41 protein-coding genes are annotated in these 45,518 nt (G+C 69.9%); 32 read left to right on the top strand and 9 right to left on the bottom strand.

Going from position 1 to position 45,518, the window contains the following annotated elements; genetic code table 11:
- Positions 1-360: 360 nt before the first annotated feature.
- Positions 361-540, bottom strand: coding sequence for a hypothetical protein (locus ACZ6WN_RS30150; RefSeq protein ID WP_465869948.1), 180 nt, complete (start codon positions 538-540; stop codon positions 361-363).
- Positions 541-557: 17 nt separating this feature from the next.
- Here ACZ6WN_RS30150 and ACZ6WN_RS30145 point away from each other — a divergent pair, with 17 nt between their 5' ends.
- Entirely contained in the window at positions 558-1,172 is a 615-nt protein-coding gene (locus ACZ6WN_RS30145; RefSeq protein ID WP_357337698.1) for a hypothetical protein, read from the top strand.
- A 13-nt stretch (positions 1,173-1,185) separates the two neighbouring features.
- On the opposite strand, the gene ACZ6WN_RS30140 is transcribed toward ACZ6WN_RS30145, so the two are convergent.
- Positions 1,186-1,818 (bottom strand): TetR/AcrR family transcriptional regulator, encoded by a 633-nt coding sequence (locus ACZ6WN_RS30140; protein WP_465869946.1) that lies wholly within the window; start codon positions 1,816-1,818, stop codon positions 1,186-1,188.
- Between the two features lie 85 nt (positions 1,819-1,903).
- Here ACZ6WN_RS30140 and ACZ6WN_RS30135 point away from each other — a divergent pair, with 85 nt between their 5' ends.
- Positions 1,904-3,313: an amidase gene (locus ACZ6WN_RS30135; RefSeq protein ID WP_465869944.1), complete on the top strand. Its 1,410-nt coding sequence runs from the start codon at positions 1,904-1,906 to the stop codon at positions 3,311-3,313.
- Between the two features lie 6 nt (positions 3,314-3,319).
- Here ACZ6WN_RS30135 and ACZ6WN_RS30130 read toward each other — a convergent pair whose 3' ends face one another.
- Positions 3,320-4,708, bottom strand: coding sequence for an aspartate aminotransferase family protein (locus tag ACZ6WN_RS30130; RefSeq protein WP_465869943.1), 1,389 nt, complete (start codon positions 4,706-4,708; stop codon positions 3,320-3,322).
- 117 nt (positions 4,709-4,825) lie between these two features.
- Between ACZ6WN_RS30130 and ACZ6WN_RS30125 the strand changes: the two genes are divergently transcribed.
- The 5 genes from ACZ6WN_RS30125 (at position 4,826) to ispG (ending at position 12,388) form a co-directional block, all read left to right on the top strand.
- Entirely contained in the window at positions 4,826-6,268 is a 1,443-nt protein-coding gene (locus ACZ6WN_RS30125) for a gamma-aminobutyraldehyde dehydrogenase (RefSeq protein WP_465869941.1), read from the top strand.
- Between the two features lie 141 nt (positions 6,269-6,409).
- Positions 6,410-8,446, top strand: a complete 2,037-nt coding sequence (locus ACZ6WN_RS30120) for an acyltransferase family protein (RefSeq protein ID WP_465869940.1) — start codon at positions 6,410-6,412, stop codon at positions 8,444-8,446.
- 205 nt (positions 8,447-8,651) lie between these two features.
- A complete protein-coding gene (dxr, locus tag ACZ6WN_RS30115; protein WP_465869939.1) occupies positions 8,652-9,761 on the top strand; it encodes a 1-deoxy-D-xylulose-5-phosphate reductoisomerase in 1,110 nt (369 codons plus the stop codon).
- Positions 9,762-9,840: 79 nt separating this feature from the next.
- Entirely contained in the window at positions 9,841-11,199 is a 1,359-nt protein-coding gene (locus ACZ6WN_RS30110) for a M50 family metallopeptidase (protein ID WP_465869938.1), read from the top strand.
- 22 nt (positions 11,200-11,221) lie between these two features.
- Complete coding sequence (gene ispG, locus ACZ6WN_RS30105; RefSeq protein WP_465869937.1) at positions 11,222-12,388, top strand: flavodoxin-dependent (E)-4-hydroxy-3-methylbut-2-enyl-diphosphate synthase; 1,167 nt, start codon at positions 11,222-11,224, stop codon at positions 12,386-12,388.
- A gap of 195 nt (positions 12,389-12,583) precedes the next feature.
- On the opposite strand, the gene ACZ6WN_RS30100 is transcribed toward ispG, so the two are convergent.
- Both ACZ6WN_RS30100 and ACZ6WN_RS30095 read right to left on the bottom strand, forming a co-directional pair.
- Complete coding sequence (locus ACZ6WN_RS30100) at positions 12,584-12,997, bottom strand: hypothetical protein (protein ID WP_465869935.1); 414 nt, start codon at positions 12,995-12,997, stop codon at positions 12,584-12,586.
- Positions 12,997-13,149 (bottom strand): hypothetical protein, encoded by a 153-nt coding sequence (locus ACZ6WN_RS30095; RefSeq protein WP_357337715.1) that lies wholly within the window; start codon positions 13,147-13,149, stop codon positions 12,997-12,999. The genes ACZ6WN_RS30100 and ACZ6WN_RS30095 overlap by 1 nt, the downstream gene beginning before the upstream one ends.
- 221 nt (positions 13,150-13,370) lie before the next feature.
- Between ACZ6WN_RS30095 and ACZ6WN_RS30090 the strand changes: the two genes are divergently transcribed.
- The 4 genes from ACZ6WN_RS30090 (at position 13,371) to ACZ6WN_RS30075 (ending at position 17,826) form a co-directional block, all read left to right on the top strand.
- Positions 13,371-15,383, top strand: a complete 2,013-nt coding sequence (locus ACZ6WN_RS30090) for a P-loop NTPase family protein (protein ID WP_465869934.1) — start codon at positions 13,371-13,373, stop codon at positions 15,381-15,383.
- Positions 15,367-16,146: an SDR family NAD(P)-dependent oxidoreductase gene (locus ACZ6WN_RS30085; RefSeq protein WP_465869933.1), complete on the top strand. Its 780-nt coding sequence runs from the start codon at positions 15,367-15,369 to the stop codon at positions 16,144-16,146. The genes ACZ6WN_RS30090 and ACZ6WN_RS30085 overlap by 17 nt, the downstream gene beginning before the upstream one ends.
- Before the next feature lie 118 nt (positions 16,147-16,264).
- A complete protein-coding gene (locus ACZ6WN_RS30080) occupies positions 16,265-16,924 on the top strand; it encodes a hypothetical protein (protein WP_465869931.1) in 660 nt (219 codons plus the stop codon).
- Positions 16,925-16,980: 56 nt separating this feature from the next.
- On the top strand, positions 16,981-17,826 hold the full coding sequence (locus tag ACZ6WN_RS30075) for a GNAT family N-acetyltransferase (RefSeq protein ID WP_465869929.1): 846 nt from the start codon (positions 16,981-16,983) through the stop codon (positions 17,824-17,826).
- Between the two features lie 17 nt (positions 17,827-17,843).
- On the opposite strand, the gene ACZ6WN_RS30070 is transcribed toward ACZ6WN_RS30075, so the two are convergent.
- The gene (locus ACZ6WN_RS30070) at positions 17,844-18,848 is read right to left on the bottom strand and encodes a hypothetical protein (RefSeq protein WP_465869927.1); all 1,005 of its coding nucleotides are present in this window, start codon (positions 18,846-18,848) and stop codon (positions 17,844-17,846) included.
- A 91-nt stretch (positions 18,849-18,939) separates the two neighbouring features.
- On the opposite strand from ACZ6WN_RS30070, the gene ACZ6WN_RS30065 reads away from it, so the two are divergent.
- The 3 genes from ACZ6WN_RS30065 to ACZ6WN_RS30055 all read left to right on the top strand — a co-directional run bounded on the left by ACZ6WN_RS30065 (position 18,940) and on the right by ACZ6WN_RS30055 (position 23,058).
- A complete protein-coding gene (locus ACZ6WN_RS30065; RefSeq protein ID WP_465869925.1) occupies positions 18,940-20,700 on the top strand; it encodes a proline--tRNA ligase in 1,761 nt (586 codons plus the stop codon).
- A 116-nt stretch (positions 20,701-20,816) separates the two neighbouring features.
- Positions 20,817-22,328: an acetyl-CoA hydrolase/transferase family protein gene (locus ACZ6WN_RS30060; protein WP_465869924.1), complete on the top strand. Its 1,512-nt coding sequence runs from the start codon at positions 20,817-20,819 to the stop codon at positions 22,326-22,328.
- Positions 22,329-22,353: 25 nt separating this feature from the next.
- Positions 22,354-23,058 carry an HAD family hydrolase gene (locus tag ACZ6WN_RS30055; protein ID WP_465869923.1) on the top strand — a complete coding sequence of 235 codons (705 nt, stop codon included), beginning with the start codon at positions 22,354-22,356 and terminating at the stop codon, positions 23,056-23,058.
- 234 nt (positions 23,059-23,292) lie between these two features.
- On the opposite strand, the gene ACZ6WN_RS30050 is transcribed toward ACZ6WN_RS30055, so the two are convergent.
- A complete protein-coding gene (locus ACZ6WN_RS30050) occupies positions 23,293-23,724 on the bottom strand; it encodes a DUF4439 domain-containing protein (RefSeq protein ID WP_465869922.1) in 432 nt (143 codons plus the stop codon).
- The gene (locus tag ACZ6WN_RS30045; protein WP_465869921.1) at positions 23,721-24,158 is read right to left on the bottom strand and encodes a hypothetical protein; all 438 of its coding nucleotides are present in this window, start codon (positions 24,156-24,158) and stop codon (positions 23,721-23,723) included. The genes ACZ6WN_RS30050 and ACZ6WN_RS30045 overlap by 4 nt, the downstream gene beginning before the upstream one ends.
- Positions 24,159-24,327: 169 nt before the next feature.
- On the opposite strand from ACZ6WN_RS30045, the gene rimP reads away from it, so the two are divergent.
- The 17 genes from rimP to ACZ6WN_RS29960 all read left to right on the top strand — a co-directional run bounded on the left by rimP (position 24,328) and on the right by ACZ6WN_RS29960 (position 43,937).
- On the top strand, positions 24,328-24,810 hold the full coding sequence (gene rimP / locus ACZ6WN_RS30040) for a ribosome maturation factor RimP (RefSeq protein WP_465869919.1): 483 nt from the start codon (positions 24,328-24,330) through the stop codon (positions 24,808-24,810).
- Between the two features lie 3 nt (positions 24,811-24,813).
- Positions 24,814-25,791: a transcription termination factor NusA gene (nusA, locus tag ACZ6WN_RS30035; protein WP_465869918.1), complete on the top strand. Its 978-nt coding sequence runs from the start codon at positions 24,814-24,816 to the stop codon at positions 25,789-25,791.
- A 2-nt stretch (positions 25,792-25,793) separates the two neighbouring features.
- A complete protein-coding gene (locus tag ACZ6WN_RS30030; RefSeq protein ID WP_465869917.1) occupies positions 25,794-26,618 on the top strand; it encodes an alpha/beta fold hydrolase in 825 nt (274 codons plus the stop codon).
- A gap of 77 nt (positions 26,619-26,695) precedes the next feature.
- Positions 26,696-27,058 (top strand): YlxR family protein, encoded by a 363-nt coding sequence (locus ACZ6WN_RS30025; RefSeq protein ID WP_465869916.1) that lies wholly within the window; start codon positions 26,696-26,698, stop codon positions 27,056-27,058.
- Between the two features lie 92 nt (positions 27,059-27,150).
- The gene (gene infB, locus ACZ6WN_RS30020) at positions 27,151-30,087 is read left to right on the top strand and encodes a translation initiation factor IF-2 (RefSeq protein ID WP_465869915.1); all 2,937 of its coding nucleotides are present in this window, start codon (positions 27,151-27,153) and stop codon (positions 30,085-30,087) included.
- Between the two features lie 82 nt (positions 30,088-30,169).
- Complete coding sequence (rbfA, locus tag ACZ6WN_RS30015) at positions 30,170-30,625, top strand: 30S ribosome-binding factor RbfA (RefSeq protein ID WP_465869914.1); 456 nt, start codon at positions 30,170-30,172, stop codon at positions 30,623-30,625.
- On the top strand, positions 30,622-31,509 hold the full coding sequence (gene truB / locus ACZ6WN_RS30010) for a tRNA pseudouridine(55) synthase TruB (protein ID WP_465869913.1): 888 nt from the start codon (positions 30,622-30,624) through the stop codon (positions 31,507-31,509). Before rbfA ends, truB begins: the two co-directional genes overlap by 4 nt.
- Before the next feature lie 40 nt (positions 31,510-31,549).
- Positions 31,550-32,578, top strand: a complete 1,029-nt coding sequence (locus tag ACZ6WN_RS30005) for a hypothetical protein (RefSeq protein WP_465869911.1) — start codon at positions 31,550-31,552, stop codon at positions 32,576-32,578.
- A 23-nt stretch (positions 32,579-32,601) separates the two neighbouring features.
- Positions 32,602-33,549, top strand: a complete 948-nt coding sequence (locus tag ACZ6WN_RS30000; protein ID WP_465869910.1) for a bifunctional riboflavin kinase/FAD synthetase — start codon at positions 32,602-32,604, stop codon at positions 33,547-33,549.
- 48 nt (positions 33,550-33,597) lie between these two features.
- Positions 33,598-34,434: a hypothetical protein gene (locus ACZ6WN_RS29995; RefSeq protein WP_465869908.1), complete on the top strand. Its 837-nt coding sequence runs from the start codon at positions 33,598-33,600 to the stop codon at positions 34,432-34,434.
- 91 nt (positions 34,435-34,525) lie between these two features.
- Complete coding sequence (locus ACZ6WN_RS29990) at positions 34,526-34,852, top strand: PadR family transcriptional regulator (RefSeq protein ID WP_465869906.1); 327 nt, start codon at positions 34,526-34,528, stop codon at positions 34,850-34,852.
- On the top strand, positions 34,849-36,015 hold the full coding sequence (locus ACZ6WN_RS29985) for a hypothetical protein (protein WP_465869905.1): 1,167 nt from the start codon (positions 34,849-34,851) through the stop codon (positions 36,013-36,015). The genes ACZ6WN_RS29990 and ACZ6WN_RS29985 overlap by 4 nt, the downstream gene beginning before the upstream one ends.
- A 307-nt stretch (positions 36,016-36,322) precedes the next feature.
- Entirely contained in the window at positions 36,323-36,598 is a 276-nt protein-coding gene (gene rpsO, locus ACZ6WN_RS29980) for a 30S ribosomal protein S15 (RefSeq protein ID WP_008363208.1), read from the top strand.
- A gap of 140 nt (positions 36,599-36,738) precedes the next feature.
- A complete protein-coding gene (locus ACZ6WN_RS29975; RefSeq protein ID WP_465869904.1) occupies positions 36,739-38,826 on the top strand; it encodes an MMPL family transporter in 2,088 nt (695 codons plus the stop codon).
- 23 nt (positions 38,827-38,849) lie between these two features.
- A complete protein-coding gene (locus ACZ6WN_RS29970) occupies positions 38,850-40,034 on the top strand; it encodes a molybdopterin-dependent oxidoreductase (protein WP_465869902.1) in 1,185 nt (394 codons plus the stop codon).
- Between the two features lie 274 nt (positions 40,035-40,308).
- A complete protein-coding gene (locus ACZ6WN_RS29965; RefSeq protein WP_465869900.1) occupies positions 40,309-42,570 on the top strand; it encodes a polyribonucleotide nucleotidyltransferase in 2,262 nt (753 codons plus the stop codon).
- Positions 42,567-43,937 (top strand): M16 family metallopeptidase, encoded by a 1,371-nt coding sequence (locus ACZ6WN_RS29960; protein WP_465869899.1) that lies wholly within the window; start codon positions 42,567-42,569, stop codon positions 43,935-43,937. Before ACZ6WN_RS29965 ends, ACZ6WN_RS29960 begins: the two co-directional genes overlap by 4 nt.
- A 40-nt stretch (positions 43,938-43,977) precedes the next feature.
- Here ACZ6WN_RS29960 and ACZ6WN_RS29955 read toward each other — a convergent pair whose 3' ends face one another.
- Positions 43,978-44,445, bottom strand: coding sequence for a class I SAM-dependent methyltransferase (locus ACZ6WN_RS29955; protein WP_336738557.1), 468 nt, complete (start codon positions 44,443-44,445; stop codon positions 43,978-43,980).
- A gap of 179 nt (positions 44,446-44,624) precedes the next feature.
- Between ACZ6WN_RS29955 and dapB the strand changes: the two genes are divergently transcribed.
- A complete protein-coding gene (dapB, locus tag ACZ6WN_RS29950; protein ID WP_465869897.1) occupies positions 44,625-45,368 on the top strand; it encodes a 4-hydroxy-tetrahydrodipicolinate reductase in 744 nt (247 codons plus the stop codon).
- The last annotated feature ends 150 nt before the right edge of the window (positions 45,369-45,518 follow it).

The following is a 45,518-nucleotide window of genomic DNA, read 5'->3' as shown; positions in this document are numbered from 1 at the left end:
GACCGCGAAGCGGCCGGCGAAGCCGGCGGCCGCAGGCCGTCCTTGACTCCGGGGTCCGTCGAGAAGACCCTCGTGATCGGGTCGGCGGCCCAGGCGAGCCCCGAAGACACGGTCACGGGACAGGTGGTCTCGACAGGCTCGACCACCGAGAGCGAACGAATGCCGAGTCGGCGCATCTTGACCGGCTCGCTCGCTTCGCTTCGCGAGACACCGGTCAAGATCCGCCGACTCGGCAGGGGTTACACGCCGCCCTGCCACTGCTGTTCTCGACAAGCTCGACCACCGAAGGCCTGGTCTCGACAAGCTCGACCCCCGGAGCATGGGTCTCGACACGCTCGACCAGCCACAGAGCCCCAGCCGCTACGCCGCCGGGTGGTCGTACGCCGCCGCGACGCGCTCGCGGAGCTTGGCGTGGATCTCCTCCGGCGTGCGCTGCGTGCGCTGGCGGTGGTTGCGCGCGATGATGACGCCTGTCGCGGTGACTCCGGCCAGGCCGGCGAGACCGACGATCTTCCACACGCTTGCACTGCCGAAACTCATAGGACCCCCTGCTCACGATGTCTGACGACACCACTATCTCCCTTGCCGACGCCGTGGACCAGACCCGGACCGGTGATCTCTGGCTCTTCCGAGGCCGTTCGGTCGCCGACCGGGCGATCCGGATGCTCAGCAACGCACCCGTCAACCATGTCGGCATGGCGGTGGTGCTCGACGACCTGCCGCCGCTGATGTGGCATGCCGAGCTCGGGAAAGGGCTGCTCGATCTGTATACCGGCACCCACCACCGTGGCGTACAGCTCCATGATCTGCGTGCCGCGGTCGAGCAGTGGGCGGGCCGCTACGAGCAGCAGGTCTGGCTGCGTCAGCTCACCGCCGACATCGACCGCGAGCGGGAGGATGCCCTGCTGAGGACGATCGCGCGACTGGACGGCACCCCGTTCCCCTCGACGGCTGCCCTGGCCGGACGCTGGGCGCGGGGGAGGGTGCGTTCGAAGGCCGGGCTCGAGCAGGTCTTCTGCGCGGAGGTCGTGGCGGCGACGTACCAGGAGATGGGCCTGCTCGACGACGAGCGGCCGACCAACTACTACGACCCGGGTCGTTTCTGGTCCGGCGACCACCTGACCCTGCAGGACGGCGCCGTGCTGGGCAGCGAGGTCCGCGTCGTCGGCTGACCCCTGGCCGCGATCAGCGGGGGAGGTCCGCGTCGCGGCCCGCGAGGCGGAGGGCGAGGGAGACCTCTCCGCTCTCGACCAAGGTGCCGATGACGAGGGAACGGAGCCCGCGCAGCAGGGCGTCGGGGTCGACGAGGTCGGGGGCCGCGAGTGCGTGGAGCAGATAGCCGTGCACGAGGGCGAGCACGGAGTCGGGGTCCGTCCGGGTCGCGCCGGCGACGCTCGCCGCGCGCTCGGCGACCTCGCGACCGGCGGTGAGGACCTCGGCCACCACCGGACGGAACTGCGGCTCGCGGGCGGCGTGGAGCAACCCCTCCAGGAAGGCGAGCGAGTCGGTCGGCGGCGACATCAGCGCCGCCGCGAACGCCTCGGCCATCGCATCGGTGCCGGGCGAGGTCGCGGCGAGCTCGTCGACGAGCGTACGCAGCCGGGTGACGTCCTCGGCCACGCCCGTGCGCAGCGCCTCGGCGGCCAGGTCGGTGATCGAGTCGAAGAAGTAGCCGACGGTGGCCAGCGGCAGCCCGGCGCGCTCGGTCACGGCCCGGTGGGTGACCCCGGCCATGCCCTTCTCGGCAGCCACCTCGATGGTGGCGCGGACGAGGGCGTCGCGTCGCTGCCGGGCGCTGTCACCGTGCCGTCGCTTCATGGGCAGAGTGTTTCACGAGGGGCACGAGCCAGAAGTCTGGAAGATCTTCTAGACTTTTGGGAGTCGATCCAGCACGCTGTCCGACATGACCGCACCGCCCCGCGTACACGCCTTCACCGACGACGCCCTCGCCGACCACGACGCCGTCGAGCTCGCCCGCCTCGTCCGGACCGAGCAGCTGAGCGCGGGCGAGGTCGAGGCCGCGGCGGTCGCCCGGCTGCGAGCGGTCGTCCCGGAGCTGCACGCGATGGCGTACGAGGCCTACGACGCGCCGCGTCGCGCGGATGCCGACACCGGGCTGCTCCATGGTGTGCCGACCCTGCTCAAGGACAACACCGACCTGCTCGGGATGCCGACCAGCCACGGGTCGGAGGCGATCCGGGCGCGCCCGGCCGCCCGCGACGGGCGCTACACGACCCAGTTCCTCAGCACCGGAGTGACGGTGCTGGGCAAGAGCCGGATGCCCGAGTTCGGGCTGAACGCGACCACCGAGTTCCGCAGCGGGCCGCCCACACCCAATCCCTGGAACACACGCCACTCCGTCGGCGCCTCCTCCGGCGGTGCCGCGGCGCTGGTCGCCGCCGGAGCCGTGCCTCTCGCGCACGCCAACGACGGTGGTGGGTCCATCCGGATCCCGGCCGCGGCCGCCGGGCTGGTCGGGCTCAAGCCCAGCCGTGGCCGGCACATCGACGGCGAGACGGCGCGCACCCTGCCGATCAACATGGTCAGCGAGGGCGTGCTGACGCGCACCGTACGCGACACCGCGACCTTCCATGCCGCGCTCGAGCGGCACTGGCGCAACCCGGCCCTCCCGCCGCTCGGCCTGGTCGAGGGGCCTGCGCGGCGTCGGCTCCGGGTCGCGATGATCATGGAGTCGGTGACCGACGCCGTCGTGGACACGCCGACGAAGGCGGCGGTGGAACGGACCGCGACCCTGCTCGAGGAGCAGGGCCACAGCGTCGAGCCGGTCCCGGTCCCGATCGACGCCCGCTTCGGCGACGACTTCCTCAGCTACTGGGGTCTGCTCGCCTTCCTCGCCGGCAACCTGGGCCGCCTGACCATCGACCGGACCCTCGACAGCACCCGCCTCGACGGGCTCACCGACGGCCTCCGCCGCCGCTTCGCCGCCGGTGGCTGGCGAGGCACCGCCGCGGCCCTGCTCCGGCTGCGGCGGGCCGCGGCGGCGTACGCCACCGTCTTCGGCCAGCACGACGTGGTCCTGTGCCCGGTCGTCTCCGGCGTCACCCCGCCGCTGGGCCACCTCTCCCCGAACGTGCCGTTCGAGGAGCTCGTCGACCGGCTCCGGCGCCACGTCGCGTTCACGCCGCTGCAGAACATCACCGGCGCGCCGGCGATCTCGCTGCCGATGGGGCTCAGCGAGGAAGGGCTGCCGATCGGGGTCCAGCTCTCCGCGGCGTACGGCGACGAGCGGACCCTCCTCGAGCTCGCCTATGCCCTCGAGGAGCAGTCACCATGGCCCAAGATCCAGCCGTGAAGGCCGTCAGAGCATCGTCGAGGCCTTCTCCAGCACCCGGCGCAGGATCTGCTCCATCTCGTCGAACTCGGCCTGACCCACCGTCAGCGGCGGCGAGAGCTGGATGACCGGCTCGCCGCGGTCGTCGGCTCGGCAGTAGAGGCCCTCGGACCACAGCGCCTTGGAGACGTACCCGTAGAGGATCCGCTCGCACTCCTCCTCGGTGAAGGTCTCCTTGGTCGCGCGGTCCTTGACCAGCTCGATGCCGTAGAAGTAGCCGGTGCCACGTACGTCACCGACGACCGGCAGGTCCTTCAGCTTCTCCAGCGTGGCGCGGAACGCGGCCTCGTTGCGGCGTACGTTGCCCAGCAGGTCCTCGGCCTCGAAGAGGTCGAGGTTCGCCATCGCCACCGCGGTGGAGACGGGGTGACCGCCGAAGGTGTAACCGTGGTAGAAGGTCTCGTCCCCGGTCAGGAAGGGCTCCATCAGCCGGTCGGAGATGATCGTGGCGCCCAGAGGCGCGTAGCCCGAGGTCAGCCCCTTGGCGGAGGTGATCATGTCGGGCACGTAGCCGAACCGCTCCGCGCCGAACATCGTGCCGAGCCGGCCGTAGGCGCAGATGACCTCGTCGGAGACGAGGAGCACGTCGTGCTCGTCGCAGATCTCCCGCACCCGCGCGAAGTAGCCCGGGGGAGGCGGGAAGCAGCCGCCCGAGTTCTGCACCGGCTCCAGGAAGACCGCGGCGACGGTGTCGGGGCCCTCGGCGCGGATCGCGAAGTCGATCTGGTCGGCGCACCAGCGGCCGAACGCCTCGGGGTCGCTGCCGTCCATCAGCCCGCCGGTGATCTCGAAGGCTCGGTAGATGTTGGTGTTCGGCACCCGGAAGGTCGAGGGCACCAGCGGCTCGAACGGCGCCTTGATGTCGGCCAGGCCGGTGATCGACAGCGCCCCGTGCGTCGTGCCGTGGTAGGCGATGTTGCGCCCGATCACCTTGTGCTTGCCCGGCTTCCCGCGCAGCTTGAAGTAGTTCTTGGCGAGCTTCCACGCGGTCTCGACGGCCTCGGAGCCGGAGTTGGTGAAGAAGACGCGGTTCAGGTCGCCGGGTGCCAGTGAGGCCAGCCGCGCGGCCAGCTCGATGGCCGGCTCGTGGGCGTAGGACCACAGCGGGTGGAAGGCCAGCTGCTTGGCCTGCTCGGCGCCCGCGTCGGCGAGCTCCGCCCGCCCGTGGCCGACCTGGGTGACGAAGAGCCCCGCGAGCCCGTCGAGGTAGCGGTTGCCCTCGATGTCGTAGATGTAGGCGCCCTCGCCCCTGGCGATGATCGGCACATCGGCCTCGGCGTAGCTCGAATGCCGCGTGAAGTGCATCCAGAGGTGGTCCTTGGCGTCGCGCTGCAGCTGCTCGTGGTTGCCGGTCATGACTCCATGGTCACCCACCGCATCTGGCTTCCGCAAGCGAATCAGTCGCAAACCCCCATTTCCACTTCGGATTCGGTTGTGACATCCCTGTTACAGGAAGGAGTTAGTCTCTAGCGCATGGCAGACCAGACCTTCAGGAACGTGATCGGCGGCGAGCTGCGCGAGGCCGCCGACGCCGCGACGTACGACGTCGTCGACCCCGCCACCGGTGAGGTCTACGCGCAGGCCCCGATGTCGGGGGAGGCCGATGTCGACCAGGCGTACGCCGCCGCAGCATCGGCCTTCGAGACCTGGGGCGAGACCACACCCCAGGAGCGCAGTCTGGCTCTGCTCCGGATCGCCGACGCGATGGAGGCCCGCGCCGAGGAGCTGACCGCGGTGGAGGTCAAGGACACCGGCAAGCCGTTCCGGCTGACCCTGGAGGAGGAGCTGCCCCCGACGATCGACCACTTCCGGTTCTTCGCGGGCGCCGCCCGGACCCTGGAGGGGAAGAGTGCCGGCGAGTACATGACGGACCACACCTCCTGGATCCGTCGTGAGCCGATCGGCGTGATCGGGCAGGTCACGCCGTGGAACTACCCGCTCGCGATGATGTCGTGGAAGATCGCCCCGGCCCTGGCCGCCGGCAACACGGTCGTGCTCAAGCCCTCCGACACCACCCCGGCCAGCTCCGCGCTGCTGGCCGAGCTCGCCCAGGAGTTCCTGCCGCCGGGCGTGCTCAACCTCGTCACCGGCGACCGCGACACCGGCCGCGCCCTGATCCGCCACCAGACACCCCAGATGGTCGCCATCACCGGCTCGGTGCGCGCCGGCATGGAGGTCGCGGCGAGCGCCGCCCAGGACGTCAAGCGCGTCCACCTCGAGCTCGGCGGCAAGGCGCCGGTGATCGTCTTCGACGACGCCGACATCGACAAGGCGGTCGCCGGCATCGCCGCGGCGGGCTACTTCAACGCCGGTCAGGACTGCACGGCCGCCACCCGCGTGCTGGTGCAGGCGGGCGTCCACGACGAGTTCGTCGCGGCGCTGGCCGAGGCGGCCCGCAGCACCACGGTCGGCCTGCCGGCGGACAACCGCGACGTCGGCGCGCTCAACAACCCGGGCCAGCTCGCCCGCGTCGCGGGCATGGTCGACCGGCTCCCGGATCACGCGACGATCGCGGCCGGCGGCGCGCCGGCGCGGGTCGAGGGCGGCGAGAACGGCTACTTCTACCAGCCCACGGTCCTGGCCGGGCTCCGCCAGGACGACGAGCAGATCCAGCAGGAGATCTTCGGCCCGGTGATCACGGTGCAGCGGTTCACCGACGAGGCCGAGGCGCTGCGGTGCGCCAACGACGTCGACTACGGCCTGGGATCGAGCGTGTGGACCACCGACCACGCCACCGCCCTGCGGGTCAGCAAGCGCCTGGACTTCGGCGTGGTGTGGATCAACACCCACATCCCCTACATCTCCGAGATGCCCCACGGCGGCTTCAAGCACTCCGGCTACGGCAAGGACCTCTCCGTCTACGGATTCGAGGACTACACCCGGATCAAGCACGTGATGTCCTACATCGGAGGCTGACACCAAAAGAACAGGTCGACCTGCGACCCTCGATGTGCGAGCAGACCATGTCCGTGAAAGCATCGAGGGCCCGTTTCGCGCACCTCCGCGACTCGGACCCAGCAATGGAAAGCAGTCGACCCCACACGAGGTGCCCCCCACATGTCAGCCAAGCAATGGCGGACAGATGTCCAAGGTCTTCGGGCCGTTGCCGTAGGTCTGGTCGTCGCTGCCCATGCGGGCATCCCGCACACCGAGGGCGGCTTCGTCGGGGTGGACGTCTTCTTCGTCCTCTCCGGCTTCCTGATCACCACGCTGCTGCTGCGCGAAGCCGGTGAGAGCGGCACCGTCAGCATCCCGCAGTTCTACGCGCGCCGCGCCCGCCGCATCCTGCCGGCGGCGACCCTCGTGATCCTGGTCGTCCTGGCGTACGCCGCCTGGCAGCTGCCCACCACCCGGCTCACCGACGCGGCCGCCGACGGCACCTGGGCGGCGTTCTTCCTGGCCAACGTGCACTTCGCGGCCGAAGGCGTGCAGTACTTCCAGTCCAGCGAGCCCTCGCCCTTCCAGCACTACTGGTCGCTCTCGGTCGAGGAGCAGTTCTACCTCGTCTGGCCGGTGCTGGCGCTCCTGCTCATCCCCAGGCTGGGCCGCAAGGGCTTCGCGATCGTGGCCGCGGTGATCGCCGTCGTGAGCCTGGCCTGGTCGGTGTACGCCACCGGCGAGAACCCGACCGCCGCCTACTTCTCGACGCCCGCCCGCGCCTACGAGCTCGCCGCCGGCGCGCTGCTGGCCTGTTGGGGCGGCCGCCTCAAGGGAGCCGCGAGCGTCGCCGCCGGACTCGGTGGTGCCGCCGCGATCCTGGGCGCCACGGTCGTGTTCAGCGAGGCCACCCCGTTCCCGGGCTGGCAGGCACTGGTGCCCACCCTGGGCACGGTCGCGCTGCTGGCCGCCGGCGCCGAGGCCCCGACCGCGAGGGTGCTCGCGATCCGCCCGCTGCGCTACCTCGGCGACATCTCCTACTCCCTCTACCTGTGGCACTGGCCGTTGATCGTGCTGGCCCCTGAGCTCCTCCATCTCGGCAGCGCCGCGCTCGAGATGGCGGTCGCGGTGGCCGCCGCGCTGCTGCTCTCCGCGCTGAGCCACCGCTTCGTCGAGCTTCCCTTCCAGCGCAGGCAGGTGCCCGTGCTCTCGCACGGGCTCCGCTCCCTGACCCTGTGGCCGGTCGCGCTCGTGCTGGCGGTCGGCAGCGGCTGGTTGACCACCGGCTATGCCGCCTACTCCGAGAAGGAGCGGGTCGCCGAGGCGCAGGCCTGGTTCGCGGCCAACGAGGTCCCCGACACCGCCGCCGAGACCGGCGGCCCGCCGCAGGTGCAGCGTGAGCTCCGCGCGGCCCTCGAGATCGCCGACCGAGGTGGCCCGATCCCGCCGGCCGTGCTCGGCGAGGAGATCACCGAGGACCGGTGGCAGAAGACGTACGGCGACTGCTACGCCAACTACGGAGACACCCGCGGCTCCGACTGCACCCTCGGTGACACCGACGGGGAGAAGACCGTCGCCGTCGTCGGGGACTCCCATGCCGGGATGTGGCTGACCGCCTTCGACGACCTCGGCAAGGAGCACGGCTTCCGGGTCGTGCCGGTCGTCAAGGTCGGCTGCGCCCCCTACCCGGTCCAGCACCGCGGCAAGAAGATGACCCAGGCCGAGTGCGACGACTTCCGTGCCTGGTCGGCCGAGCGCCTCGAGCGCCTCGATCCCGACACGATCGTCTCGACGGCCCGCGGCCAGCTCTTCATGCCGAAGAGCTATGACGGGATGGATCGCGACGAGCAGTGGTCCAGGGCCGTACGCAGCACGGTGCAGGCCTATCGGGAGATCTCCCGCAAGGTGGTCGTCCTCGGCGACGTGCCCAAGGTCGACCAGAACCCCGCCGACTGTCTCAGCGACCCGGAGGCCGACCAGCGCTCCTGCCTCAGCGACCCGGACTCGCGCGAGACCAGCAGCAACGAGCTCACCGAGGCCGCGCTGAAGGGCACCGAGGCGGCGTACGTCGACACGCAGCGATTCGTGTGCGCCGAGGACCGCTGCCCGCTGGTCGTGGGGGAGAAGGTCACCTACTACGACGACTCGCACCTGACCGAGTCCTGGGTTCGCCATGTCACGCCGAGGCTCGGCGTGATCCTCGATTCCTTGATCTGACGCGAATTTAACTGGGACCCGCGTTGTGGGATTTGCCTTCGCGTGCATCTTTGTGGCTTAATTGTGGGCAGACGTTGCAAAACGTTTCATGCACAGCCCTGGACCCGTGGGGGAGTCCGGGGCTGTTGCTATTTCCCCTGAAGTTTTCCTGAGCCCGTCGGCAGCCGCTTGGCACCCTCTCAGCCTCTGCTGGGAGAATGGGCGGGTGAATCAGCAGCGACCACGCGACGTGGTGATCCTCGGCTCGACCGGGTCCATCGGCACCCAGGCCCTCGACCTGGTGCGGGCCAACCCGGACCGGTTCCGGGTCGTGGCGCTGACCGCGGGGGGATCCAACAAGGAGCTGTTCGAGGCGCAGGTGGCCGAGTTCGCGCCCAAGCTCTCCGGACTGGGGGAGGAGGCCTCGGTCGAGGCCGCCGCCCAGTCCGCCGACGTCGTGCTCAACGGGATCACCGGCGCCGTCGGGCTCCGCCCGACGCTGGCCGCGCTCGAGGCCGGCAACACGCTCGCCCTGGCCAACAAGGAGTCGCTGATCATCGGCGGGCCGCTGGTCAAGCGGGTCGCGCGCGAGGGCCAGATCGTCCCGGTCGACTCCGAGCACTCCGCGATCGCGCAGTCGTTGCGCGCCGGCCGTGCCGAGGAGGTGCGCAAGCTGGTGCTCACCGCGTCCGGCGGCCCCTTCCGTGGCCGCACCCGCGACGAGCTCGCCCAGGTCACCCCGGCGCAGGCGCTCAAGCACCCCAACTTCGCGATGGGGCGGGTGATCACGACCAACTCCGCCACCCTGGTCAACAAGGGGCTCGAGGTCATCGAGGCACACCTGCTCTTCGACGTACCCTTCGACCGGATCGAGGTTGTCGTCCACCCGCAGCAGTACATCCACTCGATGGTCGAGTTCACCGACGGCGCCGTGGTCGCCCAGCTCGGCCTGCCGACGATGCTGGTGCCGATCTCGATGGGGATGGCCTGGCCCGAGCGGGTGCCGGACGCCGAGACCCCGATCGACTGGACCAAGGCCGCCGACTGGCGCTTCGAGCCGCTCGACGACGACGCCTTCCCCGCGGTGCGGCTGGCCCGCGAGGCCGGCACCCGCGCCGGCACCCACCCCGCCGTCTACAACGCCGCCAACGAGGTCTGCGTCGACGCCTTCCACGAGGGCCGGATCCCGTTCCCCGGCATCGTGGACACGATTGCGGAGGTGATGACTCGCCATCACGGCGTACGCTCTGAAAGCACCCTCACCATCGAGGATGTGCTCGCCGCCGATGCCTGGGCGCGCGAAGAGGCCACCCGCATTCTGGAGACCCGCCCGTGAACGAGCGTCAGCGAGTGAACCACAAGTCCTTCACGCCGTCGCGTCCGTACTCTGGCGCTTGCGCTACGGAGGTGGCGGCGTGAGCGTTCTGCTCTACACGTTGGCCGTGATCGGCTTCGTCGTCGCGATCCTGGCTTCGATCGGGCTCCACGAGCTCGGCCACATGATCCCGGCGAAGGCGTTCGGCGGGAAGGTGACCCAGTACTTCATCGGCTTCGGGCCGACGGTGTGGTCCAAGCAGGTGGGGGAGACCGAGTACGGCCTCAAGGCGATCCCGCTCGGCGGTTACGTGAAGATCCTCGGGATGCTGCCGCCCGGCGCCGACCAGCTGGGGGAGCGCACCGAGGACGGTGCGCTCAAGGTGCGCAAGTCCAACACCGGCATGTTCACCCAGCTGATCAGCGACGCCCGCTCGGCCGAGTGGGAGCTGATCCGTCCCGAGGACGAGCCCCGGCTCTTCTACAAGATGTCGTGGTGGAAGAAGGTCATCGTGATGGCCGGCGGCCCCACGGTGAACATCGCGATCGCGTTCTTCGTGCTCTGGGGTGTCTTCGGCATCTACGGGGTCCGGGAGAACGTCGTCGACGAGGGGCATCCGGTCGTCTCCAGCCTGCAGGAGTGCCTGCTGAGCTGGGAGGACCAGGGCCGCGAGTGCCGCGCGAGCGACAAGCCGACCCCGGCCGCCGACGCCGGCCTGAAGCCGGGCGACGAGCTGATCTCGTTCAACGGCACCGAGCTGACCTCGTGGTCGGTCGCCCAGAAGCTGATCCGCGACAACATGGACGGCGATGCCACCATCGTGATCAAGCGCGACGGTGAGCAGATGACGCTGCACACCCAGACCGTCGTGCAGGAGCGCGTCAAGGACGTCGACGACACCAGCGCCGACCCGGAGACCGCGAAGGTCGGCTTCTTCGGCATGTCTCCCGAGTCGCACGTGGTGACGACCAAGGAGGGGCCGGTCTACGCGCTCAAGGAGATGGGTGCGATGGCCGAGAACGCCGTCCACTCGCTGCTGAGGCTCCCGGTCAAGGTCTGGCACGTCGCGCTCGCGATCGTCGGTGTCGAGGAGCGCTCGGCCGACAGCCCGGTCAGCATCGTCGGCGGGGGCCGCATCGCCGGCGAGATCGCCGCCCACGAGGGCCTCGACGTCGGCGAGAAGGTCGCCAGCTTCGCGTTCCTGGTCGGTGGCTTCAACCTCTTCATCGGCATCTTCAACTTCGTCCCGCTGCTGCCGCTCGACGGCGGTCACATCGCGACGGCGCTGTGGGAAGGCATCCGCCGCGCCTTCGCCAAGGTCTTCCGGCGGCCCGACCCCGGGCATGCCGACCCGGCGAAGCTCTTGCCGGTGGCGTACGTCGTGGCCTCGGCGCTCCTGGTGATGGGTGTTGTCCTGATCGTCGCCGACCTCGTCGTCCCGCTTCATCTCCAGGCCTGACCCGCACGTAGAATTGGTAGACATGACGTCGATCCCCACGCCGACAAGCCTCGGTATGCCGGAGGCACCCGCCCCGGTGCTCGCCCCCCGCCGCAAGACCCGCCAGATCAAGGTGGGTTCGGTGGGCGTCGGCAGCGAGAGCCCGATCTCCGTGCAGTCGATGACGACCACGCTCACCTCCGACGTCAACTCCACGCTGCAGCAGATCGCCGAGCTCACCGCGTCGGGCTGCGACATCGTCCGGGTCGCCTGCCCGAGCCAGGACGACGCCGACGCGCTGCCGGCGATCGCCAAGAAGTCCCAGATCCCGGTGATCGCCGACATCCACTTCCAGCCGAAGTACGTCTTCGCCGCCATCGAGGCCGGCTGCGCCGCGGTCCGGGTCAACCCCGGCAACATCCGCAAGTTCGACGACCAGGTCAAGGAGATCGCCGCGGCCGCGAAGGACCACGGCACGAGCATCCGGATCGGCGTCAACGCGGGCTCGCTCGACAGGCGGCTGCTGGAGAAGTACGGCAAGGCCACCCCCGAGGCGCTGGTCGAGTCGGCGATCTGGGAGGCGAGCCTCTTCGAGGAGCACGGCTTCAACGACTTCAAGATCTCGGTCAAGCACAACGACCCGGTCGTGATGGTGCGCGCCTACGAGCTGCTCGCCGAGGCAGGCGACTGGCCGCTCCACCTCGGCGTCACCGAGGCCGGCCCGGCCTTCCAGGGGACGATCAAGTCCGCGGTCGCCTTCGGCCACCTGCTCAGCCAGGGCATCGGCGACACCATCCGCGTCTCGCTCTCGGCCCCGCCGGTCGAGGAGGTCAAGGTCGGCATCCAGATCCTGGAGTCGCTCAACCTCAAGCCGCGCCGCCTCGAGATCGTCTCCTGCCCGTCCTGCGGCCGCGCCCAGGTCGACGTCTACACGCTCGCCGAACAGGTCACCGCCGGCCTCGACGGCCTCGAGGTCCCGCTGCGGGTCGCGGTCATGGGCTGCGTCGTCAACGGCCCCGGCGAGGCCCGCGAGGCCGACCTCGGTGTCGCCTCCGGCAACGGCAAGGGCCAGATCTTCGTCAAGGGCGAGGTCATCAAGACCGTCCCCGAGGCCGCCATCGTCGAGACCCTGATCGAAGAGGCGATGAAGATCGCCGAGGGCATGGAGCCCGTCGAGGGCGGCGGCGCTCAGGTCTCCGTCAGCGGCTGAGGTGTGGATGTTCACCGAGGTAACTCGGTGAACGGTCGCTGCCTTCGTGGAACTCGACGAAGGCAGTGCGCACTCACCGAGTTACCTCGGTGAGCATCCCGCGGCGTACGCAGGAAGCCCGGTCCTCAGTCGGACCGGGCTTCCGTCTTCTGCTCCGAGACGTCCCCCTGCGTACGCCTCGAAGATCGGGTGGTCTCACCAGTGCATCAGCCTGGAGACGAGGCCGAGGAACCCGAGGTGGAGCAGGGCTCCGAGCGGGTCCGTGGTGACCAGGTGGCCCCAGGCGAGCGCGGCCTGGCCCATCTGGTTTCCGAGGGCCGTGGCGAACCCGTCCAGCCCGCCGTGGGTCCACAGGTGGACGACGACGAACCGGATGCCCGGCACGACCAGGAACAGGACGAGTGCGGCCTTGACCGGCAGGATCCAGGACAGCGAACCGCTGCCGGTGGAGCGCAGGTTGCCGGTGCGCACCCAGCGGGTGCCGCTGGTGCCGTTGAAGCGGACCTTGGTGCGGCCTGCGGCGGTGGCGACGACGACACCGCGCTTCCCGGAGCGGGTGCCGCCGCGGGCCCGGACGGTCTCGCCGGGGCGCATGAAGTTGCTGATCATCACCGCACTCCTTCCGTGAGGACGACGGACACGGACGAGGTGCCGGCGGCTGCCTGGCACGTGGGCGGCTCGGCGCTGAGCAGCTGGTTGAAGCCGAACACGACAAGAAGCGTGACGGCGAAGGTAGCGATGCTGAACTTGTGGTTCCTCATGGTCATCATCTCCTTCAGCGGTGGGGCCCGGTAGGTGGGGCCGGCGCTGTCCCGGTGGGGACATCTCCACGGTGGCGGAGGCCACATCTGACCCGCCAGAGGGCGGGTGGGAGTGGGGACGAAGTAAAGACAGTCCCAGGCCAGTTGGGACGTTTCTGGGACAGAATTGGGACGGCTGCGAGATACTCTCAACCGCGTCCGCGACGACTCGGCGAGGGGTAATGACCGACGAATCTCTCTCACCTGAGCAGTTCAACGGCGAATTGCGCGCCTGGGTCCGCCAGGTCACCGGAAAAGCTGACGGTGGCGCCGGTGTGGCGATGGCCCGGAGCACCTTCTACCGGCGTACGTCAGGCTCGAAGCTGATGCCTCTGGACGAGCTCATCCGCGTGGTCGGCGGCGCGGTGCCCCGCACCCTGGACCCGGCCCACCGGGGAGAGTGGATCCGGAAGAACACCGGGATCTGGCAGGCGAAGTGGTGGAAGGCGTACTCCTGGCGGGGCGAGGACACCGCGCAGCTCGGCCCCGTGCTGGCCCCCGCCGCACCGGTGGCACCGGTGGCACCGGTGCCCGCGACCAGCTCCCGGCTGACCTTCCCGCGGGCACGGGTGGCGGCGCTGAGCGGACTGACGACGCAGGAGCCCACGATCCCGCTCAGCGAGGCGCTCGGCCGGTGGCTGCAGAACCCCGAGTCCAACCTCTTCTTCCTCACCGGCCCCTCCGGCTCGGGAAAGACGGTCGAGGCCAGGGAGTGGACCGCATCGAAGGAGCAGGTGCGCTACATCAGCCTGCGCGACGGCGCGGTCGACTACGGTGCCCTGGTCGACGAGGACCGCTCGCCGATCGTCATCGACGACTTCGACCTGATCTCCTCCAGCGCCGAGGAGCACGGCGTCACCCGGCCCGACCTGAGCGAGCTGCGCCCGGCCTTCGGCCGCGGTGGGCGGTTCGTGGTGATCAGCAAGCGCAACCTGCAGACCGAGCGCGACGAGCTCGCCGAGCAGCTGCGCAGCCCGGCCCGGCTGGAGGACCTCGGGGTCGAGTCGGCGGTGGTCGTACGCGTCGAGCCGATCTCCCCGGTCGAGGTGCGCGCGCTCGGCGAGGAGCGCGGCGGTGACGACAGGCTGCGCAACCTGGCCGCGGAGATGGAGCGCGGCGGCGGGTTCTTCCCGGCGACCCCGATGGTGCTCAAGCAGCTCTACGCCTCCCTGGAGGAGGGTGCGCCGGCGCCCCGGACCCAGTGGGACGGCTACACGGTCCATCTCAAGCACGTCTGCGGGCAGCCGTGGGACCGGAAGAGCTCACGCATCCCCAGCCGGGTGCGGTTCCAGACCTACCGGGACATCGCCTGGGACCTGTTCACCGGCATGGACGAGCCGACCTCGCAGGAGCAGGACCTGATCCCGGTCCCGCGCGTCTCGGAGTGGCTCTTCGCCAACCTGCAGCGCGACCTCGACATCACTCGGCAGCGGGACTTCCTGACGTACGAATGGATCGCGGACCTGCTCGACCACTCCGAGGTCTTCGGCGTGACCGGCCGGACCAAGGACTCGGTGGAGTCGGCGGAGTTCGCCCACGAGACCTTCTACCAGTACTTCGTCGCCGAGGGCATCCGCGACCGGCTGCGCGACGGGCACGGCATGGCGCTCGACGGCGCCCGTTTCGCGGACATGCACATGGGCCCGTTGGTGATGACCTTCCTCAAGGCCGGGTTCCAGCCCGGTGACCTCGACGCCGTGGCCCGGCTGAGCGTACGCGAGAGCCTGTCCTGGATGGACCGGCTGATCTGCCTCTACCTGACCGAGGAGCGCGAGGACTACGGCGACCTCCTCGACCAGGCGCCCGAGCGCTACTGGGACGAGCTGGAGTTCGTGCTGGAGGCGTTCCGCTCGCTATTCCTGCGGAAGGCGGCGATGTTCCAGCTGATCCTGCGCGGCCGGGTGCCGGTCGACGGCTACCTCCAGATCCTGGACCGTGAGGAGGATCCAGGTGCGGTCGCCCGCGAGCGTGACGTGCTCGGCTGGGGCACCGACATCACCGACGCCCTGGTCCGTCGGCTGCACCATCCGGTCCTCGCGCCGGCGATTCCGATTACCGCGTACCGGCTCGGGCAAATGGGTGATATCACTTGCGTGAGCCATCTCGAAGGTCTCACTGGTCTGCCGCCCGCCCATCAGTATGTGGTGAGGTCGGCGATCCACCGGATCAAGGAGCGCCATGAGCACAGCGTCTGAGTCAGGCACCCCGCCGCGAGCTCCCGTGCTCGTCCTCGGCGCGACCGGCGACCTCGGCAGCGCGGTCGCGCGCCGGCTCAGCGCAGAGGGCACGCCGGTGATCCTGCACGCCTACAGCCGCACCACCGAGCTGGCCTACCTGGCCGACGAGACCGGTGCCCTCGCCCGTGTGGACGGCGACCTGACCACCGACGGCGGCGTGGACGCCCTGGCCGAGACGCTGGCCGGGTTCCGGACGCTGTCCGGGCTCATCAACTGCTCCGGCATCAACCCCAGCCCCGACACGGTCGCCGAGATCGACCGGTCCGAGTGGCAGCTCACCCTCGACCTCAACCTGACCTCGGCGTGGCGCACCGCTTCGCTGGCGCTGCCGAAGCTTCGCGCGGCCCGGTCCGGGGCGGTCGTCCTGGTCAGCTCCGTCTTCGGGATCCGTACGCCGTCGCGACGGGCCGCCTACGGCGTGTCCAAGCATGCGCTGACCGGGCTCGCCCAGGCGATCGCGCAGGAGGAGGAGGGCATCGTCCGGGCCAACGTCGTCGCACCGGGCCCGATGTGGAGCGAGTCGTCCCGGCAGGTCTTCGTCAAGCACGCTCGCAAGGAGGGGGTGACCGTCGACCAGTACATCTCCTACCGGGCCGCGCGCATCCCCGGACACCGGTTCGTCACCGCCGACGCCGTCGCGAAGGTCTGCGTCTTCCTCGCCTCCGACATGGCCGGTGCCATCAACGGCCAGTGCGTGGTCGCTGACGGTGGCGAATACTGACCCGCGGCGCGCAATCTGCAATTAACCCGAGATGCCACTGATGCGACGTCGTGCTGTCTAGGCTTCGCCTAGCGCCTCCACACGTCTTTTGTTTCCCCTCTTCAGACTGGCGACAACGTTGACCAATTTCTGGCTTGCCATCGATCACGCAGACGATGCGCTGTTCCGCACCCCGGACTCCTCCGACATCAGGCCCGGCATCCTCGATCTGGTGGCCGACACCCCCGGCTGGGGCATCGTCGTGCGTCCCGCACAGGGCCACGGCGACGTACGCCGTGAGCTCGCGTGCGCCGGGCTCCCCGACATCGGCGCCGTCGATGAGCTCGTCGTCCCGCCGAGGACGACGGACGCGGTGAAGGTCGGCTTCGACGATCCGCGGACCGGGTGTGCGGCGATGGCGCTCGACATCCTGGAGCACCTCCCCGGCTACGACCGGGTCTTCCTCGAGCCCTACTGCACGACGCCGGGCTGTCTCGAGGACCTGGCCGTCCTCGCCACCCGATCACCGTGCGACGGCATCGTGCTCAAGCTCAAGGTCAACGACGAGGGTCTCGAGAGCATCGACTGTGCCGACCTCGGCAGGGCGTCCTGGGTCGCGCGATCCGACGGGATGGGCTGGGACGACTTCAGCGAGCGGCTGCCGCGGGTCCGAGAGCTCGGCGCCCGCGGTGTGATGGTGGGCCGGGCGGTCTGGGGAGACACCGGCGAGGCCGGCCAGGACGTACGCCTCAAGACCATCCGCGAGCGAATGCACACGATCGAACGGATCTTTGCCTGATCCGGTCCGCGAGCCGCAAGGGGACGTACAACCGGATTGGCCCTAGGCTCGGTGACATGCTCACGACGCGCCAGGGGATCCGCCCGCTGCATGCGGGTGATCTCAGCGCGTTCCTGGACCTGACCGCGCAGGATCCGGTGGTCAACGTGTTCGCCGAATACCGGGCGCGCACCACCAACCTCGAGCCGCGCTGGCTCGGCGGTGAGATCTGGGGCCGCTGGGACGGCGGCGACCTGGTCGCGGCCTGTCACGTAGGCGCCAACCTGGTCCCGATCCAGGCCACCGAGGAGGATGCGTACGCCTTCGGTGAGCGTGCCCGTGACCGCGTACGCACCGTCTCGACGATCGTCGGACGGCAGGCCGCGGTGCGGTCGCTGTGGGGGGCGATCGGCGAGTCCTGGGGGACTCCGCGCGACCAGCGCTGGGAGCAGCCCCATCTCGAGCAGCAGCTGCAGAGCCTGGTCGAGCCCGACCCGTTCGTGCGCCGGACCGTCCGTGCCGACATGGACGTCCTCTACCCGGCGTGCGTGGCGATGTACACCGAAGAGGTCGGGATCTCGCCGGAGACCGGCGGCGGCCGCGACCTCTACCGTGCCCGCGTGCTCCAGCTGATCTCCCGCGGGTGGTCCTTCGCGCGGATCGAGGACGGCGAGGTCGTCTTCAAGGCCGAGGTCGCCTGCGCGACCCCCGAGGCCGCCCAGATCCAAGGTGTCTGGGTGCCCGCGCACCGTCGCGGCGAGGGCCTCGCTGCCCGCGGGATGGCCGCCGTCTGCGACATCGTCCGCAACGAGATCGCCCCGCGCGTCTCCCTCTACGTCAACGAGTGGAACGCCCCCGCGCGCCGTGCCTACGAGCGGGCCGGCTTCCTCGAGACGGCCCGCTTCTCCACCATCATGTTCTGATCCTGCGATGTTCTGATTCAGTACGCCCGCCAGGCGCGCTCGCACTTGTCGACCTCGCAGCGCACCAGCCACGCGTTGTCGCTGTCGGCCGGGTAGGACCGCATCAGGATCCGGGTGTTGGTCTCCCAGGCGTACGTCCACAGCGCGTTCGGGTTGCGGTAGGTGGTCAGCAGCGTCCCGTGGATGCTGCGACGCCGGACCACGACGAGGTCCTCGTGTGCGATCGCATCGGTCGCGAAACGGGCGCCGTCGGGCGAGAAGGACGCCACCGCCTCGCGGCAGCCGCGCCACAGCGTGGTGCCCGGAGCGGAGAGGGTGGAGACCACCGTGCAGGCGTCGGGCGCCGCCGGGTTCTTGGTGTAGGTCGCCAGCCTGTTGAGGGCGAAGCCGCCTGCGTACGCCGCCCGGGAGGCGATCGTCTTGACCGTGCCCCCCTTCCAGTCCCAGATCATCGTGCGCGGGATGCTGTAGCCGCCCACGAGCACGCGGGTGCCGCTGACATCGATCGGGTCGGGCCTGGTGGACGCCTTGAAGGTGCGCCGGGCGATGACCGCGCCGGTGGTGGGGTTGCGAACCTGAGCCTGGATCCCGCCGCTGGTCAGCGTCTTCGCGGTCAGCAGGTAGCGGCCGTCGGCCGACAGCCTGGCCTGGTCCGCGTAGTACATGTCGGTGAGCGACCGCTGCGGGACACCGATCTGCACCCGGATGATCCGGTCGATGTTGCGGTTGCGGGCGCGCAGCACGAACCCGCTCCCGGAGCGACCCAGGATGGTGAAGTCATCGAGCTCGTCGCCGACGTGCTTCACCGGCGTCTTCGTGCCCGTCTTCGGGTCGACGACCACGACCGTCGTGTCCGAGGGACGGTCGAGGTAGGGAACGGTCGGGCCCTTGCCGATCGGCAGGGGTAGGGGACGTACGTCGACGGTGGGTGCCGCCGCAGAAGCCGGTGACAGGAGCGTCACCAGGAGCATGAGAGCAGCAAGGATGGCCGTGGCCAGTGCCGGGATTCGGATACCTCTCATGAAAGTAAAGATGCGCCGGGCCCTGCCGGGGTTGCAACGCCAATTCCAACCGGTTCGCGGGACCGGTCCGGTCCGCCGTACTCTTGCCCGCATGATCGCCCGTATGTCGACCCTGTTCGTGCGGACCCTGCGTGAGGATCCCGCGGACGCCGAGGTCGCGAGCCACAAGCTGCTTGTCCGTGCCGGGTACATCCGCCGCGCTGCTCCGGGGATCTACTCGTGGCTGCCGCTCGGTCTGCGGGTGCTCGGCAAGGTCGAGGGGATCATCCGCGAGGAGATGGCCGCGATCGGTGCCCAGGAGGTGCACTTCCCGGCGCTGCTGCCGCGCGAGCCCTACGAGGCGACCGGCCGCTGGACGGAGTACGGCGACGGCATCTTCCGGCTCAAGGACCGCAAGGAGGCCGACTACCTGCTCGGGCCCACGCACGAGGAGATGTTCACGCTCCTGGTCAAGGACCTCTACGGCTCCTACAAGGACCTGCCGCTGGCGATCTACCAGATCCAGACGAAGTACCGTGACGAGGCGCGTCCCCGCGCGGGGCTGCTGCGCGGGCGCGAGTTCATCATGAAGGACTCCTACTCCTTCGACTACACCGACGAGGGGCTCTCGGCGGCCTACGACGCCCACCGCGCGGCGTACGTCAAGGTCTTCGACCGCCTCGGGTTCGAGTACGTCATCGTCAAGGCGACCTCCGGCGCGATGGGCGGCTCGGCCTCCGAGGAGTTCCTGGCCGTCTCCGAGGCCGGCGAGGACACGTTCGTCCGCTCGCCCGGCGGCTACGCCGCCAACGTCGAGGCGGTCACGACCCTGGCCCCCGAGCCGATCTCCTACGAGGGCGTGCCGGCTGCCCACGCCGAGGACACCCCCGACACCCCGACGATCCAGACCCTCGTCGACCACCTCAACGAGGCGTACCCGCGCGAGGACCGGCCCTGGGAGGCCGGCGACACGCTGAAGAACGTCCTCGTGATGCTGCGCCACCCCGACGGCACCTCCGAGCCGCTCGCGATCGGCCTGCCCGGTGACCGCGAGGTCGACATCAAGCGCCTCGAGGGCCAGCTGGAGCCGATCGAGGTCGAGCCCATGGACGACGTCGAGCTCAAGAAGCACCCCGAGCTCGTCAAGGGCTACATCGGCCCCCAGGCGCTGGGGGAGGAGTCGGCCTCCGGCATCCGCTACCTCGTCGACCCCCGCGTGGTCACCGGCACCCGCTGGGTCACCGGCGCCAACGTCGAGGGCAAGCACGTCATCGACCTGGTCGCCGGTCGCGACTTCACCCCCGACGGCACCATCGAGGCCGCCGAGGTCCGCGAGGGCGACCCGGCTCCCGACGGCTCCGGCCCGCTGACGCTGGCCCGCGGCATCGAGATGGGTCACGTCTTCCAGCTCGGCCGCAAGTACGCCGACGCGCTGGGCCTGCAGGTGCTCGACGAGAACGGCAAGCTGGTCACCGTCACGATGGGCTCCTACGGCATCGGCGTCACCCGCGCCGTGGCCGCCATCGCCGAGGGCACCCTCGACGACATCGGTCTCGCCTGGCCCCGCAACGTCGCTCCGTACGACATCCACCTGGTCGCCACCGGCAAGGACACCGCCGTCTTCGAGGCCGCGGCCTCGCTCGCCGCTGAGCTCGAGGCCGCCGGCATCGACGTGCTCTACGACGACCGTCCCAAGGTCTCGCCGGGCGTGAAGTTCAAGGACGCCGAGCTCATCGGCGTGCCGACGATCGTCACCGTCGGCAAGGGTCTGGTCGAGGGCAAGGTCGAGGTCAAGGACCGTCGGAGCGGCGAGAAGACCGAGGTCGCCCTCGCCGACGCCGTCGCCCACCTCACCGAGGTCGTCCGCGGCTGAGCCACCCCGCCCGATCGGTCGTTGTGGGAGACGAGACGTGAGTTTCGTCTCCCACAACTGCGTTCCGGCCGCCGCTTCGGCGGGCGCGAGGCTCGTGGTGAGGCAAGATCGACCCCATGACGGGAGACAGGATCCTCGACCGTGGGCTCGCCGGACGACTGATGAGTGCCGCGGAGGCGGCCGAGCAGATCGGCCCGGGGCAGACCGTGGGCTTCTCCGGGTTCACCGGAGCCGGACACCCGAAGGCGGTGCCGGCGGCCCTGGCGGAGCGGATGCGCGCGGCTCATGCGAAGGGCGAGGAGTTCCGGGTCCAGGCGTGGACCGGGGCCTCGACCGCACCCGACCTCGACGGCGCGCTCGCCGAGGCGCACGGCGTCTCCAAGCGACTGCCCTACAACGGTGACCCGCTGCTGCGCCAGCAGATCAACGCGGGGGAGGTCGAGTACGTCGACGTACATCTGTCCCACGTCGCCCAGCACAGCTGGTTCGGCTTCTACGGGGATCTCGACGTGGCGGTGGTCGAGGTGGCCGCGATCCTGCCCAACGGGCTGCTCGTGCCCACCTCGAGCGTCGGCAACAACAAGACCTGGCTGGACAACGCCGACAGGGTGATCCTGGAGGTCAACAGCTGGCAGCCACGCGGGTTCGAGGGCTTCCACGACATCTACTACGGCACCCGGCTCCCGCCGCAGCGGGCGCCGATCCAGCTGACCACGCCGATGCAGCGGATCGGCGACCCCTACCTCCGGGTCGATCCCGCGAAGGTGGTCGCCGTCGTCGAGACCGACCAGCCCGACCGCAACTCGCCGCTGCGCCCGATCGACGACCAGAGCCGTGCGATGGCCGACCTCCTCGTGGACTTCCTGCGTCACGAGGTACGCAACGACCGGCTGCACCCGAGCCTGCTCCCGCTCCAGGCGGGCGTGGGCAACGTCGCCAACGCCGTCCTCGCCGGCCTCCTGGACGCCGAGTTCGAGCATCTGACGGCCTACACCGAGACGATCCAGGACGGCCTCCTCGACCTGCTCGACTCGGGCAAGCTGATCGGCGTCTCCTCGACGTCCTTCGGGCTCTCCGAGGAGGGCGCACAGCGCTTCAACGACGACATCCACCACTACAAGGGACGCATCCTGCTGCGGCCGCAGGAGATCTCCAACCACCCCGAGGTCGTCCGGCGGCTGGGGCTGATCGCGATCAACGGGATGGTCGAGGCCGACATCTACGGCAACGTGAACTCCACCCATGTCGCCGGTTCCTCGATCGTCAACGGCATCGGTGGCTCGGGCGACTTCGCCCGCAACGCCTACCTCAACTTCTTCGTGTCCCCCTCGACCGCGAAGAACGGCGCGATCTCCTCGATCGTGCCGTTCGCGAGCCACGTCGACCACACGGAGCACGACGTGCAGGTCGTGATCACCGAGCAGGGGCTGGCCGACCTGCGTGGCCTCTCGCCCCGTGCGCGGGCACGCAAGATCATCGGCAGCTGCGCCCACCCCGACTACCGCGACCGGCTCACCGACTACTTCGAGCGGGCCCAGCGCGAGCGTCCCGACGCCCTGCACACGCCGCACCTCCTCGGCGAGGCGCTCTCCTGGCATCGCTCCTATGTGGAGACCGGACATATGTGAGTCCGGACGTCGGTAGGGTCCTGGCATGGCGATCGACGCGGTGATCTTCGACTGGGGCGGCACGCTGACGAAGTGGCACGACATCGACTTCCACGCGGAGTCGCTGGCGCTCGCGCAGGCGGTGAGCGGCGCCTGCGACGACGACCATCCGGTCAACGCGACCAGGCTCCACCGGGCCGGAGAGACGATCTGGGCCCGCAGCCGCGACCACCAGCAGAGCTCGGCGATCGGTGACCTCTTCGACGAGGCCGGGCTCGAGCACGACCCGGAGCTGCTCGACGCCTACTACGCGTTCTGGGAGCCGCACACGCTGACTGACCCCGAGGTCGGGCCGCTGTGGGAGGCGCTCCGCACCGACGGCGTACGCGTCGGGGTGCTGTCCAACACGATCTGGCCGCGCGCGTGGCACCGCGGGTTCTTCGAGCGCGACGGGGTGCTCGACCTGATCGACGGCGACGTCTACACCTCCGAGGTGCCCTGGACGAAGCCCGCCGAGGAGGCGTTCCACGCGGCGATGGCGGCCGTGGAGGTCTCTGATCCGTCTCGATGCGTCTACGTGGGCGACAGGCTCTTCGATGATGTGTACGGTGCTCAGAAGGCCGGTCTGCGGGCGATCCACATCCCGCACAGCAACATCCCGAGCAGTCAGATGGGCCACAGCGAGGGCTCTCCGGACGCTGTCGCGGAACGGCTGAGCGACATACACCAGATCGTTCGCTCCTGGGAATGACGCCGAGAAAAGTTGCAAGTTCTTGCAATGCGATTTTGCGGGTCTGGGCCATCCTCAGCGGGGATTGCATACTTCTGCAAGAGAGGTTCAGCCCCCAGGCGACTTCTCAGGCCTCGTGTCCAGGCCCAACCTGGCCCGCGAGCCGCCCGGTCTCGGGAGACATCTCGGGAGTCTCCCGCGCCGGACGGTTCGCGGGCCACGTTCGTTTTCGCGGGCGACGTCGGCTCGTGAGGATCAGGTGCCGGGGAACGCCCTCGGCTTCGCGCCCAGGTCGAGCTGCCGCGCGGCTGCCCGGCAGAGCAGCTGGATGAGCAGGGTCCGGTCGCTCCCGGTCGCCTTCGGGGCCAGCGAGAGATAGGTCGCGGTGGTGTCCTGCTCCAGCCGCAGCGCCGCGGCGCGGACGCCGGCCTCCGACCCGATCCGGCGGGGCAGGTCGTAGACGGCGGAGGGGGCAACCGGCTCGATCCCGGCGGCCACCACGTGCGCGGCCAGCGCCTCACGGGCGTTCACGTGGTCGTCGTAGGAGTCCAGGAGCGCCTGCGCCAGGGCGGGCGAGGACGTCGCCGAGGTGAGCCCGCCCAGAGCACCCAGGACGTAGATCGCGGAGTGCTCGACCGCGAGCGCCGCCTGGACCGCTTCGGTCGAGGCCGAGGTGGCCGTGGTCATGCCAGACCTCGCCCGTGCAGGAGCTGCTGCTGACCGGCGGCGGCCGAGGCGAGCAGCGTGATCAGCTGCGGGTCCGCCGCGCGCCCGGCCGCGGCGGTGAGCGTCGTGACCAGGGCGAGCTGGCGCTCCTGCCAGCGCCCGGTCGCCCGCGCCGCGGTCACGCCCTTGGACGGCGCCAGCGCCTCGATGTGCACGCGATGGAGCTGTACGAACGCCGACGGGGCGCCCTCGTCGGCGCCGAGGATCGCCGCGACCGTGGCGTCGATCACACTCTGGTCGGGGTTGGCGGGGGCCGGGGGAGTGCTCGGTGGAGGTGCTTTGACAGGATCCAGCGTCTCCGAGGCCGAACACGCCGAGGCGGCCAGCGGGGCGATCACGGCGGCACCCACGGCGGTGCGCCGCGAGAGCATCCGAAGGGCACGTGCGCTGGTCACGTGAGGAACCCTAACGACACCCGGCGGGAGTCGCGTCAGCGGCTTTCCAACACAGCCGCGCGCTGTTCGAGACACCCGAGGCGTACAGGTATGGTGTCATCAGATGCGCCGCGTGCTCGGAAGCGCACATACAACAGGACCGGACAACAGGATGCAGGGGGAGATCGCGTTGAGTGCTGAGCGGAAGGACGCGATCGCGAGTGCCATCGAAAAGGCCCTCGCGGACCCGCTTCTGGCCCTGGGTCTCGACATCGAGGCCGTGGAGATCACGCCGGCCGGCAAGCGCCGGATCCTGCGGATCGCCGTCGACAAGGACGGTGGGATCACCCATGAGGAGGTCACCGAGGCAACCCGTGAGGTCAACCGGGTCCTCGACGAGTCCGACGTCATGGGCGAGCAGCCCTACACGCTCGAGGTGACCTCTCCCGGGGTCGACCGGCCGCTGACCCTGCCGCGCCACTGGCGCCGCAACAAGGGTCGCCTGGTCAAGGTCACCGCCACCGACGGCTCCGCGTTCACCGGTCGGGTCAAGGAGTCCGACGATGAGCGGGTGAGCCTCGAGGTGAGCGGCAAGCGCCGCGACGTGGCGTACGCGGACGTGAAGAAGGCGCTTGTGCAGATCGAGTTCAAGCGGATCGACGAGGGGGAGTAGGCCATGGACATCGATATGAGCATCCTGCGGATGCTGGAGCGGGAGCGGGAGATCTCGCTCGATGTGCTCGTCGAGGCGATCGAGCAGGGGCTGCTGACCGCCTACCACAAGACCGCCGGCGCCCAGACGAAGGCGCGGGTCGACCTGGACCGCAAGACCGGGCACGTACGCGTGCTGGCGTCCGAGGTCGACGACGAGGGCAACGTCGTGGGGGAGTACGACGACACGCCCGAGGGCTTCGGTCGGATCGCCGCCACCACCGCCAAGCAGATCGTGCTGCAGCGGCTGCGTGACGCCGAGGACGACGTGAAGTTCGGTGAGTTCTCCGGCAAGGAGGGCGACATCCTCTCCGGCGTCATCCAGCAGGGCCGCAACCCCGACGACGTGCTCGTCGACCTGGGCCGGCTCGAAGGCGTCATCCCGCTCTCCGAGCGCGTGCCGGGCGAGGACTACAGCCACGGCACCCGGATCAAGGCGCTCGTGGTCAGCGTGCGCAAGGGCATGCGCGGTCCCCAGATCACGCTCTCCCGCTCCCACCCCAACCTGGTCAAGAAGCTCTTCTCCTTCGAGGTGCCCGAGATCGCCGACGGCACCGTGGAGATCTCCGCGATCGCCCGCGAGGCCGGTCACCGCACCAAGATCGCGGTCAAGTCGACCGTCCCCGGCGTCAACGCCAAGGGCGCCTGCATCGGGCCGATGGGCCAGCGGGTCCGCCAGGTCATGTCCGAGCTGCAGGGCGAGAAGATCGACATCGTCGACTGGTCCGAGGACCCGAAGGTGCTCGTCGCCTCCGCGCTCTCGCCGGCCCGGGTCTCCTCGGTGCAGATCATCGACGAGGCGACCAAGTCGGCCCGTGTCGTGGTGCCCGACTACCAGCTCTCCCTGGCCATCGGCAAGGAGGGGCAGAACGCCCGCCTGGCCGCTCGCCTGACCGGCTGGCGCATCGACATCCGCTCCGACGAGGAGACCCCGGTCGCCTGATCGTGCGTGAGACCACTCTGACCGGCCCCGAGGGCGTCCTGCTGGAGCCCGAGGGGGCCACCACCGGCGTACTCGTGCTCTCGGGGTCATCGGGGCGGATCGAGACCGACCGGTGCCGGATGCTCGCCTCGCACGGGGTGGCTGCGGCGTCGATCCGCTACTTCGGTGGTCCCGGACAGCCGGGCGAGGCCCGGTCGGTGCCGCTGGAGACGTTCGACGACGTCCTCGCCGATCTCCACTCCCGCTATCAGCGGCTGGTCGTCCTCGGGACGTCCTGGGGCGCCCAGGCCGCGCTCCTGCTCGGCACCCTGCACCCCGAGATCGACGCCGTGGTCGCGATCTCCCCGACGTACGTCGCCTGGGCAGGTCTGAGCGAGGAGCGGCCGCAGCGGTCCTCGTGGACGCTGCGCGGCGAGCCGGTGCCGTTCGTGCCGTTCGACGACGAGGCCCTCGAGGACGCGGTGAAGGAGGCCGACGGGGAGCTCCCGTCGTTCTGCGAGGCCTACCTCTCGGCCCTGGAGAAGTACGCCGACCGCGTGCCCGCCGCGACCATCCCGGTCGAGCGCATCGCCGGCGACGTCGTCCTGGTCGCCGGGGGAGACGACGCGCTGTGGCCCTCGGTCCTCTTCGCGGAGGCAGTGCGACGGCGACGTACGGCCCATGACCTGGAGACGACCGTGGTCTCCCATCCCGATGCCGGCCACCGGGTCGTGCTGCCCGGTGAGCCCGTGCTCCCGCTCAGCCGCAGGATCGCGTGGGGCGGATCGGAGGAGGCCGACCGCGAGCTCGGCCGGCGAGCCTGGCCGGAGATCGCCGCGATCCTGTGAGCACGGGTCACGGAATAAGAACGACCGGTGCCCCGGTTTCGTCTACCGAACCCCCGAAGCGGTAGTGTTAAGGATCGGTGGCACGCCTCGAAGAAACTACGCAGCTCGGACCCGTCCGTACGTGCGTGGGTTGCCGGAAGCGGGCCGCCAAGCGCGAGTTGTTGCGGGTGACCGCCGGCTCGGACCGCAATGGCCAGCCGGCCGTGCTGCCCGATCCGACAGCCACCGCACCCGGGCGAGGGGCGCATGTGCACCCCACGCGTGAGTGTTACGAACTCGCGGTGCGCCGGAAGGCGTTCACCCGGGCCCTGTTCCCGAAAGGCAGGGGGGCCGAGGGCGGGCTTTCCAGCGCACCGGTGGAGGACTACCTCGACACGCGCCCGACATCCACGACCGTCGCCGACGGTCAACTGACCAGGAACTGGAGCAAAAGCTCATGAGCACTCGATGAGTACTTCGCGATGAGCGTGTTCTACAACCATTAGTGGTCACAGGTTTACCCGGATTCGGGTCTGTGGCCAGAAGGAGAAACGTGGCTAAGACCCGAGTCCACGAACTCGCCAAAGAGTTCGGAGTCGAGAGCAAGTTCGTTCTCGAGAAGTTCAAGGAGATGGGTGAGTTCGTCAAGTCGGCGAGCTCGACCGTCGAGCTCCCTGCGGAGATGCGTTTCCGCAAGGAGATCGGCCCCGGCCTGAAGGCCGGCGGCAAGGGTGGTTCCGCGTCCACGGACGAGAAGGCCGCCCCCAAGCCCGGCCCCAAGCCGGCAGCGCCCAGGCCCGCGGCCCCCAAGAAGGCTGCGGACACGGCGCCCGAGAAGGCTGCCGAGGCGCCCGCGGCGACCAAGCCTGCTGCGCCCAAGCCCGGCCCGAAGCCCCCGGCCAAGAAGGCCGAGGCTCCGCCGGTGGCCCCTGCGGCGTCCGCCGCACCGGCCGCTCCCAAGCCCAGCCCGAACGCGGCGCCCAGCGGCGACCGCCGCTCGGCTGCTCCCAAGCCGGGTGCGCCCCGGCCCGGTGCCCCGAAGCCCGGCGCTCGTCCGCAGACCCCTGCGGCCCGCGGTGGCGCGGGTGGCACCGGTGGCGCCGGTGCCGGTCGTCCCGGACCGCGTCCGGTCGGCAAGCCCGGCGCTCCGCGCCCGGGCAACAACCCCTTCTCCTCCAACCAGGGCATGGGGCGTCCGCGTCCCGGCGGCCAGGGTGGAGGCCAGGGTCAGGGTGGCCAGGGCGGTGCCCCGGCCGGTGGCGACCAGCGTCCGCCGCGTCCTGCTGCTGCCCGTGAGGGTGGCCAGGCCGGTGGCCGTCCCGGTATGCCGCGTCCCAACCCGGCGATGATGCCGAAGTCCCCGGCCGCGTTCGGTGCCCGTCCTGGTGGCGGTCCCGGCGGTCGTGCCGGTGCCCCGGGTCGTCCCGGTGGCGGCGGCGGTCGTCCGGGCGCCGGTGGGCGTCCCGGTGGCGGCGGCGGTGCCGGTCGTCCCGGTGGCGGCGGCTTCGGCGGCGGTCCCGGTGGCGGTCGTCCCGGTGCCGGTCGTCCCGGTGGTCGCGGCACGACCCAGGGTGCCTTCGGTCGCCCGGGTGGTCCCTCGCGCCGTGGCCGGAAGTCGAAGCGGGCGCGTCGCCAGGAGTTCGAGGCCATGGAGGCCCCGACGATCGGTGGCATCCGCGTACGCAAGGGCAACGGCGAGACCGTGCGTCTCGCCCGTGGCGCCTCGCTGACCGACTTCGCCGAGAAGATCAACGTCGACCCGGCCCAGCTGGTGCAGATGCTGTTCGGCCTCGGTGAGATGGTCACCGCGACCGAGTCCGTCAACGACGAGACCCTCGAGCTGCTCGGTGAGGAGCTCAACTACATCGTCCAGGTCGTCTCCCCCGAGGACGAGGACCGCGAGCTGCTGGAGTCCTTCGACATCGAGCTCGGCGACGAGGGCGACGAGTCCGACTGGACGGTGCGACCGCCGGTCGTCACCGTCATGGGTCACGTCGACCACGGTAAGACCAAGCTGCTCGACGCCATCCGTGACGCCAACGTCATCGAGGGCGAGGCCGGTGGCATCACCCAGCACATCGGTGCCTACCAGGTCTCGACCGAGGTCGACGGCAACGAGCGCAAGATCACCTTCATCGACACCCCGGGTCACGAGGCGTTCACCGCCATGCGTGCCCGTGGTTCGCAGTCCTCGGACCTCGCGATCCTCGTGGTCGCGGCCGATGACGGTGTGATGCCGCAGACCATCGAGGCGCTCAACCACGCCAAGGCGGCCGGTGTCCCGATCGTGGTCGCGATCAACAAGATCGACAAGCCGGAGGCGGACCCGACCAAGGTCCGTGGCCAGCTGACCGAGTACGGCCTCATCCCCGAGGAGTACGGCGGCGACACGATGTTCGTCGAGATCTCGGCGAAGTCGCGGATCAACATCGATGGCCTTCTCGAGGCCGTCGTGCTGACCGCCGACGCCTCGCTCGACCTGCAGGCCAACGCCAGCCAGGACGCGCAGGGCATCGTGATCGAGGCTCACCTCGACCGCGGTCGCGGCCCCGTCGCGACCATCCTGGTCCAGCGCGGCACGCTGCGCGTGGGTGAGTCCATCGTCGCCGGCCCGGCCCACGGTCGTGTCCGCGCGATGATCGACGAGTACGGCCACGAGATCACCGAGGCGACCCCGTCGCGTCCGGCGATGGTCCTGGGTCTCTCGGCGGTGCCGGGTGCCGGTCAGAGCTTCCTGGTCGTCGAGGACGACCGGATGGCTCGCCAGATCGCCGAGAAGCGCGAGGCACGCGAGCGTGCCGCGCAGCAGGCCAAGCGCCGCGTACGCCGCACGCTGGAGGACTTCATGGCCTCCATGGAGAAGGGCGAGAGCCAGGAGCTCAACCTCATCCTCAAGGGCGACGTGTCCGGTTCGGTCGAGGCGCTCGAGGACGCACTGGCCAAGATCGACGTGGGTGGCGACGAGGTCTCCATCCGGGTCATCGACCGCGGTGTCGGTGCGATCACCGAGACCAACGTCGACCTGGCTGCTGCCTCCGACGCGATCATCATCGGCTTCAACGTCCGCCCGCAGGGCAAGGCGACGGAGCTGGCCGATCGCGAGGGTGTCGAGATCCGCTACTACTCGGTCATCTACCAGGCGATCGAGGAGATCGAGGCGGCCCTCAAGGGCATGCTCAAGCCGGAGTACGAGGAGAAGGTCCTCGGCCACGCGGAGATCCGCGCGATCTTCCGCTCGTCGAAGGCCGGCAACATCGCCGGTTGTATGGTCACCGACGGTGTCATCCGCCGCAACGCCAAGGTCCGCGTCCTGCGCGACGGCTCTGTGGCGGCCGACAACCTCGACCTGGCCTCGCTGCGCCGCGAGAAGGACGACGCCTCCGAGGTCCGCGAGGGCTTCGAGTGCGGTCTGGTCCTGAAGAACTTCCAGGACATCAAGGAAGGCGACATCGTCGAAGCCTTCGAGATGGTGGAGATTCCCCGAGGCTGATTCAGCCTCTGACGTTGGCCGGGTCGCAGTCGCGGCCCGGCCAACGTCTCGATTTACTTCGATTATTTGAGAGAGTGTGAACATGAGTAGCCCACGGGTTCGCCGGATCGCTGACCGGATCAAGGTGATCGTCGCGCAGATGCTGGAGCGGCGGATCAAGGATCCGCGGATCGGGTTCGTCACCGTCACCGACGTACGGGTGACCGGCGACAGCCAGCAGGCGACGATCTTCTACACGGTGCTCGGCGCCGACTCGGAGGCGGAGCTGGCCGGCACGGCCGCGGCGCTGGAGTCGGCCAAGGGGCTGATCCGTTCCGAGGTCGCCAAGCAGCTCGGCACCCGCACCGCCCCGACGCTGGACTTCATCCACGACGCGCTGCCGGAGACGGCTCGCCACCTCGACGACGTGCTGGCCCGCGCCAAGGCGCAGGACGACGCGGTCGCCGCCGCTCGTGGGGAGACCTACGCCGGCGAGGCCGACCCCTACAAGAAGCCTCGTGAGACCGAGGACGACTGGGACGAGGACGACGAGGAGTGACCGCTCCTCTCACCGGCCCCGTGCCCGGGCTCGTCATCGTCGACAAGCCGGCCGGGGTCACCTCCCACGACGTCGTCGCGCGCGTGCGGCGGCTGGCCGGCACCCGCAAGGTCGGGCATGCCGGCACCCTGGACCCGATGGCCACCGGCGTGCTCGTGCTGGGGGTGGAGCGCGCCACCCGGCTCCTCGGCCACCTGATGCTGACCGAGAAGTCCTATGACGCGACCGTGCGGCTGGGCGTCTCGACGACCACGGACGACGCCGAGGGCGACGTGGTGGAGACGCGCTCGGCCGCCGGGCTCGACGAGGAGCGCGTCCGCAGCGCCTTCGCCACCCAGGTCGGCGACATCCTCCAGGTGCCGACCGCGGTCTCGGCGATCAAGGTCGACGGCAAGCGTGCCTATCAGCGCGTACGCGAGGGGGAGCAGGTCGAGCTGAAGGCGCGGCCGGTCACGGTGCACGAGCTCACCGTCGGCGAGGTCCGGCGCGAGGGCGACGTGGTCGATGTCGACATCTCCGTGCGCTGCACCTCGGGCACCTACATCCGGGCGATCGCCCGCGACGTCGGGGCCGCCCTCGAGGTCGGGGGACACCTGACGATGCTGCGCCGCACCGCGGTCGGGCCCTACGACCTCGAGGTGGCCAAGACGCTCGAGGAGCTGACCGACCACTTCGCGGTCCTGCCGCTGGCCGATGCCGCCCGGGCCGCGTTCGCTTCGGTCGACCTCTCCGAGGAGCAGGCCCAGGACGTACGCTTCGGCCGCAAGCTGACGCTGGCCATCGATGGTCTCACCGCCGTGTTCGCCCCCGAGGGGGAGTTCCTGGCTCTCTACGAGCCGGTCGGAGCGACGACCGCGAAGGCGAGCGCGGTCTTCGTCGGGTGACGGAGACCGGGCAAGTAAAGCCTGCGAGGATGACGCGCTTGTGAAGCAGAACGGATCTGCCGAGGCGCTTCGGCTCACTGACTCCTGGTTCCGTCACAACGGTCTGACCTACTTCGTCCCGGAGGAGCGCGTCGCGGTGAGAGCGGCGATGCGGCCGCGGCGTACGGTCCGGGTGGGTGTGGTGGTCGTGGTCGTCGCCCTGGCCGCGGGGGTGGCACTGGCCTGGACCACCGGCGACGTCGGGGCGGCGCCGGCGCTGCTGCTGACCCTGGGCGGGGCCGCGGCGGGGTGGTATGCGCTGACGGCGATGCGGTTCCGGCCGATCCTGGTGTGGGCGATGGGGCGTACGTTCGGGTCGCTGACCAGGCTGCTGCCGATGGCCCTGCGGGCCCTGCCGCTGCTGCTGTTGTTCATGACGTTCCTGTTCATCAACGCCGAGGTCTGGGAGATGTCGGCCAACCTCGACCTGGGTGCGTTGTGGCTGGTCACGCTCCTGTTCGCCGGGTCGGCGACCGCGTTCCTGCTGGTCCGGCTGCCGGAGGAGGTGGACCGGATCGACGACGACGTGGACGCCGCCTTCCTGACGCGCACGTGCCGGGGCACGCCGCTGGAGGCCGCCTGTGCCGAGCTCGTCGAGGACGCCCGGGAGGGCCGCGGCACCGACCCCGCCGAGCTCGCCCAGGTGACCGGTTTCGAGCGCTGGAACCTGGTGCTGGCGCTGCTCGTCATCCAGGCCACCCAGGTGGTGCTGATCGCGGTCGCCGTCTTCGCGTTCTTCCTGCTGTTCGGCGCGATCGTGATGACCGACGGGGTGCAGCTGGGCTGGACCGGTCAGGAGTCGCTGCACAACCTGTCCTGGCTGCCGAACGTGTCGGGCGAGCTGGTCAAGGTCGCGCTGTTCCTCGCCGGGTTCTCCTCGCTCTACCTCACCGTCTCGACCGTCACGGACGAGACCTACCGCGAGCAGTTCTTCGGTACGGTGCTGCGCGAGATCGAGCGAGCCGTGGGAATGCGCGCCGTCTATCTCACGCTCCGTGCCCGACAGACGGCCCAGGTCACGTCCGAGTGAGCGGTCCCCGATATTCTGTGGCCGTGTTGTGGCGAAGTCTGAGTGAGGTGCCGGCCGGCCTGGGGCGTACGTGTGTCGTCGTCGGCAACTTCGATGGCGTCCATCTCGGGCACCAGCACGTGATCAGGCGGGGGCGGGAGGTGGCGGACGCCAAGGACCTCACCTTGGTGGCGGTCACCTTCGACCCGCACCCGATGGCGGTGCTGAGGCCCGAGCACGCGCCCGGTGTGCTCACCACCATGGAGGAGCGCGCCGAGCTGCTGCACGCGGCCGGTGCCGACGCCGTGCTCGCGCTGCCGTTCGACATGGACATGGCCAACTGGTCGCCCGACGACTTCGCCCAGCGCGTGCTCGTCGACGCGCTGCACGCCGAGGCCTGCGTGGTCGGCGCCAACTTCCGCTACGGCTGCAAGGCCGCCGGCGACGTGGCCGACCTGGTCGCCTACGGCAAGATCCACGACTTCTCCGCCGAGGGGATCCCGCTCGACGGCGGGCCCCAGGTGTGGTCCTCGACCTACATCCGTACGTGTCTGGCGACCGGCGACGTCTCCGGGGCTGCCGAGGCGCTGGGCCGTCCCTACTCCGTGCGTGGCGTCGTGGTGAAGGGTGACCAGCGGGGCCGCGAGCTCGGCTTCCCGACGGCCAACGTACCCACCGACTCGCTGACCGCGGTGCCGCCCGACGGCATCTACGCGGGCTGGCTGACCCGGCGCGACACCGGCGAGCGGTTCCCCGCCGCCATCTCGGTCGGCACCAACCCCACCTTCGAGGGCGTGGTCGGACGCCGCGTCGAGTCCTACGTGCTCGACCGCGACGACCTCGAGCTCTACGGCGTCGAGGTCGAGGTCGCCTTCGTCGAGCGGCTGCGCGGCATGGTCGCCTTCGAGGGGATCGACGCGCTCGTCGAGCAGATGCACGCCGACGTCGAGCGCGCTCGCCGCATCCTTCAGCAGGGTCTTACCGAGTCGTAGATCGGGCGGCCTGTTCAGCCGGGGCCGGGTGCGGTTGAATTGCTGGTTATGGATCCCCACTCCACGCCCACGTCCGCCTACGAGACCGAGGTCGAGGCCGATCGCCCCCGCGGCGGCATCCCGGCCTTCCTCAACGCGGTCCTCGTCACCGGTGGGCTCTGGGCCCTGCAGTTCCTCTCCGGCTCGGCGCCGTTCTCGACCTGGATCGAGGAGAACGGCACCGATTCGGCCGGCTGGGTGGCCTCGCTGCTCGGTGACCGGCTCACCTACTTCGGTGAGGGCTCGTTCGGCGGCCTCTTCTCCGGCGACGACGTGGTGCACTCGGGCATCCTCACCGCGACGGTCTTCGTGCTCACCTGGCTGCTGACCTGGCTCGGCACCATCGGCATCTGGCCGCGGGCGTTCTGGCCGGTGTTCCTCGGCTGCTGGTTCGCCGCGACCCTCGCCACCGCCACCGGTCAGGTCGCCGACAGCCTCTACACCTACCTCAGCGACGGCCGCGAGGCCTCGGTGGTCGCCTCGCTCGGCGACGTGCTCGCCTCGGGCGCTGCGTACGGGGTGACGTACGGGTGGGCGACCGGGTTCCTGATCGCGCTGATCTGGCTGGCGATCCCGGGCAAGCGCGACGAGGTGGAGGAGTACACGCCGATGTCGTCGCTGATCTCCGGCGGTGGCCCCGGGGGAGCGCCCGGCGGCTACGGCCAGCAGCTGCGTACGAGCGTCGCGCTGCCGACCGCGCAGACCAGCCTCGCCCGCGTCGCCCCCACCCAGCCGGCCCAGCCGGTCCAGGTGCGCACCTTCACCGGGCCGGCACGCGGCCAGGGTCCGGCCGGTGACACGGCCGCCTGGAAGGACTTCGTCCGCGACGTCCGCGGTCGCTCCTAGGATCACGGCCGGGCTGCGCCGCCGAGGTTCTCGGCGGCGCGAGGTGCAATGCTCTGGCAAGTAGTGCGCACTGCGTAGTAGTGTGCCAAGCATGGATACCACCCAGCTGCTCAAAGGGGTGCTCGACCTGACCGTCCTGGCCGTCGTCGACGGCGAGGACGCCTACGGCTATGACATCGTCCGCAAGCTCCGCGACAGCGGGCTCACGGGCGTCGGGGACGCGTCGGTCTACGGCACCCTGCGGCGGTTGTACGCCGCGGGTTCCCTGACCTCCTACGTCGTGCCGTCGGAGTCCGGTCCGCACCGCAAGTACTACGGCATCACGCCTGCCGGGCAAGGCCAGCTCAAGCAGCAGAGCGAGGACTGGTCCCACTTCTCCACCACCGTCACCGAGATCCTCCGAGGGGCAAGCGCATGACGACCACAGATGCAGAGGCGAACGTCGCGCCGGAGGCGCGGCTCTTCCTGACCCGGGTACGCCAGGAGCTCGCCGACCTCGACCCGGAGGTGCTCAGCGACATCACCGACGGGCTCGAGGCCGACTTCACCGAGCTCGTCGCCGAGCGCGGGCCCGAGGCGCTCGGAGATCCGGTCGAGTACGCCCAGGAGCTGCGGGCAGCGGCCGGGATCCCCGTGGGCGTGAAGGCGCCCCGCGGTCTCGCGGAGCGGGCCGACGGGCTCCTGGACGCCGGGCACGCTCGCTTCGACTCCGCGGTCGCGAAGCTCGGCGAGCTGCTGCGTACGGATCTGGGACCGGTGGTCGCCTGGCTGCGGCCGCTGTGGTGGATCGTGCGTGCCTGGGCCGCGGCCTGGGTGGTCTCGGCGTTCTTCGGGTGGGGCATGTCGAGCGCTCCGGGGGTGCTGCTCCTCATCGTGGCCGTGGCGGTCAGCATGTTCATCGGCGCCGGCCGCGTCTGGCCCGGCGGCGAGCGGGGGACCGCTGCGCGTGTCGTGCTCGTGGGGCTGAACGCGTTCGCGGCGTTCGTGCTCATCATGGGCTGGGCGAGCGAGGTCACGGCCTCCGACTACGACCGCGGCTACAGCGACGGGATCATGGAGTCGGGTGGCGGCTACGCCGCGCCGATCGACGAGCAGGCCGGGATCTACTCCAACGGGAAGTGGGTCAGCAACATCTATCCGTACGACGCCTCCGGCAAGCCGCTGACCGGCGTCCAGCTCTTCGACCAGGAGGGCCGGCCGATCGAGGTCGTCACCCAGCCCGACTGCACCTCGACGACTGCCGCTCCGCTCCCGCCTGCGGTGCCCGATGAGGACGGGATCACCACCGAGTTCTGCATCGACCAGAACACGGGGGAGTCGCTGCAGCCGCGGATCTTCTACCCGTGGTCCAACGGCGCCGCGCAGCTCTACAACGTCTTCCCGCTGCCCAGCCGGGTCCAGTCCGGCATCGAGCTCGACCCGAACGCCTTTGCCGACGGGAGCGAGGACGCGCCGGCGATCCAGGAGCCGCCGCTGGCGACCGTACCCGAGGCCTCGCTGCCCGGAATCGCGACGGGCTCGCCAAGTGCTTCGCCCAGTGCATCCGCGAGCGTGTCTCCGGGTACCGCCGACCAGCCATGATCAGACCGATGCAACCGATCCCGGTTCCGCAGCGTCGATCCATATGGCGGAGAGACGAGGTCGAGGGTGATGGAACGATGAAGCTGTGGTGGAGGTTGCGCCGGCTGGTGGCGCGGCTCGTGCTCGTGGCGTGATCCGGCGGCGATTCGGGGCGTACGCCGGCTCGCTGTTAATCTTCTCGGGTTGTCGGCCCATGGGGGTCGGCGACTCAAGCCGTGAAATCGGCCGCGGACCAAGAGTGCCCCGGTGAACAGGCCCGGGCGCGCCGCGCAACGAGTGGGCCTACGGGCCGGAAGGGAGCCTTCGCATGGCAGTTGGAACTGACGCGGAGACCAAGAAGAAGATCATCGCCGAGTACGCCACGACCGAGGGTGACACCGGCTCGCCGGAGGTGCAGATCGCGCTGCTGTCGCACCGCATCTCCCACCTGACCGACCACCTCAAGGAGCACAAGCACGACCACCACAGCCGTCGTGGTCTGCTGCTGCTCGTCGGCCAGCGCCGCCGCCTTCTCAACTACCTTCAGAAGAAGGACATCGAGCGCTACCGCTCGATCATCGAGAAGCTCGGCCTTCGTCGTTGATCTCCTGATCTTCGTAGGCAGCGGGCCGTCCCCACACGGGGGCGGCCCGTTCGCCTGTTTTAGGGAAGGTTGGGCCTCAGCGGGGGCTCTTGGGGTATTACTGATGCGTTTCCGGGTGAATGAGGCGCAGTCTTGAAACCGTGCATCGACAGATCGCAGGCAAGCTGACCGGGCCCAGGACGAAGTACGTCGTCGTGGTGTTCTGGCTGCTCGCCGTGGTCGCCCTCGGCGGTTTCGCCGGCAAGCTGACCGAGGTGCAGAACAACGAGGCCAGCTCGTGGCTGCCGGCCTCGGCGGAGTCGACCCGCGGGTTCGACAAGATGAGCCCCTTCCAGAACCCCAACGCGATCCCCACCACGCTCGTCTACACCTCGACCGCCACCACCGGGGCCGACCTCGCCGCGGTCGCCTCGGGCGACATCGCCGCGCTAGGCGGGCTCGACGGGGTCGAGGGGGAGATCGCGCCACCACTGCTGTCGAGGGACGGCGAGGTCGCCCAGGTCACCGTGACCTTCGACCTCGGCGCGGACGGCTGGAACAAGATGCCCGGCCTCGTCGACGAGGTCCGTGAGATCGCCGACCACGACGACGTGACGCTGCACGTCACCGGGCAGGGTGGCTCCGCGGCCGACGCGGCGGAGGCGTTCGGCGGCATCGACACGACGCTGCTGCTGGCCGCGCTCGCGGTCGTCGTGGTCATCTTGCTGTTCGTCTATCGCAGCCCGGTGCTCTGGCTCTTCCCGATCGTCTCGGTCGTGGTCGGCCTGGGCGTGACGATGGGCCTGGTCTACTTCCTGGCGAAGGACGCGGGCCTGACCGTCAACGGCCAGAGCCAGGCGATCTTGAGCATCCTCGCGGTCGGCGCCGGCACCGACTACGCCCTGCTGCTGGTCTCCCGCTACCGCGAGGAGCTGCGCAACTTCGAGGACCGTCACGACGCGATGGCCCATGCCCTGCACCGGGCCGCCCCGGCGATCCTCGCCAGTGCCGTGACCGTCATCCTGGCCATGCTCTGCCTGACCTTCGCGGAGATGAACTCGACCGCCGGGATGGGTCCGGTCGTGGCCGTCGGGATCGGGGTGACCTATCTGGTGATGGTCACGCTGCTGCCTGCCCTGCTGGTCATCTGCGGCCGGTGGGTCTTCTGGCCGAAGCGCCCGACCTTCGGGTCGAAGGACCCGACCCAGACCGGTCTGTGGGCGCGGGTCGGCGAGAGGGTCTCGGTCCGGCCGCGCCGTGTCTGGATCGTGACGACGGGCCTGCTGCTCCTCGCCTGCCTGGGCCTGCTGCGGCTCGATGCCAACGGCCTGGCGTCGGACGAGACCTACACCAAGGAGTTCGACTCGATCACGGGCCAGCAGGTGCTGATCGACCACGACATGGCCGACCAGTCCAACCAGCTGCTCGTGGTCGCCGACGAGGCGGCGCAGGGGCCGGTGCAGCAGGCGCTCGACGGCGTCGAGGGGCTGGTGCCCACCGAGACCCCGGCGGGGGAGATGGCGAGCTTCCCGCTGGGACCACCGCAGGGCGGCGTCGTCGCGATCGCGGCGGTGGTGGACGCCGACGTGACCTCGCCCCAGGCGTACGACATCGTGGCCGACGCACGCTCGGCGGTGCGCGAGGTGGACGGCTCCGGTGCGCTGGTCACCGGCACCTCGGCGATGATGTTCGACACCCTCGAGGCCAGTCAGCGCGACAACCTGGTGATCATCCCGATCGTCCTGCTGGTCGTGCTGCTGGTGCTGATGGTGCTCCTCCGGGCGCTGGTCGCCCCGCTGATCCTGCTCGGCACGGTGATCCTGTCGTTCGGGGCGGCGCTCGGCATCTCGGTGCTGATCTTCGAGTTCGTCTTCGGCTTCGCCGGGACGGATCCCTCGTTCCCGCTGTTCGCCTTTGTGTTCCTGGTCGCGCTGGGCATCGACTACAACATCTTCCTGATGACCAGGGTGCGTGAGGAGGCGCAGGTCCGCGGCACCCGCGCGGGGTCGCTCGTCGGCCTGACCTCGACCGGCGGCGTGATCACGTCGGCGGGGGTCGTCCTCGCCGCGACGTTCCTGGTGCTCGGCTCGCTGCCGATGGTCTTCCTGGCCGAGATCGGGGTGACCGTCGCGCTGGGGGTCATGCTCGACACGATGATCGTCCGATCGATCCTGGTCACGGCCATCAACCTCGACGCCGGTGACCGGATCTGGTGGCCGAGCAGACTCGCGAAGGCTAAACAAGAGTAAGTTGGTCATGTTAATATCCGGTCATGACGTCCCCAGGTCTGAACCGACGCACCTTCCTCACCACCGCGGCGCTCGGGGCGGCAGCGGTGGGCACCACCCAGGTCACGGACTCGGTGACGGCCGGCGCCGCCGCGGGTGCGCCGGCGATCCTCAAGCCGCTGCCCGTCGAGCGGTTCATCGACTACGGCACCAACGCCGAGACCCGCTGGGACTCGGTCGACCCGCGCCGCTACCTGACCCCGCAGGCCGACCTCTTCGTGCGCAACCACACCGCGACCCCGCAGATCGACCGCGAGACGTACGAGCTGGAGATCTTCGGCGACGGGCTGCGTGAGGCCGCCGGTGTCAGGCTCACCCTCGACGACCTCAAGGCCTTCCGGCACGTCGAGACGACCTCGGTGCACGAGTGCACCGGCAACGGCCGCAGCTTCTTCACCACCCAGCAGGGCCAGGAGGTCAGCGGCACCAAATGGACGCTGGGCGCGGTGGGCGCGGTCCGCTGGAAGGGCGTACGCCTGGGGGACGTCCTCACCGCCGTCGGCATCCGTCAGGACGCGGTCTCGGTGCAGGCCACCGGTCTCGATGCCGGCTATGTGGACAAGGGTGTCGACTACGGCCGGGTGCGGCGCCCGTTCCCCATCGAGAAGGCCTTCGACGACGCCCTGCTCGTCTGGGGCGCCAACGGTGAGGACCTGCTGCCCGACCACGGCTTCCCGCTGCGGCTGCTGCTGCCCGGCTGGATCGGCATCGCGAGCATCAAGTGGCTCGGCTCGCTGGAGGTGTCCACGAGCGTGCTGACCTCGCCCTGGGACACGAAGTGGTACAACGTCGACGGCCCGCTCACCGTCAACCCGGTCCGCTCCGCCCTCGAGCTCGAGTGGAACGCGGAGATCCCGGCCGGCGACCGGATCGTGCTGAGCGGCCGCTCCTGGTCCGGTGCCGCACCGATCGCCCGCGTCGAGATCAGCACCGACGGGGGAGAGACCTGGGCGCGGGCGGTCCCGCACGCCCCGGGTCGCCCCACCGGCGGCCACGGCCTCGGCTGGGCGCAGTGGGATCACACCTGGCGCAACCCCGAGCCGGGGACGTACGAGATCCTCGTCCGGGCCACCGACCGGGCCGGCCGCACCCAGCCCGACGTCGCCGCCCACAACCCCGGCGGCTACTTCTTCGACGCCGTCGTGCGACACCCCGTCACCGTCGTCTGAGACGCAACCCCGCAACGGTCGGAGCCGCGCGTTCCACGTTTCGGGCGGTCGGCGGATAGGCTGGACCGAGAGTGCTACGGCCACCGGCCGGCGCACCCAGAAATGATCATCACCAGGAGCGGCCCGCCCGACCGGCTCGGTCCTCGGTAGTGACTCCCAGACTGCGGCAGCTGCCGCGAAGGCTGAGGGTCTCGATCGAAGACCGGCCCTGTGCGCAACGAGCGCACACGCCCGGCGCGGGGACGCTCCGCGACAAAGACTAAGGACGAATTCCTTGACCGAACCAGTCATCACCGCCGTCGAGACGACCATCGACAACGGCAAGTTCGGCACCCGCACCGTCAAGTTCGAGACCGGGCTCCTCGCCCGGCAGGCCGCGGGTTCCGTGACCGCCTACCTCGACGACGAGACGATGCTGCTGTCGGCGACCACCGCCTCCAAGCAGCCGAAGGACCACTTCGACTTCTTCCCGCTCACCATCGACGTCGAGGAGCGGATGTACGCCGCGGGCAAGATCCCCGGCTCCTTCTTCCGTTCCGAGGGTCGCCCGGGCGAGGACGCGATCCTCACCTGCCGCCTGATCGACCGCCCGCTGCGCCCGACCTTCAAGAAGGGTCTGCGCAACGAGGTCCAGGTCGTCATCACCGTCATGGCGCTCGACCCCGACCAGCCCTACGACGTGCTCGCGATCAACGCCGCGTCGATGTCCACCCAGCTCTCCGGCCTGCCGTTCTCCGGCCCGGTCGGCGGCGTGCGCGTCGCCCTGATCGAGGGCCAGTGGGTCGCCTTCCCGACCCACAGCCAGCTCGAGAACGCCGTCTTCGACATGGTCGTCGCCGGCCGCGTCACCGACACCGGCGACGTCGCCATCATGATGGTCGAGGCCGAGTCCACCGAGCAGACCTGGGACCTGGTCCAGTCCGGCGCGCAGGCGCCGACCGAGCCGATCGTGGCCGGTGGCCTGGACGCCGCCAAGCCGTTCATCAAGCAGCTGGTCGAGGCCCAGGCCGAGCTGGCCAAGCAGGCCGCCAAGCCGGTTCAGGACTACCCGGTCTTCCTGGACTACCAGGACGACGTCTACGAGGCCGTCGAGGCCACCGTCGGCGCCGACGTCACCGACCTCTACAGCGTCAAGGGCTCGCGCGAGCGCGTCCTGACCAAGCTGGAGCGCGAGGAGGAGGGCGACCGGATCAAGCTCGCCCTGCTCGAGAAGATCGGCGCCCAGTTCGAGGGTCGCGAGGGCGAGATCGGTGCGGCGTACAAGGCCATCACCAAGCAGGCCATCCGCACCCAGGTCCTGCGTGACAAGGTCCGCATCGACGGCCGTGGTCTGGCCGACATCCGGCCGCTGCACTCCGAGGTCGGCGTGATCCCGCGGGTCCACGGCTCGGCGCTCTTCGAGCGTGGCGAGACCCAGATCCTGGGTGTCACCACCCTCGACATGCTCAAGATGGAGCAGCAGCTCGACACGCTCTCCCCCGAGAAGCACCGTCGCTACATGCACAAGTACATCTTCCCGCCGTTCTCCACCGGTGAGACCGGTCGCGTGGGCTCGCCCAAGCGCCGCGAGGTCGGCCACGGTGCGCTCGCCCGTCGCGCCCTCCTGCCGGTGCTCCCGAGCCGCGAGGAGTTCCCCTACGCGATCCGTCAGCTCTCCGAGGCGATGGGCTCCAACGGCTCCACCTCGATGGGCTCGGTCTGCGCCTCGACGATGTCGCTGCTCAACGCCGGTGTCCCGCTCAAGGCTCCGGTCGCCGGCATCGCGATGGGTCTGATCTCCGGTGAGATCGACGGCGAGACGAAGTACGTCGCGCTCACCGACATCCTCGGTGCCGAGGACGCCTTCGGCGACATGGACTTCAAGGTCGCCGGCACCGCGGAGTTCGTGACCGCGCTGCAGCTCGACACCAAGCTCGACGGCATCCCGGCCGAGGTCCTGGCTCAGGCCCTCAACCAGGCCAAGGACGCGCGGACGACCATCCTGGACGTCATGCACGAGGCCATCGGCGGCGTCGAGGAGATGGCTCCGACCGCTCCCCGGATCATCACCGTGAAGGTCCCCGTGGACAAGATCGGCGAGGTCATCGGCCCGAAGGGCAAGGTGATCAACCAGATCCAGGAGGACACCGGCGCCCAGATCTCCATCGAGGACGACGGCACGGTGCTCATCGGCGCGACCGACGGCGGCGCCGCCGAGGCCGCCCGCGCGGCGGTCAACGCGATCGCCAACCCGACCATGCCCGAGGTCGGCGAGCGCTACCTCGGCACGGTCGTGAAGACGACCAACTTCGGCGCCTTCGTCGCCCTGCTCCCGGGCAAGGACGGCCTGCTCCACATCACCAAGCTGCGCGCCCTCAACGGCGGCAAGCGCGTGGAGTCGGTCGAGGACGTCGTCGAGGTCGGCCAGAAGATCCAGGTCGAGATCGCCGAGATCGACGACCGCGGCAAGCTGTCGCTCGCCCCGGTGCTCGAGGAGGAGGCTCCCTCCGAGGAGGCTTCTGCCGAGGCCGCCACCGAGGCCGCAGACGAGGAGTGACCTTGGCGTCACGCAGCATCCGGGGGACCGGTCGACACGCAGGTGTCGGCCGGTCCTCCGGCTATAACCAGGAGCCCGGCACCACCGTCACGCTCGAGCAGACCGAGGTCAACGGCGCAGTGACGTCGCTGGTCCGCCGCACGGTCCATCCCTCGGGCCTGCGGATCGTGACCGAGCAGATGGCCGGGGTCCGCTCGGCCGCGATCGGCGTCTTCATCGGCGTCGGGTCCCGGGACGAGACCGCGCGTCAGCACGGCTGCTCCCACTTCCTCGAGCACCTGCTGTTCAAGGGCACCCCGTCGCGTACGGCCTTGGAGATCTCCTCCTCGATGGACCGCGTCGGTGGGGAGTTCAACGCCTACACCGCCAAGGAGTACACGTGCTTCCACGCGCGGGTGCTCGACCTGGACCTGCCGCTCGCGATCGACGTCGTGGGCGACATGCTGACCTCCTCGCTGATCACGGCCGAGGACGTCGAGGCCGAGCGTGACGTGATCCTCGACGAGATCGCGATGCACGACGACGACCCCGACGACGTGATCCACAACCTCGTCGCCGCACAGGCCTGGGGCGCCGAGACGCCGCTGGGGCGGGGCATCGCCGGCACGGAGGCCTCGATCTCGGCGCTGACCCGCGAGGAGATCGACGCCTTCTACCGGGAGCGCTACGTCGCCCCCAGGATGGTCGTCTCGGTCGCCGGCAACGTCGATCACGACGAGGTCGTGGCGATGGTCGAGAAGGCTTTCTCCGGCGCGGGCTTCCTGGCGGCCTCGGCCGCCCCGGTGCCGCCGCGCGAGGGGTCCACGCTGGAGGTCGCTCCCGGCGAGATCAGCGCCCAGCGCCCGCTGGAGCAGGTCAACGTCATCCTGGCCCGGGAGGGTCTGCAGCGTGGCGACGACCGCCGCTTCGCCTTCGAGGTGGTCAACACCGCCGTCGGCGGCGCGACCTCCTCACGGCTCTTCCAGGAGGTCCGCGAGCACCGCGGCCTGGCCTACTCGGTCTACTCCTACGCCTACAGCCACGCCGAGACGGGTCTCTTCGGGGTCCAGGTCGGCTGCCTGCCGGCCAAGCTCGACGAGGTCCTCGAGGTCGTACGCTCCGAGCTGGCCGCCGTCGCCCGCGACGGCATCACCGCCGAGGAGCTCGAGCTCGGCAAGGGCCAGCTGCGTGGCGGCCTCGTGCTGGGCCTGGAGGACTCGGCCTCGCGGATGTCCCGCATCGGCCGCGCCGAGCTGGTCCACCGCGAGCTCTACTCGATCGACGAGGTGCTGGCGCGGATCGATGCGGTCACCCTCGAGGAGTGCCGCGAGGTCGCGGCCGAGATCCTGACCCGCCCGGAGATCCTCGCGGTGGTCGGCCCAGCCTGACTCCGAGTCGGCTCGTCATGACGAGCCGACTCGAGTTCTCTCAGCGCTTGCCGATGATCCCGACGGCGGCCGGGACCTTGGAGTCGACGATGGAGACACGGAACCCGGCGTCGGCCAGGGCCTTGCTCGACTTCTCGATGATCTCGGGGACCTGCTCGCGCTGGGTCGCCTCGTAGAAGAGGTTGACCGTGCCACCGGGGAGCACGCGCTCGTGGAGCAGCGCGATCTCGGCGGATGCGTCACGCACCCAGAACAGGTTGACGTTGAACGCGAATACCTTCGTCAGCCGCTTGACCGGGACCCGCAGCGTCGCGAGGTCGATCTGGCGAACCGTGAGGCGTCCTGCCTCCAGGTACTTCGCGCAGCGTCGCTTCGTACGATCGACACCCGACTCCGAGCGGTCGATCGCAAACAGCTTTCCGGTCTCCAGCCGGCTACAGATCAGCTCGGCACCAGCCCCCGGGCCACAGCCGATCTCAAGGACATGATCGTTCGGTTGAATGTCCATGAAATCAACGGCCCAACGGATCCGAGCAGGGATCGTCTGCACCACCATGGGTCCAAGACTGCCAGATCCTTCTACGGTTCCGCGCACAGCCCCTTCGACAAGCTCGGGGCGAGCCTTGCAAAATGTTCACTGGATGGTGGTGGATCGTTGCTGGGGCGTGATCTATAGGGTGTGGCCTCATGACTAAAGTGGCGGTTCTCGGTGCACGTGGCAAGCTCGGTTCGGCGGTCTGCGAGGCCGTCGAGTCCGCCGAAGACCTGGAGCTCGTCGCACGGATCGGTCGCGGCGACGAGCTGTCGGCGATCACCGACGCCGGTGCCGAGGTGGCCGTCGACGTCACCACGCTCGAGGCGGTGATGGGCAACGCGGAGTTCTGCCTGTCCCATGGCGTACACACGGTGATCGGCACCTCCGGCTTCGGGCCCGACCGCGTCGAGCAGCTGGAGGCCTGGCTGGCCAAGAACCCGGGCGTCGGGGCGATGGTGGTGCCCAACTTCTCGGTCGGCGCGGTGCTGATGATGCGGTTCGCCGAGCTCGCCGCCGCCCACTTCCCGTCGGTGGAGATCGTCGAGACCCACCACGAGCGGAAGGCCGACGCTCCGTCCGGTACGGCACGCAGGACCGCCGAGCTCGTCGCTGCGGCGCGCCGGGAGGCCGGGGTGGCCCCGGCGCCCGACGCGACCACGTCGGCCCTCGACGGGGCCCGTGGGGCCGCTGTGGAGGGCATCCCGGTGCACTCCCTGCGGATGTCGGGATCGGTCGCCCACCAGGAGGTCGTCCTCGGCGGTGTCGGCGAGCTCCTGACCATCCGTCACGACTCGCTCTCGCACGCCTCCTTCGCCCAGGGCGTACTCGCCGCGATCCGCGGCATCGGCTCGCGGCCCGGGCTCACGATCGGCCTGGAGGACGTCCTCGGTCTGTGACCCCTGGCCGGGTCCGCGCCTGCGGATACGGAGAAGGGCGCGGTGGGGGGGGGGGCGCGGGGGGGGGGCGCCCCCCCCCCCCCGGGGGGCGGCCCCCGCCCCACCCGGGTGGGGGGGGGGGGGGGGGCCGGCGCGGGGACAGAGGCGGGG

It is taken from the genome of Nocardioides sp. NPDC054178, from assembly GCF_055585005.1.
Note: the sequence above shows the minus strand (reverse complement) of the source record. Positions and strands in the feature narration are given on the sequence as shown.

What these genes read in the sequence shown, in the direction of transcription:
- rbfA (WP_465869914.1), top strand. Translation starts at nt 30,170, where the DNA reads ATGAGTAGCCCACGGGTTCGCCGGATCGCTGACCGGATCAAGGTGATC.
- ACZ6WN_RS30050 (WP_465869922.1), bottom strand. Translation starts at nt 23,724, where the DNA reads ATGACCACGGCCACCTCGGCCTCGACCGAAGCGGTCCAGGCGGCGCTC.
- ACZ6WN_RS30095 (WP_357337715.1), bottom strand. Translation starts at nt 13,149, where the DNA reads ATGAGGAACCACAAGTTCAGCATCGCTACCTTCGCCGTCACGCTTCTT.
- dapB (WP_465869897.1), top strand. Translation starts at nt 44,625, where the DNA reads ATGACTAAAGTGGCGGTTCTCGGTGCACGTGGCAAGCTCGGTTCGGCG.
- ACZ6WN_RS30145 (WP_357337698.1), top strand. Translation starts at nt 558, where the DNA reads ATGTCTGACGACACCACTATCTCCCTTGCCGACGCCGTGGACCAGACC.
- ACZ6WN_RS30090 (WP_465869934.1), top strand. Translation starts at nt 13,371, where the DNA reads ATGACCGACGAATCTCTCTCACCTGAGCAGTTCAACGGCGAATTGCGC.
- nusA (WP_465869918.1), top strand. Translation starts at nt 24,814, where the DNA reads ATGGACATCGATATGAGCATCCTGCGGATGCTGGAGCGGGAGCGGGAG.
- ACZ6WN_RS30120 (WP_465869940.1), top strand. Translation starts at nt 6,410, where the DNA reads ATGTCAGCCAAGCAATGGCGGACAGATGTCCAAGGTCTTCGGGCCGTT.
- ACZ6WN_RS30070 (WP_465869927.1), bottom strand. Translation starts at nt 18,848, where the DNA reads ATGAGAGGTATCCGAATCCCGGCACTGGCCACGGCCATCCTTGCTGCT.
- ispG (WP_465869937.1), top strand. Translation starts at nt 11,222, where the DNA reads ATGACGTCGATCCCCACGCCGACAAGCCTCGGTATGCCGGAGGCACCC.
- ACZ6WN_RS30055 (WP_465869923.1), top strand. Translation starts at nt 22,354, where the DNA reads ATGGCGATCGACGCGGTGATCTTCGACTGGGGCGGCACGCTGACGAAG.
- ACZ6WN_RS30135 (WP_465869944.1), top strand. Translation starts at nt 1,904, where the DNA reads ATGACCGCACCGCCCCGCGTACACGCCTTCACCGACGACGCCCTCGCC.
- ACZ6WN_RS29955 (WP_336738557.1), bottom strand. Translation starts at nt 44,445, where the DNA reads ATGGACATTCAACCGAACGATCATGTCCTTGAGATCGGCTGTGGCCCG.
- ACZ6WN_RS30130 (WP_465869943.1), bottom strand. Translation starts at nt 4,708, where the DNA reads ATGACCGGCAACCACGAGCAGCTGCAGCGCGACGCCAAGGACCACCTC.
- ACZ6WN_RS29985 (WP_465869905.1), top strand. Translation starts at nt 34,849, where the DNA reads ATGACGACCACAGATGCAGAGGCGAACGTCGCGCCGGAGGCGCGGCTC.
- ACZ6WN_RS30075 (WP_465869929.1), top strand. Translation starts at nt 16,981, where the DNA reads ATGCTCACGACGCGCCAGGGGATCCGCCCGCTGCATGCGGGTGATCTC.
- ACZ6WN_RS30100 (WP_465869935.1), bottom strand. Translation starts at nt 12,997, where the DNA reads ATGATCAGCAACTTCATGCGCCCCGGCGAGACCGTCCGGGCCCGCGGC.
- ACZ6WN_RS30065 (WP_465869925.1), top strand. Translation starts at nt 18,940, where the DNA reads ATGATCGCCCGTATGTCGACCCTGTTCGTGCGGACCCTGCGTGAGGAT.
- rpsO (WP_008363208.1), top strand. Translation starts at nt 36,323, where the DNA reads ATGGCAGTTGGAACTGACGCGGAGACCAAGAAGAAGATCATCGCCGAG.
- ACZ6WN_RS30085 (WP_465869933.1), top strand. Translation starts at nt 15,367, where the DNA reads ATGAGCACAGCGTCTGAGTCAGGCACCCCGCCGCGAGCTCCCGTGCTC.
- ACZ6WN_RS29990 (WP_465869906.1), top strand. Translation starts at nt 34,526, where the DNA reads ATGGATACCACCCAGCTGCTCAAAGGGGTGCTCGACCTGACCGTCCTG.
- ACZ6WN_RS30125 (WP_465869941.1), top strand. Translation starts at nt 4,826, where the DNA reads ATGGCAGACCAGACCTTCAGGAACGTGATCGGCGGCGAGCTGCGCGAG.
- ACZ6WN_RS29995 (WP_465869908.1), top strand. Translation starts at nt 33,598, where the DNA reads ATGGATCCCCACTCCACGCCCACGTCCGCCTACGAGACCGAGGTCGAG.
- ACZ6WN_RS29970 (WP_465869902.1), top strand. Translation starts at nt 38,850, where the DNA reads ATGACGTCCCCAGGTCTGAACCGACGCACCTTCCTCACCACCGCGGCG.
- ACZ6WN_RS30140 (WP_465869946.1), bottom strand. Translation starts at nt 1,818, where the DNA reads ATGAAGCGACGGCACGGTGACAGCGCCCGGCAGCGACGCGACGCCCTC.
- ACZ6WN_RS30060 (WP_465869924.1), top strand. Translation starts at nt 20,817, where the DNA reads ATGACGGGAGACAGGATCCTCGACCGTGGGCTCGCCGGACGACTGATG.
- ACZ6WN_RS30150 (WP_465869948.1), bottom strand. Translation starts at nt 540, where the DNA reads ATGAGTTTCGGCAGTGCAAGCGTGTGGAAGATCGTCGGTCTCGCCGGC.